This is a genomic window from Firmicutes bacterium HGW-Firmicutes-1, assembly GCA_002841625.1.
In the GTDB taxonomy this organism is placed as follows: Bacteria; Bacillota; Clostridia; order Lachnospirales; family Vallitaleaceae; genus HGW-1.
Genome location: PHAG01000011.1, coordinates 1 through 57,671 on the forward strand (window position 1 = coordinate 1; position 57,671 = coordinate 57,671).

At 33.4% G+C, this 57,671-nt stretch carries 52 protein-coding genes (1 of these 52 running past the window's edge); 14 read left to right on the forward strand and 38 right to left on the reverse strand.

The window, feature by feature from the left end:
• Positions 1-756 precede the first annotated feature (756 nt).
• The gene (locus CVU84_13910; GenBank protein ID PKM93675.1) at positions 757-2,181 is read left to right on the forward strand and encodes a Crp/Fnr family transcriptional regulator; all 1,425 of its coding nucleotides are present in this window, start codon (positions 757-759) and stop codon (positions 2,179-2,181) included.
• Positions 2,168-3,454, forward strand: coding sequence for a cysteine desulfurase (locus CVU84_13915; GenBank protein PKM93676.1), 1,287 nt, complete (start codon positions 2,168-2,170; stop codon positions 3,452-3,454). The genes CVU84_13910 and CVU84_13915 overlap by 14 nt, the downstream gene beginning before the upstream one ends.
• 85 nt (positions 3,455-3,539) lie before the next feature.
• Here the strand turns inward: CVU84_13915 and ric are convergent, their stop codons facing one another.
• Positions 3,540-4,238 (reverse strand): iron-sulfur cluster repair di-iron protein, encoded by a 699-nt coding sequence (ric, locus tag CVU84_13920; GenBank protein ID PKM93677.1) that lies wholly within the window; start codon positions 4,236-4,238, stop codon positions 3,540-3,542.
• A 103-nt stretch (positions 4,239-4,341) separates the two neighbouring features.
• A complete protein-coding gene (locus tag CVU84_13925) occupies positions 4,342-5,055 on the reverse strand; it encodes a Crp/Fnr family transcriptional regulator (GenBank protein PKM93678.1) in 714 nt (237 codons plus the stop codon).
• 188 nt (positions 5,056-5,243) lie between these two features.
• On the opposite strand from CVU84_13925, the gene CVU84_13930 reads away from it, so the two are divergent.
• Positions 5,244-5,627 (forward strand): hypothetical protein, encoded by a 384-nt coding sequence (locus CVU84_13930; GenBank protein ID PKM93679.1) that lies wholly within the window; start codon positions 5,244-5,246, stop codon positions 5,625-5,627.
• Positions 5,628-5,703: 76 nt separating this feature from the next.
• On the opposite strand, the gene CVU84_13935 is transcribed toward CVU84_13930, so the two are convergent.
• The 7 genes from CVU84_13935 to rsgA all read right to left on the reverse strand — a co-directional run bounded on the left by CVU84_13935 (position 5,704) and on the right by rsgA (position 14,114).
• Entirely contained in the window at positions 5,704-7,197 is a 1,494-nt protein-coding gene (locus CVU84_13935) for a methyl-accepting chemotaxis protein (protein PKM93680.1), read from the reverse strand.
• A gap of 32 nt (positions 7,198-7,229) precedes the next feature.
• The gene (locus CVU84_13940; protein PKM93784.1) at positions 7,230-8,432 is read right to left on the reverse strand and encodes an MFS transporter; all 1,203 of its coding nucleotides are present in this window, start codon (positions 8,430-8,432) and stop codon (positions 7,230-7,232) included.
• A gap of 106 nt (positions 8,433-8,538) precedes the next feature.
• Positions 8,539-9,216, reverse strand: coding sequence for a CoA pyrophosphatase (locus tag CVU84_13945; GenBank protein PKM93681.1), 678 nt, complete (start codon positions 9,214-9,216; stop codon positions 8,539-8,541).
• Positions 9,217-9,236: 20 nt separating this feature from the next.
• On the reverse strand, positions 9,237-9,917 hold the full coding sequence (locus tag CVU84_13950) for a hypothetical protein (protein PKM93682.1): 681 nt from the start codon (positions 9,915-9,917) through the stop codon (positions 9,237-9,239).
• 55 nt (positions 9,918-9,972) lie between these two features.
• A complete protein-coding gene (locus CVU84_13955; protein ID PKM93683.1) occupies positions 9,973-11,367 on the reverse strand; it encodes an iron hydrogenase in 1,395 nt (464 codons plus the stop codon).
• Positions 11,368-11,542: 175 nt separating this feature from the next.
• Positions 11,543-12,877: an amino acid permease gene (locus tag CVU84_13960; protein PKM93684.1), complete on the reverse strand. Its 1,335-nt coding sequence runs from the start codon at positions 12,875-12,877 to the stop codon at positions 11,543-11,545.
• 142 nt (positions 12,878-13,019) lie between these two features.
• Positions 13,020-14,114, reverse strand: coding sequence for a ribosome small subunit-dependent GTPase A (rsgA, locus tag CVU84_13965; protein ID PKM93685.1), 1,095 nt, complete (start codon positions 14,112-14,114; stop codon positions 13,020-13,022).
• A gap of 354 nt (positions 14,115-14,468) precedes the next feature.
• Between rsgA and CVU84_13970 the strand changes: the two genes are divergently transcribed.
• Positions 14,469-15,026 carry a TetR/AcrR family transcriptional regulator gene (locus CVU84_13970; GenBank protein ID PKM93686.1) on the forward strand — a complete coding sequence of 186 codons (558 nt, stop codon included), beginning with the start codon at positions 14,469-14,471 and terminating at the stop codon, positions 15,024-15,026.
• 229 nt (positions 15,027-15,255) lie between these two features.
• Here the strand turns inward: CVU84_13970 and CVU84_13975 are convergent, their stop codons facing one another.
• The 3 genes from CVU84_13975 to CVU84_13985 all read right to left on the reverse strand — a co-directional run bounded on the left by CVU84_13975 (position 15,256) and on the right by CVU84_13985 (position 18,442).
• A complete protein-coding gene (locus CVU84_13975) occupies positions 15,256-16,020 on the reverse strand; it encodes a MerR family transcriptional regulator (protein ID PKM93687.1) in 765 nt (254 codons plus the stop codon).
• Positions 16,021-16,389: 369 nt separating this feature from the next.
• A complete protein-coding gene (locus tag CVU84_13980) occupies positions 16,390-17,496 on the reverse strand; it encodes a hypothetical protein (protein ID PKM93688.1) in 1,107 nt (368 codons plus the stop codon).
• A gap of 28 nt (positions 17,497-17,524) precedes the next feature.
• Complete coding sequence (locus CVU84_13985; GenBank protein PKM93689.1) at positions 17,525-18,442, reverse strand: hypothetical protein; 918 nt, start codon at positions 18,440-18,442, stop codon at positions 17,525-17,527.
• 395 nt (positions 18,443-18,837) lie between these two features.
• On the opposite strand from CVU84_13985, the gene CVU84_13990 reads away from it, so the two are divergent.
• The gene (locus CVU84_13990; GenBank protein ID PKM93690.1) at positions 18,838-20,439 is read left to right on the forward strand and encodes a peptide chain release factor 3; all 1,602 of its coding nucleotides are present in this window, start codon (positions 18,838-18,840) and stop codon (positions 20,437-20,439) included.
• Between the two features lie 58 nt (positions 20,440-20,497).
• Here CVU84_13990 and pdaA read toward each other — a convergent pair whose 3' ends face one another.
• The 6 genes from pdaA to CVU84_14020 all read right to left on the reverse strand — a co-directional run bounded on the left by pdaA (position 20,498) and on the right by CVU84_14020 (position 25,491).
• A complete protein-coding gene (gene pdaA / locus CVU84_13995) occupies positions 20,498-21,286 on the reverse strand; it encodes a delta-lactam-biosynthetic de-N-acetylase (GenBank protein PKM93691.1) in 789 nt (262 codons plus the stop codon).
• A 50-nt stretch (positions 21,287-21,336) separates the two neighbouring features.
• Positions 21,337-21,936 carry an SOS response-associated peptidase gene (locus CVU84_14000; protein PKM93692.1) on the reverse strand — a complete coding sequence of 200 codons (600 nt, stop codon included), beginning with the start codon at positions 21,934-21,936 and terminating at the stop codon, positions 21,337-21,339.
• 68 nt (positions 21,937-22,004) lie between these two features.
• Entirely contained in the window at positions 22,005-22,490 is a 486-nt protein-coding gene (locus tag CVU84_14005; GenBank protein PKM93693.1) for a rubrerythrin, read from the reverse strand.
• Between the two features lie 84 nt (positions 22,491-22,574).
• Positions 22,575-22,952 (reverse strand): hypothetical protein, encoded by a 378-nt coding sequence (locus CVU84_14010; protein ID PKM93694.1) that lies wholly within the window; start codon positions 22,950-22,952, stop codon positions 22,575-22,577.
• A 51-nt stretch (positions 22,953-23,003) separates the two neighbouring features.
• Positions 23,004-24,035 carry an L-asparaginase 1 gene (locus tag CVU84_14015; protein PKM93785.1) on the reverse strand — a complete coding sequence of 344 codons (1,032 nt, stop codon included), beginning with the start codon at positions 24,033-24,035 and terminating at the stop codon, positions 23,004-23,006.
• Between the two features lie 55 nt (positions 24,036-24,090).
• Entirely contained in the window at positions 24,091-25,491 is a 1,401-nt protein-coding gene (locus CVU84_14020; GenBank protein ID PKM93695.1) for a hypothetical protein, read from the reverse strand.
• 216 nt (positions 25,492-25,707) lie between these two features.
• Here CVU84_14020 and CVU84_14025 point away from each other — a divergent pair, with 216 nt between their 5' ends.
• Positions 25,708-26,922, forward strand: a complete 1,215-nt coding sequence (locus CVU84_14025; protein PKM93696.1) for a hypothetical protein — start codon at positions 25,708-25,710, stop codon at positions 26,920-26,922.
• On the opposite strand, the gene CVU84_14030 is transcribed toward CVU84_14025, so the two are convergent.
• Entirely contained in the window at positions 26,919-28,313 is a 1,395-nt protein-coding gene (locus tag CVU84_14030) for a two-component sensor histidine kinase (GenBank protein PKM93697.1), read from the reverse strand. The two genes, CVU84_14025 and CVU84_14030, sit on opposite strands and share 4 nt — an antisense overlap.
• A 406-nt stretch (positions 28,314-28,719) precedes the next feature.
• Between CVU84_14030 and CVU84_14035 the strand changes: the two genes are divergently transcribed.
• From CVU84_14035 to CVU84_14050, 4 genes are all read left to right on the forward strand, one after another.
• Entirely contained in the window at positions 28,720-31,191 is a 2,472-nt protein-coding gene (locus tag CVU84_14035) for a copper-translocating P-type ATPase (GenBank protein ID PKM93698.1), read from the forward strand.
• 13 nt (positions 31,192-31,204) lie between these two features.
• Complete coding sequence (locus tag CVU84_14040) at positions 31,205-31,876, forward strand: hypothetical protein (GenBank protein ID PKM93699.1); 672 nt, start codon at positions 31,205-31,207, stop codon at positions 31,874-31,876.
• A 27-nt stretch (positions 31,877-31,903) separates the two neighbouring features.
• Positions 31,904-32,119, forward strand: a complete 216-nt coding sequence (locus tag CVU84_14045; protein ID PKM93700.1) for a heavy metal transport/detoxification protein — start codon at positions 31,904-31,906, stop codon at positions 32,117-32,119.
• Between the two features lie 66 nt (positions 32,120-32,185).
• Positions 32,186-32,491 (forward strand): CsoR family transcriptional regulator, encoded by a 306-nt coding sequence (locus CVU84_14050; GenBank protein ID PKM93701.1) that lies wholly within the window; start codon positions 32,186-32,188, stop codon positions 32,489-32,491.
• 131 nt (positions 32,492-32,622) lie between these two features.
• On the opposite strand, the gene dhaL is transcribed toward CVU84_14050, so the two are convergent.
• The 5 genes from dhaL to CVU84_14075 all read right to left on the reverse strand — a co-directional run bounded on the left by dhaL (position 32,623) and on the right by CVU84_14075 (position 36,457).
• Positions 32,623-33,252: a dihydroxyacetone kinase subunit L gene (dhaL, locus tag CVU84_14055; GenBank protein ID PKM93702.1), complete on the reverse strand. Its 630-nt coding sequence runs from the start codon at positions 33,250-33,252 to the stop codon at positions 32,623-32,625.
• 70 nt (positions 33,253-33,322) lie between these two features.
• Positions 33,323-34,387 (reverse strand): hypothetical protein, encoded by a 1,065-nt coding sequence (locus tag CVU84_14060; GenBank protein PKM93703.1) that lies wholly within the window; start codon positions 34,385-34,387, stop codon positions 33,323-33,325.
• Positions 34,388-34,693: 306 nt separating this feature from the next.
• Complete coding sequence (locus CVU84_14065) at positions 34,694-34,975, reverse strand: hypothetical protein (protein ID PKM93704.1); 282 nt, start codon at positions 34,973-34,975, stop codon at positions 34,694-34,696.
• Positions 34,976-35,074: 99 nt separating this feature from the next.
• Positions 35,075-35,728: a hypothetical protein gene (locus tag CVU84_14070; GenBank protein ID PKM93705.1), complete on the reverse strand. Its 654-nt coding sequence runs from the start codon at positions 35,726-35,728 to the stop codon at positions 35,075-35,077.
• A 165-nt stretch (positions 35,729-35,893) separates the two neighbouring features.
• A complete protein-coding gene (locus tag CVU84_14075) occupies positions 35,894-36,457 on the reverse strand; it encodes a hydrolase (GenBank protein ID PKM93706.1) in 564 nt (187 codons plus the stop codon).
• A 158-nt stretch (positions 36,458-36,615) separates the two neighbouring features.
• Between CVU84_14075 and CVU84_14080 the strand changes: the two genes are divergently transcribed.
• The gene (locus tag CVU84_14080) at positions 36,616-37,974 is read left to right on the forward strand and encodes a diguanylate cyclase (GenBank protein PKM93707.1); all 1,359 of its coding nucleotides are present in this window, start codon (positions 36,616-36,618) and stop codon (positions 37,972-37,974) included.
• Positions 37,975-38,003: 29 nt separating this feature from the next.
• Here CVU84_14080 and CVU84_14085 read toward each other — a convergent pair whose 3' ends face one another.
• The 3 genes from CVU84_14085 to CVU84_14095 form a co-directional block, all read right to left on the reverse strand.
• Complete coding sequence (locus tag CVU84_14085) at positions 38,004-39,923, reverse strand: hypothetical protein (protein PKM93708.1); 1,920 nt, start codon at positions 39,921-39,923, stop codon at positions 38,004-38,006.
• The gene (locus CVU84_14090) at positions 39,923-40,600 is read right to left on the reverse strand and encodes a DNA-binding response regulator (protein ID PKM93786.1); all 678 of its coding nucleotides are present in this window, start codon (positions 40,598-40,600) and stop codon (positions 39,923-39,925) included. Before CVU84_14090 ends, CVU84_14085 begins: the two co-directional genes overlap by 1 nt.
• A 103-nt stretch (positions 40,601-40,703) precedes the next feature.
• The gene (locus CVU84_14095; protein PKM93709.1) at positions 40,704-41,462 is read right to left on the reverse strand and encodes a hypothetical protein; all 759 of its coding nucleotides are present in this window, start codon (positions 41,460-41,462) and stop codon (positions 40,704-40,706) included.
• Between the two features lie 203 nt (positions 41,463-41,665).
• Here CVU84_14095 and CVU84_14100 point away from each other — a divergent pair, with 203 nt between their 5' ends.
• The gene (locus CVU84_14100) at positions 41,666-42,361 is read left to right on the forward strand and encodes a DUF3298/DUF4163 domain-containing protein (protein ID PKM93710.1); all 696 of its coding nucleotides are present in this window, start codon (positions 41,666-41,668) and stop codon (positions 42,359-42,361) included.
• A 25-nt stretch (positions 42,362-42,386) separates the two neighbouring features.
• On the opposite strand, the gene CVU84_14105 is transcribed toward CVU84_14100, so the two are convergent.
• Entirely contained in the window at positions 42,387-43,157 is a 771-nt protein-coding gene (locus CVU84_14105; protein PKM93711.1) for a Maebl, read from the reverse strand.
• 251 nt (positions 43,158-43,408) lie between these two features.
• Here CVU84_14105 and CVU84_14110 point away from each other — a divergent pair, with 251 nt between their 5' ends.
• Positions 43,409-44,137 carry a hypothetical protein gene (locus CVU84_14110; GenBank protein PKM93712.1) on the forward strand — a complete coding sequence of 243 codons (729 nt, stop codon included), beginning with the start codon at positions 43,409-43,411 and terminating at the stop codon, positions 44,135-44,137.
• A gap of 181 nt (positions 44,138-44,318) precedes the next feature.
• Here CVU84_14110 and CVU84_14115 read toward each other — a convergent pair whose 3' ends face one another.
• The gene (locus CVU84_14115; GenBank protein PKM93713.1) at positions 44,319-45,119 is read right to left on the reverse strand and encodes a hypothetical protein; all 801 of its coding nucleotides are present in this window, start codon (positions 45,117-45,119) and stop codon (positions 44,319-44,321) included.
• 221 nt (positions 45,120-45,340) lie between these two features.
• Here CVU84_14115 and CVU84_14120 point away from each other — a divergent pair, with 221 nt between their 5' ends.
• Positions 45,341-46,399, forward strand: coding sequence for a hypothetical protein (locus CVU84_14120; protein ID PKM93714.1), 1,059 nt, complete (start codon positions 45,341-45,343; stop codon positions 46,397-46,399).
• Between the two features lie 91 nt (positions 46,400-46,490).
• Here CVU84_14120 and CVU84_14125 read toward each other — a convergent pair whose 3' ends face one another.
• From CVU84_14125 to CVU84_14165, 9 genes are all read right to left on the reverse strand, one after another.
• Positions 46,491-48,548, reverse strand: a complete 2,058-nt coding sequence (locus CVU84_14125) for a hypothetical protein (protein ID PKM93715.1) — start codon at positions 48,546-48,548, stop codon at positions 46,491-46,493.
• A gap of 4 nt (positions 48,549-48,552) precedes the next feature.
• Positions 48,553-50,127 carry a hypothetical protein gene (locus CVU84_14130; protein PKM93716.1) on the reverse strand — a complete coding sequence of 525 codons (1,575 nt, stop codon included), beginning with the start codon at positions 50,125-50,127 and terminating at the stop codon, positions 48,553-48,555.
• Positions 50,124-50,885, reverse strand: coding sequence for a glycosyltransferase (locus CVU84_14135; protein PKM93717.1), 762 nt, complete (start codon positions 50,883-50,885; stop codon positions 50,124-50,126). Before CVU84_14135 ends, CVU84_14130 begins: the two co-directional genes overlap by 4 nt.
• Before the next feature lie 29 nt (positions 50,886-50,914).
• The gene (locus CVU84_14140) at positions 50,915-52,069 is read right to left on the reverse strand and encodes a hypothetical protein (protein PKM93718.1); all 1,155 of its coding nucleotides are present in this window, start codon (positions 52,067-52,069) and stop codon (positions 50,915-50,917) included.
• A gap of 24 nt (positions 52,070-52,093) precedes the next feature.
• Positions 52,094-52,792 carry a hypothetical protein gene (locus CVU84_14145; protein PKM93719.1) on the reverse strand — a complete coding sequence of 233 codons (699 nt, stop codon included), beginning with the start codon at positions 52,790-52,792 and terminating at the stop codon, positions 52,094-52,096.
• Positions 52,785-53,582 carry a glycosyl transferase gene (locus CVU84_14150; protein ID PKM93720.1) on the reverse strand — a complete coding sequence of 266 codons (798 nt, stop codon included), beginning with the start codon at positions 53,580-53,582 and terminating at the stop codon, positions 52,785-52,787. The genes CVU84_14145 and CVU84_14150 overlap by 8 nt, the downstream gene beginning before the upstream one ends.
• 59 nt (positions 53,583-53,641) lie before the next feature.
• Entirely contained in the window at positions 53,642-55,072 is a 1,431-nt protein-coding gene (locus CVU84_14155) for a hypothetical protein (GenBank protein PKM93721.1), read from the reverse strand.
• A gap of 66 nt (positions 55,073-55,138) precedes the next feature.
• On the reverse strand, positions 55,139-56,284 hold the full coding sequence (locus tag CVU84_14160; protein ID PKM93722.1) for a hypothetical protein: 1,146 nt from the start codon (positions 56,282-56,284) through the stop codon (positions 55,139-55,141).
• Positions 56,285-56,608: 324 nt separating this feature from the next.
• Positions 56,609-57,671, reverse strand: partial view of a hypothetical protein gene (locus CVU84_14165; protein ID PKM93723.1) — the 3' portion only. Its footprint extends 1,631 nt past the window's final position; 1,063 of the gene's 2,694 nt are visible here — the last part of the coding sequence; its start codon lies off the right edge, out of view — the gene reads right to left on this strand; the stop codon is at positions 56,609-56,611.

Here is a 57,671-nt window from a genome sequence, read left to right on the forward strand (position 1 = left end):
TGTCAACTGCTTTTTTTAGGAATATTATGTTACTCATAATCCTTCGCTTGCATCAAAATATCAACACTTTTTCATTCTGATAATTTGTACTTGCTCTTGACAGGAAGGCTAGTATATCATGCCTATACAACATATGTCAACTGCTTTCTTTAGGAATATTATAGAACCCTTATTCCTAACAAAATATCATCATTCTTTCAATATAATATTTTGTACTTGCCTCAAGCAGGAAGGTCAGTATATCATGCCTGGATAACTTGTGTCAATTACTTTTTTCATGATTGCATAATCCCTATCCGTTATACTATATTCACGAACATCAATTTATGATAATTTGTTTATCTTCTATTATTTAAGTTGGTACTCTATCATCTAACTTTTCTACAGGAAAGCTTTCATGTATCATCCAATAAAACTTCTATCAACAACACTATTTTCCCCTTAATATTCGTCTTTATCCAAAATATAATTTCTTAACTCTAACCCCTACCATCCAGTTCTACTGTCAGCTCAAGCAGAATGCCTTAGATTTGCACTCCCTCTTTAAAGCCAGTTTCTGAAAGATATACAATTTACTCACCCAATGCCTCCGATCTAGTATAATACCATGTTGTCCATAGTACTTGTAAATATTATACCACCTATATTCTTTCAACAATCCTCTTAATAAAACAAGCCTAAATTATACCTTCCACCGGTGCCAACTCGCTAACATTGACATATATTATACTAAAATCTATTCAAACGGAAAACAAAATGGACATAAGAAGTGATTTGAGCTCCTATAGCTTACAACCAAGTGCCGCAAAAACCCTATCTCACTCTACAAAATCAAAACCAATCATGGAATGCATAACACCTAGATGGTTGCTTACCTTTCTCCCATGGGTATCAGTAGAAGCAGGTATCTATAAAGTAAATAAAAGAAAGAATTATAATTTACTCTCCTATTCTAATGACCAGCAAAAAGAAGCATACCTTACTAATGATACAAGACAGTTATCAGAAATACCTCCCTTTAAATATATGAATCCTGAGGCGATTAATACAATTACACCTTATCTGACAAAAGAACAATTTGATGCAGGAACTACTGTTACTAAGGCTGATGCAGAAGGTGACAAGCTATTTATTGTTGCACGAGGTAAAGTTGAAGTTAAAACTACTGGTGCGAGAGGTGAAGAGATTAATATTGGTATTTTGGCTGAGGGAGATTACTCAGATATGGATGCCTTTATACAAAAGTCTAATCGTCGTGTAAGTATTACTGCAATCACACTTAGCATTTTATATAGCATAAAAAGAGAAGATTTTGAAACCTGGTTAGATTCCATTCCAAAGGATGTTCTGGATCAATTTAATCATGCAAATTCTCTATGGGATCAAACAAAAATGAGATCGAATGAGTATGGGGAAAAATCGATTGATGTTTACTCCGGAACACTTGGAGAAATTGATCTTCCATTAACATACCCAGATTACGAAGAACATCCAAAAGAATATGTCCTAAATGTAGTTCAAACTATTCTTCGGATAAATACCCAAATAACAGATATATTTAATTATCCACTGAATCAATTAGATGAGCAAATGCGCTTAACCGTTGAAGCTATGCTTGAAAGACAAGAATGGGAAATTATCAATAATAAACAATTCGGATTATTAAATTCTGTGTCACCAAAAATGCGGGTGCAATCTAAGAACGGAGTTCCAACTCCTGATGCATTAGATGAGTTATTAATTAGAGTTTGGAAAAAGCCAGCCTTCTTTTTAGCACATCCTCAAGCCATAGCAGCCTTTGGAAGAGAATGTACAAAAAGAGGCGTACCTCCGATGTCAATCAATATCGAGGGTTCACCTTTCATTACTTGGAGAGGTGTACCTCTTGTGCCTTGTGATAAATTATTAATCAACGGAAAAAGAAATAGCTACTCTTGTGGAACTACAAATATATTATTGCTTCGTGTAGGCGAAGAGGAACAAGGTGTAATTGGATTGCACCAACCAGGCATCCCTGATGAAAAATATATGCCAAGCTTGTCTGTAAAAAATGGTGGGATTGATGTAAATGGGATAACTTCCTATATACTAAGATTATATTATTCTGCTGCTGTGTTAGCGGACGACGCATTGGGAGTACTTCAAGACGTTGAAGTGGGTTATTACCATGATTACAAATAATTATCATTCACTTGATATGAGCAGTTCGAATTATTATTTTCTTACAAAATACCTAGACCTTCAATACCACATGGACACTCCTTCTATCAGAAAAGACTTTCCTATATTAAGTAATAAAATTAATGGTTATCCTTTGATCTGGTTTGATAATGGTGCTACGACACAAAAACCCAATTGTGTGATAGATTCATTAACAAAATATTATCAAGAATATAATTCAAATATTCACCGCGGTTCTCATACATTAGCTGATATTGCAACCAAACGTTATGAACAAGCCCGCACAAAGATTCAACATTTTCTAGGTGCCACATTACCTGAAGAGATCATATTTGTAAGAGGTGCTACAGAAGCCATTAACCTTGTAGCAGAGTCCTATGGAAAAGTTAATATCACTCAAGGGGATGAGATTCTCTTAACAGCAATGGAGCACCATTCAAACATTGTACCATGGCAAAAATTAAGTGAAGAAACGAACGCTGTAATAAAGGTAGCTCCAATAAATGAACACGGTGAAATCCTAATGGAGGAATTCGAAAAACTACTAAGCACTAGAACACGTATTGTAGCCATCACTCACATTTCAAATGTACTGGGAACAATAAATCCAATTGGTCAAATGATAAAAATGGCTCATAGCAAAGGCGCCATCGTGCTGATTGATGGTGCTCAAGCTGCTTCCCATTTAAGTGTTAACGTTCAGGCCTTGGATGCGGATTTTTATGTGTTTTCAGGACACAAGGCTTTTGCTCCAACAGGTATTGGTGTCTTATATGGGAAGAAAAGTTTGCTTGAAAAAATGCCACCTTGGCAAAGAGGAGGCGGGATGATTAAAAATGTTAGCTTTACAAAAACTGAATTCAATACCCTCCCGGAAAAGTTTGAAGCAGGTACCGCTAATATCGCCGATGCAATTGCCCTAGGCGTAGCAATTGATTATATGAATAAAATTGGTCTAGATAACATAGAAATCTATGAAAGAAAATTAACTAAGTACGCTACAGAAGCTTTGTCACAACTTCCTGGAATAAAGCTATTCGGAACATCTATCAACAAATCATGTATATTATCATTTATTTTCAAGCATCATTCTCCGGATAAAATTTCGGATTATCTAAACAAATATGGTATTGCTACTAGAGCCGGCCATCATTGTGCACAACCAACTCTTGAAAGATATGGTTTGCAAAGTGTTAACAGAGCCTCCTTGGCATTCTATAATACAAAAGCAGAAATTGATTTTTTTGTGGAGACATTGTATAAGGTTCAATAATATTCGAAATTATAAAAACACCACAAATGCAAAAATTCTATTTGCTTTGTGGTGTTTTGTGATTACACAGAAATTCACGAACTAGTTATTCAACGAAGTTTTTAAATAAAATGTTATTTTCTAAATGTATGTGCTCGAACAAGTCTGATTCTAACTCTTGTAGCTTAAAATAGGTTAATCCGAAAGTAGTACATACATCCTCTGGAAGTTTATACTGGTCTGTAAGAACTCGAAGTTCTTTAATAACACTTCCTGCAATATCGTGTTCATCTTCTGTTTCTGTCATTACTTTTCTAATTTTATCAAATAGCTCATTTGATGGATGTTTATCATATTCTTTTATCATGGGAAACAGTATTTCTTCCTCCTTAATCAGATGCTGATCAAGATCGGTCTTTAAAGAATGATACAACTTATGAACAGTAAATAAATCAGTATGTTTAACACCATGTACTCTAAGTATCATTGTTGTTAACTCACTCAATTCAGGCAGGCTTTTTTTCAAATAAGTATGATGGGTATTTATAATATAGTCAATCAGCTCACTTGGAGTTATTTTTCTTAAGTCAACTTGATTGTTAGTAACTTTCTGAGTTTCCTCATAGGCAGCTTCAAGTTTACTTAAAATGTCCTCTTCACTTAGCTTTTGCTCTTTGATGATTGAATCAAGTGATCTGTTACCTCCACAACAGAAGTCAATCTTATATGCCTTAAAAATCTCGCTTGCCTTTGGCATAATTGCTACAATATCCCCTACACTTTGAGAAACATTAAATGTATTCATAATTTATACCTCCATTGTGATTCAATTAAATTATTATTCTTCAATAATAATATAACTATTATGGAAATAAAACTGTGATTTAAATCATATTTTAATAGACATTCTATTCTATTGTTTTTTTGAGGGCTTCAATATTTTTGATAATAATCTTTTTATATCCTAACATTTCAATCGTTCCTTCATCCATAAGAAGGCTCATCTTTCGACTAACAGTTTCCCTAGTAAGCCCAATGTAATTGGCGATACCTTCTCGGCTTAAGGGTAATTCAATTAAAATACCTCTGGCGTCGTCCTTACCATATTTAGCAGCAAATTCTAAAAGTACTGCATTAACCCTAGCTTCAACATTTCTTGTCCCCATCTTTTCAATCGTACTCTCTAATTTTTCTAATCTATTGCTCAATTCCTCCAGGATCTTAAGACTGATATCTGGAAATTTTTTTAGTAACTCTTGGAAATCATTTTTCTTAATCAAACATATATTGGTATCTTCGAGAGCTTCTACATTAAAGTTAGCTTCTTGATTTTTCAATAAATTCTTCTCACCAAAAAAATCCCCTTCTGAAAAAACATATAATATCTGCTCTTTGCCTTCCTGATTATATCTAAAAACTTTTACTTGTCCTTTTTTTATAATAATCAAATTATCCAAAGATGATCCTTCAAGGATAATCAATTCTCCTTTTGAATAATGCTTTCTTACAATAAGACTTACAACTTTACTGAGTTCTTCTTGATTTAATTCGGAAAATATTTGCACTCTGCTCGCACAAAGCTCATGATTGCACCGCATACAGCACAGCTCATCCTTATTCATTTGTTATCATCTCCTTGTCGTTTTAAATCATTATATCACAAGTAGTTATATTGAACTAAACACATCTTTTATTTGGATATCTTTCTATAGTATGTCCCATATATTAGAGGTAAAAATATAGTAGAGAGAACTTCTCAAGTTACAACAAATATTATCGTATACGACCAGACTCAAAGGGAGGCTTTATAATGCACGAAAATGAAAACAACAATTCACCTGCAGACCGTATAAAATGGGAAAATCAACGACGAGTAGATCAATTAGTGAATTTAATTGAAAAGAAAACGCGTACAGAGCGTCATCTTGAGGAAAACTCCCAAATTTCCTCACCTGAAAATATCCAACATGCGAAAAAAATTCAAGATGTCCGCCAAGAAGAAATACAGAATCTAAAAAATATTATAGTGAATGGCGAACACAGCAATAACGATCAAGAAAAGAACATTAAGAAGAATTATAAATATACTGAGGGTTATATCAAACATAATGCCGATACCATGGATGAAACAACTTTAGAAAATGCAAATATAAAACAAGAACATCGAAAAGAACAGCTTGATTTTTTAGAATAATAAAAAAGCCTCTTCTCCAGCATATGAATGCTTGAGAGGAGGCTTTTTCACCAATAAAATAAATTCACATTGATATTTAATTCGGTTTTCTAAACTTTAATATCGTTGATTGCATCTCATCTGCAATTTTTACTAATATTTCGCTTGCATTTGCAATTTCTGTGATAGATGCTGTTTGTTCTTGAATAGATGCAGATACTTGTTCAGTGCCAGCAGCATTTTCTTCTGATATTGCAGATAAACTTTCTATAGTTCCTATAATTTCATTCTTTTGAAGTACCATAGTTTGTCCCGATTGATTCAAAACTAAGGTAATGTTTTTCATTTTTTCAATAGCGCCAGAAATACCAATAAAGATGGTATTTGTGCTTTCAACAGAATCACTTTGTTGGGAAACTACTTTTATCACTTCATTAATCGTAGTTACAGCAAAAATTGTTTTTTCTGTAAGTTCATTGATTATTTTTGCAATCTCTTCTGTAAATCCGTTGGATTGTTCAGCTAGCTTTCTGATTTCATCCGCAACAACCGCAAAGCCTTTTCCTGCTTCTCCTGCTCTAGCTGCCTCAATCGCAGCATTTAGTGCTAAAAGATTCGTTTGATTGGCAATGCTCTTTATCATTTCACTTGCATTAGATATTTTACTTGCATTTTCATTTGTTTGAACAATGATCTCATTAATTTGTTGAGCAGCCTTACTACTAATATGTGTTTTTTCTGTAAGATCTTTTAAAATATCAATACCTTCATTTTTCAACCTATTCACTTCGTTGGTAGATGTATTTAATTCCTTGATATTTTCCTGTTCTTTTTCAATTGTTCTGCCTAAACCTTCTATATTAACTGCTCCTAATCCAGTATCCTTAGCTTGGTCACTTGCTCCTATTGCAATTTCCCCAATCGTAATTGCTATTTCATCTGCCGCTAAGGCAGCTTTCTGACTATTTGATGCTAAATCATTCGCGGTTTTGGTAAGTGTACTCATAATATGTTCAAGATCATTTGCAATTGCCTGCTTACTCTCAACATCTTTATGTTCATTTTCAAGAAAAAGATTTAAATCTCGAACCACTTTTTGATTTACTGAACCTACCATAAAACTAGCAATTATAAACCCGACCATAACGCAAATCATTACAACAACACTCGTGGAATTCGAATTGTAAAGATTTAGCTGGATAGCTCTTATAACAAAAATTGAATTCAGAATTGCTGTTACTACCGCCAAGAGTAGAATCAACTTCTTGTCAAAGAACATAAATGCAATCACAAAAATAGGTAATATGATTGTAAAGGTAACCATCGAAGTGCTCGTTATGATCGAAAACCCATAAGGAACAAGAAAGCTAACTGCTGTTATGTACCGAATACTAGTGGATGTCTTATCCTTCCAATAAATTTGAATAGATATGCCATAGGTTATGATCAATACAGCTGCGAGAAATATAATAACCTCTATCCCTCTGTTACCCTTCAAAAATTCAATAATAAATCCTGAAAGTAAAATGAGATATAACATGAAAGAAAAAACCAAATTAAAGAAGTTTGCTTTTTTTAATACAAAATCCATAAAGATACCTCCAATATTATATTTTTTAGAAATTACCTAACTATCTTCTCTACATCTTTCACTTTTGTAGCCACATATAAATTCACTAACGAAAGTGCTGCTGCGAGAAAAAAAATATACTGTGGTCCCCAAACACTCCATACAACACCTCCTAAAACTGCACAAATAATAGAAACTATATGATCTAGGCTAATTCCTAGTGATAATGTTGGTGTAATATCTGCTATGTCTACAGCAATGGATCGCAAATAAATTGTTCTGATCATTCCAAATTGATTGGACATCCGATCCATGATTAACAAAGCATATGCCATAATTACAGGAAATCCAAACAAAGCTATCTTTCCAGAATAAAAACCAGCACTCAAAATACCATATATTAAATAAACACCAATAAAAGATAACGCATCAATAAAAAGAAAGGTCTTTATCCCAAAGCGATCAATCCATTTCCCAACAGCAGGGATAAAAAACATGCCAATAAACAAACCAATAATAGCAAGGATAGCCATGGTATCTGCCTTTTTTCCTAATAGTGAAATAATGACCCATGGGCCATAAACCATCATGATCTGCTTCTGAACACCAAACATTACAACTAAGGTGTAGTAATACTTATATTCTTTTCTAAATATGAATTTAATTTTTTTATAGCTCTTTATCGTTTCTTTATTCATATGCTCAAAAACAAATAACATAATTAAAACAATGATTAAGGTACTTGCAGAAATAATAAATATCCATTTTATCTTTGTTGTGAAGCTAAAAAACCCCATCCTAAAACCGATGAGTACAAGAATAGCTGCCAACATTGTAAACGTAGTTGAAACCCCCTTGTATCGTCCCATCATCTTCCCAACATTATTGTCATCGATCAAAGACATTCCAATACTATCTTGCAATGGAAAGAATAGGTGCATACCCATAGAATTGATAAATACAAATATCAGCATCACCGAAAAAGTTGGTGTAAATAGGCCTAAGGTTGCAATACCAATAATACTAAGTATCTGAGATATCATACAAATACGAATATCAGTCATAAATGATAGTACTGCAATAACCAGTATCACAAGTACTCCCGGCAGTTCTCTTGGAAATTCAATTAGACCCCGTTGAAATGCTGTAACATTGTAAGCCTCTTCAAAGTAGTTATTCATGACATCGTTGCTAAGTCCAAGTCCAAATGCTGTTAGCCCAATAATCACGAAATAAACAAATAATCTCTTATCCATATTTATTATTTTTTGTGTCATTTGCTTTTGTTCCTTTTGTGTATATTTCTATAAATGATATCACAAAAATCAGAAAATTGATATAAACTGTTGCCTCAACTTTCACTTATTTCGTCACAAATTTATATTCTCTAGACTTATTCACAAATTCGCAAATGAATCGTGCTGTTATACCCCATATTACTCCATATTCAGTTTTATAAGAAAGGATTTTATGTTTGAAATTTCCCCAAGGGATTTTATACCTATCAGGTAGTCCTAACTCTTCCGATGGCAATAAGACAACCTCCTCACCTGTTTCCTCATTTATATAGGAAGGATGTACTTTAACCAAAACACTGTAATGATCAGGCTCATTTTCTTCAAAAAATGAAACCGGTATGGTAATCATTCGATCAACCTCATCCCGATTAATAATCATTTCGTCAATTCCTACATCCGTAACTCCGATAAACGCATCAACTGTTACTCCCATAAGAGCGACAACGGTATTTAGACGTCCTATAATATCAATTTTTTCAATTGGGATTCCCAGTTCTTCATTTGTTTCACGAAGTGCTACCATTTCAAGTGTTTCATCTTTTTCATCAATTTTACCACCTGGAAAGCAAATCTCTCCACCTTGTCTAATATTAAGACTTCTTTTTTGCAAAACAAAATAATATTCATTACCAATAGGAACTAATAAAACTAGTACAACTGAATTGAAAAAATCTTCTTTTCCACTAATACCTTCATTAAAGCCAAAATGACTTTTGATATGATTAAAGTCTTCTAGTAACATATTAGCTCCTTTCATATGTCTTACATGGGAAAATAGGAAAAAACCACTTTGACTCTTGCTGTAATTTGTGTTTGACCTGCTTCAATTGGAGTCTCTACGTCTCCTCTAGCTGCAAAATATCTGTTTGTTACTGGCGCTTGACCATAACTTTCTTCAGTTATTCTAAATGGTACATGTAGTAACTGAATCGACATTCTACTTGCTATAGACTCCGCCTTCTTAACCGCATTCATAACAGCTAAGTTCAGTGCCTTTTGATAATAATAGGTTGTATCATCTACCTCAAAGGAGATGCCCCGCACTACATTTGCTCCATTATTGACAGCGGTATCTACAACTTCACCCACAAGATCAATATTTCTCACTGTAACTTGAAGGATATTACTAACACGATATCCTCTATCTACTTGTTTTCCATCTATATAGTCATATTGCTTTTCAATATTATAATATATCGTCTGCAAATCTTTTTCTTCTATTCCTAATTGTCCTATAGCTGTAAGGACTTGCTGTGTCCTTAATGTGTTTTCTTCTTGGGCTTTTTGTAAATTTGTATTATTCGTTTCAACTCCAAGTTGAATCAATGCAACATCAGGTACAACCATGACATTACCTTCACCTTGAAGTTCCATCGAATAATGAAAACCTTTGTTATGCCTATAACCTATTCCATCTGAAATATCATACATTTTATTTACCATTTTAGCGAGTTTACTGTATCATATGCATTGCAAATATAATTGGTAAGTCTATTGATTAAATTTTGTCTCTAGTAAGCAGCATAGTCATAAGTTCATTATCTACAATTTGCTCAATAGATTGAATTCCCAATTGCTTTAAAATTTTCATAACATTTAAATTGTCAAAGGGTGTCATAATTAAAGAATCCTCACCAAAGTCGTTTACATGCTTTAATGCTTTTTCCATTTCAATATTAGTTCTTGGACCACCAACACAGCCTCCAACACAACCCATTCCTTCAATAAAATTTGCCCCGATGGTTTCTTTCTGTGTAAGATCAGTGAGTATTTTCTTACAGGCAACTACACCATCAACCTTCTTTGGCTTTAACTTAATTAATCTAGTCGGTTCTAAACGATTCACAACTGTCTTTACCGAAAAGCTAACGCCACCAGTTCTAGCATATAATCTTCCACCTAAGGAAGCCTGATCCTTATCATCACTTTGCATATCAGATAAATTCATTTCTAGCGCATGAAATATCTCTTTTAATTCCCTGAAGTTTAATACAAAATCAATGGCTCCAACTAAATCTGCTTCTTTGATTTCCCCTTTTTTAGCTATACATGGTGCAATAAAAACAACCTTTGCATCTTTATAAAGGGTTTTCAGAATTCTTCCTGATGCAATCATAGGAGATACAGAGGGAGACATATGATCATATAAACTGTTATAGCTTTTCTTGGTCATATTGAACCATATCGGACAGCAACAGCTTGTAAGGAAAAAATCTTCTTCATTTTTTACCAAATGATTAAATTCAAAGGCTTCCTTAATAGTCAAAATATCAGCAAACATAGCTACTTCAATCATGTCTTGAAAGCCCATAAGCTTTAAGGCTGTTCTTATTTGTCCCATCGTTACGTCATCACCAAATTGTCCTGCTATAGCTGGTGCAACAGCAGCATACACTGGAACATCTCTATTCTTTAATAAATCAACAACTGGGAGAAATTCAATTTTGTCTGCCAAAGCACCAAAATCGCAACTCCCAACACACTCTCCACAGCTTAAGCATTTATCATTTACTATAGTTGGTCCTGGGCTTCTTTTGTAAACATGCGCCTCGTATTTACAAGCGTCTTTACATTTGCAGTCTTGATGATCACAATATTCACAAGCCCCAGCAATCTTTGCAACAACCGGTTGTCCAATTGAATTCGATCTTTTTATAATATCAAGTTCATCTTCAAATTCTGTATTCCCCTTTGGATCAAGTCCCATCGCAACTCTTATATGATCAATAATGAATGGCATATCTTGTTCTTTGAATTCAAATTTATCTTTAATTTCTAGCGCTAGTTGATTTAAGTCACTCGCATTCTTAAGTTTACCATTCCAATATTTTTTAACAAGCTCTCCAAAAATGATCATTCGCTTTTCTTGAAAATGATTAAAACCGTTTTCCATCTTCATCACCCTTTCAACCAGTAATTTTAATTTATCCTAAGATAGTCCATTACTATAATAACCCTATTATATAATTACTTGGTTATAATTACTATATAAAACATTGTTCATCAATTAATAAGGAGCTATCTGCTTCACTATAAAGATATATATAGTTGAGATAGCTCCTTTTTTGTTATTCTTTTCTGTAAAACAGCAAGCCTAGTAAGATGACTATTACTGATATTCCAAGGTAAATTCCTATGCTAGGGTTCGTAATACCACCATACAGGATTATAAGTGAACCCATGATTGCAAATATAGGTAACCCAAATCTTTTCCAATTGTTTAAATCTGTAAAATTCCTTATATACCAAACATATAGAAAAATATAAAGTCCATAAATCAATACAATTGGAATTTCATCTAATCCAATATATCGTCCAAACCAATTATTTAAGCTACCATACCAAAGAACTGTATATACCACAGATAGTATAAATGCGTATATTGTTGAATATGGTGGCATGTTTGTCTTTGGACTAACCTTTGCTAAAAGTTTTGGTAATGGTCCTTGATTTCTTAGAGCCAAAGAAAAAGGCATTCTAATGTTAGAAATAATTAATCCATTTAAAGTACCCAAACAAGAAAAAATAACAAAGGCAGTTAAAATAACTGCAGCAGTACCTCCAAATAAAGAATTGGCTGCTATGCTAATTGCATTATCGCTTTCCTTAACGATTTGATCTGTTGGTAATACACCTGAAATACCTAAAAAGTAAAAGATGTATATAATCAAGACAATAATCGAACCAATCGTTAACGCCCTTGGTAAGGTCTTTTTTGCATCCTTAATTTCACTGTTAATTGTTGTAGCCGCAATCCAGCCTTCATATGCAAAGGCAGTCGCAACAACAGCGGATGCCATTGTACCATAGCTACTTCCTATTGTCTTTGCTGCAGATGTAAAATTATGAATCATTACACCATTTAAAACTCCGGAAATCATACCAATAACAGCAATGAGTGTTAAGGGAATGAGTTTAATTACTGTTGTAGCAACTTGAAACTTACCCGCTAATATTGGTGAAAAATAATTCATTGTATATCCTAAAACCAAATAAATACCAGCTACTACCCATGTCATTGCGCTATTGGTAGGATTATCTGAGCCAAATAATATTAAAGTATACATACTTGCTACCCAACATAAAACTGCTGATAAAGGTGTGTAATAAAGAACCCCTTTAAACCAACCAACTAAATATCCAAATTTTTTACCATAAGCTTCCTCTGAGTAATCGACAATACCATTTGCCTTTTCGATTCTCCCAGCAAACTCAGCAAAAACCAATGCTCCAAATACCATTGATGCTGCACCTACAACCCAGGCAATTAAAGCACCGATTAAATTCCCTTTTGTTAGGGTTAATACATCATCTGCTTTGAAAAAGACACCAGAACCGATAACTACTCCAACTACCATAGCTATAGATGTCCATAACCCATACTTCTTGTTTAGTGTTTCCATAAGCTTCTCCTTTGATTATACTTCCCCTATCAAGCTTAAGAACATACATGTTATTGGGGATGCTTAAATATAATAATAGAATTGTCGAAAAAATGCAATCCGGCATATTAATGTAGTAAAGTTGAAGCTTATGGTTGTATTGTTATTTCATTCTTTTATTTTTCCTATTGAATTTTTGCAGCCTTTTGCAAGCATCAAGTGAGCCCATCATATCTTTTATTTTTTCTTTCTCTGCTTGTGAAGCTGTCATCGTAACCTTTCTTTCTTCAAACAACATTTCCTTTTGAAGCTTTTTATAGTTCTCATAACGTTCAAGAGATAGTGTTCCCTCTTCTATCGCTTCTCTTACAGCACACCGAGGTTCGTTTTCATGGTTACAATCTTTATAGTAACAATGATTAGAATATTCCTCGATATCCGAAAAAGACATTGATAAATCAGCACCAGCAATTTGAAGCTCTCTCATTCCTGGTGTATCAATAACAATGGTTCCCTGTGGTAATAAAATCAACTGCCTATGTGTGGTGGTATGTCGACCTTTATCATCATTTCTAAGGCTATTTGTTACCAATACATTCTGACCCATTAACTTGTTGATCAAGGTGGATTTTCCAACACCTGAAGAACCGATAAACGCTACAGTTTTTCGTTTTTCCATATACTTTATCATATGTGAATATCCATCAGCATCTAAGCACGAAGCTACAACAACATTCACGCCAATTGCAATTTCTTCAATTTCTCTCAACCTAGATTCAATGTCATTACACAAATCCGCTTTGGTTAATACGACAACTGGCTTAGCCCTACTATCCCAAGCAATTGACAAATATCGTTCAAGGCGACGCAAATTATAATCATTGTTCAAAGACATACATATAAATACTACATCGATATTTGCAGCGACAATTTGTCTTTCATATTTATCACCAGCAGCTTTTCTTTCAAAGCAGCTTTTTCGCGAAAGAATATGATGGATGATTGCATTGCCTCCATAATCATCTATTCTATCTACCAATACCCAATCTCCAACAGCCGGATAGTCTGCTATTTCAGAAGCATGATAGCTTAATCTACCCGAAACTTCTGCTTGGATTTCTCTATCCTCAGTAATGATCTTATACATATCTTTGTGTTGGACAGATACCCTAGCTAGAAATAATGTAGAATCCAGTTGGTTCGCTTCATTGCTTATATCTTCTGATAGACCTAAATTATATAAATTAGTTTGTTTCATTTTTTTCCTCCCATGTGATTGTATGATTCAATTCAGGGGGGGAGGTTCGTATACTATACTACTTTACATACCTCCCCTTTAACTACAATCTCCGTACATTTTGTTTTATACATAAATAAATCTCCTTTTTCAAATAAGGTTAGTAATTACTATATAATTATATGTTATTCCAATAGATATTTAAAGAAATTTTTTTTAGTTGCTCTATTTGCTACTTATTTATTCCTTTACAATAAGTAGTTCATGTTTTATTATTAACGTAACGTTGTTCGGTTTTTCAAAGGTCAAATAAAGTAATTGGAGGATATGAAAAATGGGCAAATGCGGTAAAACCAAAATCCTGAGGCAGCAAATATTGTTATCAGTAGAAATGGAATCATTGGTGCTACAATGAGAGGGATTGCAAAGGAGGCTGGAATGAGTACTGGTGCAATCTATCATCATTATTCTTCAAAAGAAGAGGTATTATATGATGTCATGCGCCAAAGTTTATCCGTTTCCACTCACTTAGCCGAAAAAACCCGGCTTAATATGGACAGTAAAGAAGAACTTATCGCTGAAATATACGAAAATATAATGATACATTTCGATAAATCAGCAGAGAATAAACTACATCTATACTTAGCACAAGAAGCTATATTAGGGAATGAAATTTTAAGAAAAAAATTCAAGGGACAATATAAAGAATGGATAAACGCAACTGAAGAGCTTTTAATCTATATCTATGGAACATCTTATAATGAACAAGGCAAAGCCTTAGCTTCGTTACTTATTGGCGCAATTGATGGTGTCGTTATTCAAATGCTATTAGGTGCCAATATTGTTCCAATAGAAGATATTGCAAAGGTATATCATCTACTATTAACAGACGGAATTCCTCATTTTATGAAACTATTAAGTCAGCAGAATTGATAACAAAGCGCTTGTCAGCGCGTTACATAATAATTTATGCTATCTAACGCTTTGTTCCATGCTTCGTGGAAAGTAGAACTTTCCTACGAAATAAAACCTAAGACATATGGCTACTAACTTTCATTTACATTATTTCATTTTACTTGGTGAAGGCCATGTCATGAAAGTTTCCTACTGGATAAAACAAGAGGGACCTTCCTTCTTTCATGAAGTCCCCCTAATCCTAATCTTAATTTGAAGTCCCAGTATAAATAAATACCGCATCTCTTAAAAATTCAGCTGTCCCTGGTTGCTTCTTATCATAATAAGCTGTAAATCTTTCATCATCCACATACATTTGTGCTAAGCCTGCGTGAGCTTCCTTTGAATAGCTATTCCAATAATAGCTAAGCCATTGTCGGTGTAAATCCGCAGCTTTTTGAGCAAGCTCACCTGCTGGATCACCAGTCTCAAATGCTATCTGTAGAGTGTCCATCACATCAACTGATAGTTTTTCAACTTCAGCATATTGCTCTTTTGTCATATTCTTAACTTTTTGATTTGATTTATTGATTTCATCTTCTCCATATTTTTGTCTAATTTCTTCACCATATTGCTTTTCATTTTCATCAATTATTTTTTGTTTAAATCCTTCAAACTTTTCTTTATCTGTCATAATCATCATTCCTTTCGTTGAAGCTATTGTTTTATCTACATTAGCTATTAGTAAGTCAAGTTGTTTTCTTTTTTCAAGAAGCTTTTCACGATGCTCCCTCAGCGCAAGTGTTCCATTAAATTGAGGATTTGTGATCATTTCCTTTATACGCTCTAAGCCAATACCTAGTTCTCTGTAAAAAAGAATTTGTTGTAGTGTGTTTACCTCTTTTTGACCATATATTCGATATCCTGATGAATTCATCCTTGCCGGCTTAAGAATATCTATCTCATCATAATACCTTAATGTCCTTGTGCTGATTCCAGCTAGCTTTGCAAGCTTTTGTACTGTATATTCCATGTATTCACCTCCTGACTCCTTTACTATACACCTTAACGTTGCGTCAATGTCAATAGTATGCCGAAAACTTTTTTTAACAAAAAAAACTACAAAGAATATCTTTATAGCTTTTATTTTCCTACATTTAATTGTTATCTATCAATTTTTCCCGTGTTTTTCATATCACGGTTTGTTGTATTATCCGAATGATTTACTTTACCATTCGTACCACGATTGTTGTTCGCACTTTTTGATTCTCCATTAAGGGTACCACCCTTATCCTTTGATTTCTCTTTAGGCATAATAAACCTCCAAAACAAAATTTAAATTATTTTACTACCTTAGTTTGGTTTATTAGTTGACAATTATTCATTGCCTTAAAACGAAAGCTTAACAGCATAAATTACCAATTTGTTTATTCTCTTTTTTATTCATATACATCTTCCTGTCTGCATCTTTTATCAATTGATTATAATTTGTACCATCTATTGGGTATTCAGCAATTCCATAACTATAACTACATATGACCCTATTACATTCAAAGAGTAGAGGTTCATTTATTAACTTGCTCTTTATATTATCCATTGTTTCTTTTATTTCAACTTGGTTCGTATTAAAGTAAATGGCAGCGAATTCATCACCAGCCAATCTAGCAAATATATCTCCTGCAGGAAGCACCTGACTAATAGCCCTTGCAAAGGTATTGATAAAAGTGTCTCCTGCAAGATGTCCATAGTTATCATTTACACCCTTCAGATTATTCAAATCAAATACAACCACATGAAAATGTTTGTCATTTTGTTGATAATCCAAAAGTGTCTTTTCAAATAACTCTTCAAAATGCCTTCGATTGTATACACTCGTTAAGCTATCATACGTTGATAGATATACTGTTTTTTGATATAACAAATGATTATTGATCCCTATTTCCATCTGATCTCTTAAATATTCTAAAATTTCCAATTCAAAGTCTCCAAAAACCATATTATGAATACTATCAATATTGATTAAGCCGTATAAATGTCCATTCACAATAATAGGGGTACTTATTGAAGATTTGATAATATGACTAGCACTGTTTTCAATGTCCCTTGTTTTTGTATCCCAAATTTCATAATGGATATCGTTAATTATTTGAGTTTTTTCTATTTTACCCTCGGATCTATTCCAAAAAAAGGATTCTTGTAATGGTATTTTAAAGTTATGAATATACTTATCCTGATACCCACTTGAAACAGCTATTGTTAAATTGTTATCCTTATCTAAAAGCAATACACTCCCAAAATCACCAAACTGCATCACTTCCATAATCTTATCTAGTACTGTTTCAAATAACTCTGTTATGTCTTTGAAATCCAAGATAACATGGGTGATATCCAACATAGCATCTTTCAGTTTAAGTAGATTGATTACATCTTCCTTTGATAATAACTCTAAATTTTTTTTATAAATATCTTGTGGATCCTTGCTCATTGATTTAAAGAACCTTTGGAACATATCAATCACCCCCTAATTTATTGATTTATCATACCATATATCGCCCTTTTTTGATAAATGCGTTGTTGCTTTTATCTATAGGTATAATTGGTGCCTTTTCAAAATCAATATAAACTGCAGATGTATCTTCACTTTTCTGTATTCTCGCATACTTTCTGAAATCCTTATCCGCTTCTTCGACATTTCTTATGTATATTCCTACTTCATTTAATCCTTTGCTTTTGGCAAATTTAAATACTTCCGCTTCATGCATTTTTTTATAGCATTCCGTTATTGCATAAAAACCTTTCGTAGCTAACAATATTTCTAAATAGTTATGTTCCTTCCCGTACTTTATTTTTCCACTTACCCCATGATAGACAGCAATCCTATTAAAGTTAAGACCCCAATAACCATTGATTTTATTGCATTTATTCCTATTCTCAACGATTAAACTTTGTACATTTTTTATTGCATCTTCATGAGAGAAGCCTTGTTGCATGTTCTCCTTTAAAGCTAAAATTACTTTTTCATTTAAACTAGCTACTTTATAATCTGAGATTACCTTAATATTTCTATAATCCTTAAGCCAAATTTGACAGTCTCCCATAACAAAATATTCTAATTTATCTTTATACCATCTTACCAACGATATACCTGCAGAAGGGTGGTTCAGTTCTTCAATATGATCATCACCAGTAAATTTTTTATATTCTTCATACATAAAGGTGATTGCTTGAAGGACAATTTCCTGTAAGCAAATGCTTTGGTTTGATATGTTTTCTAATAAATACTTGTCCAGCATTTCAGCATACCACTTCCCATCACTGTCACTGGATGAAAATACTTGCGGATCTAATCCATTTGATCCGTCTATTACCCAAGCAGCATTTGATACTGCATTAGCGATATCTTCATTATACAATCCCCCAGGAATACTAATTTTATCTACTAACTTTATTAGCAACGTTTCACCTCCTAAACTTGTCTATAATTCAAATTTATAACTCTTAATCGGAACAAATCCTTTTATTTACAATATCATTCAATTCATAACACTGCTTTCAATACGCTTGCATCAACCCTTTTTCAGTATTTATGTAATCACCGTCTTAAATGTTGAAGTTTATTCTATTATACCATAATTTTGTATTTTTTGATGCAGAAAACTATATGAAAATAAATTCGGTTACATAAAATTTTGCTTCATTAATTACTTTTCTAGAACAATTGTTATTAAAAATAATTTAGGCTAATTAGCGAAAAATAATAACAACCATTGACATATCAATCATAAAAAGGTAACATCAATAAGTTATCTTATATAAACCATATTAGACTACAGTAAAAGGAATCAATAAAATGTCTGAAGAACAATTAAGCTTTATTCAAGAAATTAAAAGAAGAAGAACCTTTGCAATTATATCTCATCCAGATGCTGGCAAAACAACTTTAACAGAGAAGTTTCTGTTATATGGAGGAGCTATACGCTCTGCTGGCTCTGTTAAATCTAGACGTTCTGAAAAGCATGCCGTCTCAGACTGGATGGAAATAGAAAAACAAAGAGGAATTTCCGTTACCTCAAGTGTACTTCAGTTTCATTATAATCATTATTGCATTAACATTCTTGATACACCTGGTCATCAAGATTTTAGTGAGGATACTTATAGAACCTTAGTGGCTGCCGACAATGCTGTAATGGTAATAGACTGCTCAAAAGGTGTGGAGGCTCAAACTAAAAAGTTGTTTCAGGTTTGTAAAATGAGAGGGATTCCTATTTTTACCTTTATAAATAAAATGGATCGTGCAGGAAAAGACCCCTTTGAACTCATTGAAGAATTAGAGAATGTTCTTGGAATACGTTCTTGTCCAATGAATTGGCCTATTGGCTCTGGAAAGGAATTTAGAGGTGTTTATAATCGTCAAAAGGAACAGGTAGAGCTTTTTGAAAGTGGAGACCATGGCCAAAACAAACTTGCTGTAGTAAACGCTCATGTTACTGACGAAAAACTAAGTGAATTATTAGGTGATTCCCTACATCAACAACTATTAAGTGATATAGAGCTTCTAGATATTGCAGGAGATGGCTTTGATCTTGGAAAAATACTAAGAGGTGAACTTACTCCGGTTTTCTTTGGCAGTGCCCTAACTAATTTTGGTGTCGAGCCCTTCTTGGAATCCTTTTTAGATATAACAACTCCACCTCGCCCTCGTGAAAGTAACCTGGGAGATATAGATCCTGAAGCAACTAACTTTACTGGCTTTATTTTCAAAATTCAAGCCAATATGAATCCAACTCATAGAGATCGTATAGCCTTTTTACGTATTTGCTCTGGTAAATTTGAAAAGGGTATGACTGCTAATCTAGTTCAAAAGGGTAAGAAAATCAAACTTTCACAACCTCAACAATTTTTAGCGCAGGATCGTGTTATTACAGAGGTTGCCTATCCTGGTGATATCATTGGGATACATGACCCTGGTATTTTTAACATAGGTGATACACTATGTGAAAATGATTCAAATTTAGTATTTGAGGGTATTCCAAAGTTTGCACCAGAGCATTTTATAAAGATTTCTACTACGAGTGCTTTAAAAAGAAAACATTTCATAAAAGGAATTAATCAACTTGCTGAGGAAGGTACTATCCAAGTATATAAACGCCCAAATTGGGGCGTAGAAGAATTGATTATTGGAGTTGTTGGTATTCTTCAGTTTGAAGTATTAGAATATCGTCTACTTCACGAATATGGTGTAGCGACGACCAGTCTAAGGTTGCCATATCATTATATTCGCTGGATTGACCCTAACGGCTTTGATGCATCTACCTTTAATGCTCCCATGGATTCTATACTTGTTTACAGCGATACTGATGAACCAGTAGTTCTTTTCCAAAATGAATGGGCAGTAAAACACATATTAGATAGAAATAAATCATTAGTATTAAAAGAAACCTCAATTAAATAGCATAGGCAAGGGGACGTTTCAATGCTCTAACAAAGCAAAGCTACACGTCCCCTTTTTCTTACTCTATTTGATCTAAGCTTTTAAAAGTATAGCCTTTGTCTTTCCACGAGGAAATGAGTGCATCTAGTATCTCAGAGTTTGTTTTTGAATTGCTATGTAGAAGAACTATAGCTCCAGGGTGAACTTTAGGCAAAACCTTTGATAAGGCATCTTCTATCGTAGGTTGTTTATCATTATCCCAATCTACATATGCAACACTCCAAAAAATTGTTTTATACCCCAATTCTTGCGCTGTTTTTAAATTAGCTTCACTATATCTTCCTGCTGGTGGGCGATAAAATTTAACTAAGTTTTCTCCTGTTATTTCTTTGTATAAAACTTCAAAGCCTTGTAGCTCTTCATTAAACTCCTCTGGTGAAAGCTTTGTCATATCAGGATGTGAGCACGTATGGTTACCTATAATATGGCCTTCATCAACGATTCTTTTCACTAGCTCAGGATTTGTTTTAAGATAATGACCAACTAAGAAAAAGGTTGCAGGGACTTCCTGTTTTTTCAAAACATCTAATAGTTTTTGAGTATATCCATTTTCATAACCTGCATCAAACGTTAGATAAATGACCTTATCATTCGAATTGCCTACATAATAAGCATCATATTGCTTTAAATAAGCTACATCCTCGTTACCAACTGGCTGTATCCCCTCATCTGTACTCCCCAAACCCCAATCATTACCATACTTGATACTTATTCCAGCCCTAACAGCTAACGGTATCAGTTCCAAAATAAGGACAATAGCAAGGAGAATAACTATCTTAGGAATTTTATGTTTTTTTAATTTAAACATCTAATACCTCAATTTACTCATTACTATATCTTATTTATAAAATCTAGATTTTATACTACTATTCTCTCGAGCTCAGGTGATTTGGCTTGAAGTATTTCTAGGGCTATATCTGTATTTTTCACCCATGCTTCAAGATGATTCCTTTGGAGAACAATTGGCATTCGATTATGAATTTCACACATTGATGCATTGGCCTCAGTTGTCAATATAACAAAACGACTAACAAACTGTCCATCAATTTTAAAAGTACTATATAGACCTGCCATATAAAGCATTTGCATACCAGGTAGTGTAAACAAATATTTATCCTTATGCTTTTTACCCTGAGGATGTGTCCATTCATAAAATCCCGTAGAAGGAATAACACATCGTCTGGTCAATAATGCTTCCCGAAAAGTAGGTCTTTCAATTGCAGTTTCTGACCTAGCATTGATGATTACCCCTTTGTTTTGAAAGTTAGGAAAACCCCAGTTCATGATTGTAGGCAGAAGCTTTTGATCTCCAGTGATTAATACAGGCGCCGCATCAGTTGGAAAAACTTCTCCAGTTTTTATGTTAGCCTTGCTTCCAAAACGTTTATCAATCTCATTTATGATTTTCATAATTTCTCTATTCTCTTTTTCTGAAAACAGTACATATCTACCGCACATATTTACACCTCAAAAAAGAAAAGCTCTATCTAGACAATCTCTGATAGAGCTCTTACCTAGTTATTTAGTTAATATTCTTCTCTTATACCAAATTCTGCTGATTCTACCCATTCATTTGCTTTGTTAATCATTAATACGATTTCTTCAAGGATTTCAAAGTGCTCTTTTTCTTGATTCATTAAATATTCAAACAATTCTTTCGTTTCAATTTCAGTTGCTTCTGAATGGTATTTATGATAAAGATCAATACTCTGTTTTTCCTTTTCTAATGCCATTCTATAAAAATCAAGCTGATCTGGTGCTGCCTTAATATCATCTTTAAAATTTTTGGCCTCTTCAAATACATTTTTAACCTCAGTCATCAAGTCATTCTCCATCATTTCATAAGAAGACACCTCGTATTTCTTTTGCAGAATGTCCGCATGGTTCCTTTCATCTTGAGCCAACATAAGTAAGATCGTGTTTAAACGATTACCTTTATTTATTTCTGCTTGCTCGGTATAGTATTTTTCCCCTTCAAGTTCCATTAAAATAGCAAATTCATAAATATTCATGTCTTTATCTCCTTGTATTTGTTTCATCATTTTAAGTATAAATACATTTTACCACTTATCAAACAATATGACACCATTGCTCGTTTATTTATACACCATTCTCATACTAATTGGATTAAACCCAATCGTATCAGCAGGCAATTCCAAGGTGTAATAAGCATTCTTATGACCCTCATCCGTTAATCCAGGGTTAATATGCCTAACAACTCTTACAACCTGCATATTCATATCCATATAAACAACATCTATTGGAAATTTCACACCTCTCATATGTATGGCATTACAAGGATAGAGTAACATACCATAATAAGATGGCAGCTCTTCAATGCCAATCAAACCATTCATTCTATCTTGTTCTTTTGTAGCAATCATAACTTTTGTTGCTACTAAATACTCTAATCCTCGATCATCAATTAAGAATATATTAAGGGGATATGGTTTCACCAAAGTACTCCAAATCATTTCTTAATGATATTATATGCTATGTACATAATTAGTATATCAAACTATTTATCATAGCACTTCATGATGTAGTGGCTTAGACAGCTCTCCTCTCAAATTCTCATGCATTAGATCTTTAATTATTTCAATAGAATAACATTTGCTTAGAAGATAATAAAGTTTTGTTGCAGCAGCTTCTGCAGTCATATCATATCCACTAACTGCACCTGCATCTACTAAATAATTACTAGTTTCATATTCTCCAATATATGCATATCCTTTCAAACACTGGGTACACACTATAATAATAACTCCACGATCGGCTGCTTCTTTTAAAACAGTCTTTAATCGCTGATCTCGATTTGGTATATTCCCAACACCTAATGCTTCAATGATAATGCCTTTTAGTGGAGGCTTAAGCATATTTTCTAAAACATCAGTCTGGATACCGGGGAAGATCTTCACGACTGCAATTGGAAAATCTCCAAATTCAAGTACTCGAATGTTCCTATTTTTTTTCTTCATGATTAAATCTTCATTCATTTCTATACGAACTCCAGCTATGGCTAGCGGTGGGAAATTTGGTGATTCAAAAGCATCAAGTGTATCCGAACTCGTCTTTACTGACCTACACCCTCTAAATAGCTTGCCACCAAAATAAAGGCACACCTCTGGAACTTCACATCCAGCAGCTATCTGTAATGCTGTGATAATATTTTCTCTCGCATCATTTCTAACTTCACAAAGAGGAATTTGAGACCCTGTAAGAATTACTGGTTTATCCAAACCCTCCAGCATAAAGGAAAGTGCTGAGGCTGTATAAGCCATCGTATCTGTTCCATGTAAAATCACAAAACCATCGTATTCGTCATAATGCTCTTCAATATCCTTGGCTATTTTTATCCACTCCATCTGAGACATATTAGAAGAATCCAAAAGCGGTTCATATTCTTTAATACTATATTCTGGCATAATATCCGCCTTTAACTCTGAGAATGTATCAAGTTCTTTTTGCATATAGCCCTTTTGGGGCGCATAACCCTTCTCCGTTCTGACCATTCCAATCGTGCCACCTGTATATATAATGTATACCTTTTTTTTCATACTTGCCTCCGTAATTATCAAAAATAATGTAATTCTAGCTATCCTCACATACTTTTTATTTTGCTGCTCTTTTCTTGTTATCATACATCCTTTTGTCAGCTAAACCAATTAATTCATCGTACGTTGTCCCCTCTTGCGGAAAGCTAGCAATACCATAACTAAACCGGCAAACAATTTCATCATCTTCAAGCATGATTGGATTATCCAAAAAATGTTCTTCTAATTTATTCATTTTTTTAGCAATATCCAGTTCACTAGAATAAAGAATGACTGCAGCAAATTCATCTCCCCCTATCCTAGCTACTATATCTGATGCTCTTAGTCTGTTTTTTATATTTTTAGAAAAATATCGAATTAATTCGTCACCAGCAAGGTGACCCCTTGTGTCATTTACTTTTTTTAAACCATCTAAATCAAGCGTCACTACAATAAACGTTTCCTTATATCGACTTGATCTCGCAATAAGCTTCATTAAGGAATCCTCAAAGTATTTTCGATTATTTAAACCGGTTAAACTATCATGTTGAGAAATATAAATCATTTCTTCATAAAGCCTAAAATTTGTTAATGCAATAATTAATTGCTTTCTTAAATATTCGACAATCTCATAATCCTCTGATGAAAAAATATTGTTCTTATGACTGTCAATATTCAAAAACCCAAAGAGCTTCCCCTCAAGAAAAATTGGTGCACTAATTGTAGATTCTACTCTGTAGCCCTTAATATTATCAAGGAATTTTGAGCCATCCTCTTGTGCAATATATTGTTGAACATCATTAATGATAATTGTGTCTTTGATATTTCCCATTGTTCTCTTCCACTGAAAAGAATTTTGTAAAGGTAGACGATACTCCTTGGTTTCATTTTCAAGATATCCGACTGAGGCTACAATTTTAAGTGCATTGTCCTCCCCTAGTGTGAGAATACAACCAAAGTCTGCGTTATCAATAGCGTTAATAGATTTTTCTAATATAAAATCATAAATATCATCAAATCCAGATTTCTCTAAAATTGAATTGTTAACTTCTAATAGAAAATCTTTTATTTTCTCAATCTGCTCAACTCTTTTAGTCTGTACCAATTGTTGTGTGATATCATACATAACACCAACAATTCCACAAAAAACTGCATTTTTATCAAGTACTGGCGTTTTATGTATCATCACATCACGTTCTGTACCATCTTGTTGAATCACCTTTGTTTGAAAATATTGATCCTGCTTACTTTCTATAAGGTCTTTATCTGCTTTATCATAAATAATAGCTAGGTGTTCAGATGAAATATCATAGACGGTATGATCAATGACCTCTTCCAATGATAAACCAAAATACTTTAAAAAGGCCTTGTTGCAATACCGATATATTAATTGATTATCTTTATAGAAGATTGGCATAGGAATTTCATCAAGAAGTCCATTGATGAACTCATCTTCATATTGATAGGCAAATTCCTTCATAAAAATCTCCTTTCCTACGATTTCTTAAAGCAATCTAACAAAAAGCTGTAATAACATAAATTAAAATTTCGTCTCTAGTATATTATAGTACCTTTTATCACTTTCGACAAATGATTTCGACATTGTTGTATGTATGATTCCCATCCTGTTCTTGTTGAAACAGCAAAAAAATGGTATACTTTTATCAGGTAAACCATATGATAGGTAGGTGAGATTTTGGAGCAAATTATTGATGAACTCAAGAACAATCATATTATTCACAGCAATGATGTTAAAGTTTTAAAAGAATATATCAGCCAAAAATATCCATATGATTCTTTAAATAGAACTGCTGTAATTTTTGCTGACGCAGTACATAAAATAATTGATCATAACATTATACATTTTGATGAACCTTCAAGAATCTCAATCAAGCGAAACCTATTAAAAGAAGTTTCTCAAAAAAAAGTGTTTGAAATCAATGCTTTTGAAGTATTTGAAGTCTGCACTCAATTATATGTTGCTGATGAAGATTATATAGAGAGATTAACTTCATGGATTAATCATAATCAAAGCAAAATCATTTCGGTCGATGAAGTCGTTAAATTGTCTACTGACTTAAATAAACCTATTAAACCTGTACTAAATGAAGCTACTCTCGTTTTGAGAGCTCGGTTGGCTGTACTTGATGAAGAAACAAAAAGACAGCAAGAACAGCAGCAAGCTATGATTGACGCGTCTATTTTAGCTGAACAAATCATAGAACAAGAAATTGCTATTGAAGAACCCTTACAATTTCAAGTTAAGATCTCCCTATTAAGTAGGCTAAAAAGCAATTACAAAGAGGCTATCGCAATTGCTGCACTAACAACGGTTATATTCTCACTCATAGGCTCTCTTAAGTACTTTGATCATGTCAATAAAAAGCCAATTCCTAATCATAGCATAATTAATATGCCTACCATTGTTAATGAATTAAATGAAAAAGTTTTTAGTAAAGCCTCCCTCGGAAATCATTTGCCAGAACATTTGCAATATAAAGTAATTAACCTAGAAGCCTTAAAGGCATGGTTAAAAGAAAAAGATTCGACCTTAGCAGATGAAACTTATTTTAATAGCATTCATATGACCGCAAAAGCATATGACATCAACCCTTTATTGATGTTTGCCATTGCAGGACAAGAGCAAGCTTTTGTACCCAAAACCAGTGACGATGCTGATGCTATGGCTAATAACCCCTTTAATGTTTTTGGAAGCTGGGAAACCTACAATACAGATATTGACGATGCTTCTAGCATTGCTGCTCAGACAATTCTTAATTTAAGCAAAGATTGTCCGGAAAATGAAGATCCAATAAAATGGATCAACAAAAAATATGCCGAAGACCAAAACTGGCATATTGGTGTTACAAAAATCTATACACAGCTTGTAAAAGCCACTAATCTGAATTAGTGGCTTTTTTTAGGTATAGAAATACTAATTTGTGTACCCTTACCTAATTCACTTTTAACCAATATAGTTCCCTTATGAGCATCAATAATTGCTTTGACAATTGTAAGCCCTATCCCAGATCCCCCCGTCAATCTATTTCTAGATTTATCCGCTCTGTAAAACCTTTCAAATATATAAGGGAGATCATTTTCTGGTATTCCTGAACCATTGTCATTGATTGTAATTTTTGTAAAACTCTCATCCGCAAAAACAGCAATTTCTAGTATGCCTCCTTGTGGCGTATATTTAAGAGCATTGGACAATAAATTCACGATAACTTGACTCATTTTATCCTGATCTGCTTCAATGAATTCTTCTTTTCCTATAAAATCGACCTTAATCTTCTTACTGTTATAATCATTTTCAAAATTATGAAGAATTCTTTTCATAACCTGTGAAATATCAAATTCTGTTTTCGTAAGTATAAGGTTTTCGCTTTCATATTGAGCTAGTTTTTCTAGGTCACCCACCATTCTTCCAATTCTCATAATTTCTTCATGACAGCTCTCAAGTCTTTGAAGCTCAGGTTCCCATATGCCATCAATCATGGCTTCCATATGACTTTGCAGTGTGGCTATTGGTGTTCGGAGTTCATGAGCTACATCACCTGTTAATCGTTTCCTTAGTACCTCTTGAGTTTCTAAAGTCTGTGCAAGTTGATTCACTGATTCGGTTAATTGCCCTATTTCCTTTGTATTTGACGCTTCATTGATACGGTCATGAAAATACCCCTTTGAAATCTTTTGTGCCGAATCAATTACCCTCGCTATCGGTATACTCAATCTTCTAGCCATGATGTACCCTAGAATAAGTGCAAATATCAAAGAAAAAATACCAACCCCAATAAACAAGCGATTTAAGGTATTTATAAATTCTAAATCATTATCATTCAAGTAAAAGGGTCCATAGTAACCAATATACACTGTACCAACTTCATTCCCATCACTGATTATAGCATAAGGTACTTCTACATAACTTCCTTTTAAGCTAGGATAACGACTATTCAAATTACTAGCCATTTGCTGAAGCATCCTTTGACACATGCCATTGTTATGAACGGTTGCATCCCAAATCACTTCTCCTAAACTATCTTCCAACCGCACAATTAATCCATTGCCCATTGCACCAATACCTATGTCTTCAATTAAAGCTGTTTCCCACTGTCCTCCAGGCTGATATTGATTTGTTAATGCAGCAACAACTTCTTTGTTTCTTTGCTCAATATTATTCTTAACATAAGTTTGAAACTGTTTATCCAACATCAAGTTAGTTAAAAAGCTAATTAAAGTAACACTGATCAGTGCAACTAATATGTAGGATAGAGATAGCTTTGTACGTAAGCTATACTTCATAACAATCACCGCCAAATCTTTATGAACTATTTGTTCGTTTTTTTACTTAGTTCACAACAATCTAATTTTCCATTTCCAAAAGCTTTCACATTTTCTTGTGCTAAATTTTTTAAAAAAACATTGTAAGCCTTCTTGATTTTTTTCAATAATCCTGTCATAAGCCTTCACTCCTTTCATTATATTTAACATTCTTTGGTTAAACTATTTGCATCTTGGAAACATTATAACAATATAATGTGTAGTTTTTATGAAGTTCCTTGTATTTATGTTAAAAATATATTTTTTTCGTAAGAACTTGACAAGGTTGTGATGATAGAGTATACTAAATATACCGTAGGGGGGTATAGTATATCTCCGATACGTATTCCTAAATCAAACTTAACTTAAAAAAGGTCAGGTGGTTGACATGAAAAAAGAAAGTTTAAAGATTCTCGGTATGACCTGCTCAGCTTGTGCTTCAGCTACTGAAAGGGCTGTTAGAAAGATTGATGGTGTTCAAGAAGCTAGTGTTAACTTTTCAACCGAAAAGTTAAATATTACCTATGATGAATCAAAAGTTACAGTAAATAATATTAAAGATGCAGTTACAAAAGCTGGTTATGACGCTTTAGAAGAAGTCACCGAAAAAGAAGTAACAATTCCAATTCAAGGCATGACATGTGCTGCCTGTGCAAATAGAATTGAAAAGGTAACTGGAAAAATGGATGGAGTTTCTGTATCAACTGTCAATTTCGCAACTGAAAAAGCGACAATAAAATATGATCCAACCAAGGTAAGAATTTCTGAAATTAAGCAAGCTATCGCTAAAGCTGGTTATAAGGCACTAGAAATAGAAACGAAAATAGCTGTAGATGAAGATAAAATAAGAAAACAAAAAGAAATACGTACCCTTTGGACTAAATTTATCATATCTGCTGTATTCAGTATACCATTACTTTATATTGCAATGGGTTCAATGGTAACTTGGCTGAACTTTCCGATACCACAATGGTTAGATCCAATGATGTATCCGTTAAATTTTGCTTTATCACAAATTATATTAGTGATCCCAGTAATCCTCGCTGGAAACAAATTTTATTCAATTGGCTTTAAAGCAATTTTTCGAAAAAGTCCTAATATGGATTCTTTAATTGCAATGGGTACATCGGCCGCTATACTCTATAGCGTATTTTCAACCTACATGATATCTATCGGTGAATTTATCTATGTTGAGGATTTGTACTTTGAAACTGCTGGTGTTATTATCACTTTAATTTTACTTGGAAAATCTCTTGAAGCAGTATCTAAAGGTAAAACCTCTGAGGCCATCAAAAAGCTAATGGGTCTAGCACCAAAAACTGCAACAATCATTCAAGATGATAAAGAAATTGAAATACCTATTGAAGAAGTTGAAGTTGGAGATATTATACTTGTTAAACCAGGAGAAAAGCTACCTGTTGACGGTGTTGTTGTTGAAGGCTATACTTCTGTTGACGAATCTATGCTTACAGGAGAAAGTATACCTGTTGAAAAAAATGTAGGTGCTAAAGTTATCGGCGCTAGTATTAATAAAAACGGTTCCATCAAGTTTAAAGCAACAAAGGTCGGTAGTGATACCGCACTCGCACAAATCATTAAGCTTGTAGAAGATGCCCAAGGTTCAAAGGCACCAATAGCTCAAATGGCAGACATTGTATCCGGTTACTTCGTACCGATTGTTTTTGTAATCGCAACCTTATCGGCATTGGCTTGGTTTATCACTGGTCAATCCGCTGTATTTTCACTTACCATTTTCATTGCAGTACTCGTTATTGCTTGCCCATGTGCCCTCGGCCTAGCAACACCAACAGCTATTATGGTAGGAACCGGTAAAGGTGCAGAATATGGTATATTGATTAAAGGTGGCGAGGCTTTGGAGCTTACCCATAAGATCAACACAATTGTCTTTGACAAAACAGGGACTCTCACTGAAGGTAAGCCCGAAGTAACAGATATAGTTGCAGTTGAATCAATTGATAAAAATATGCTTCTTCAACTAGCAGCATCCGCTGAAAAGGGTTCTGAGCATCCTCTAGGTGAAGCAATTGTAAAAGGTGCTGAAAAAGAAAATCTTGAATTATTAAAGGTTGAACAATTCGTTGCAATACCAGGTCATGGCATTGAGGTAACAATTAATGCTAAGAATTTATTATTAGGTAACCGCAAACTAATGGCCGATAGGAATATCTCCCTCGAACTCCTTGAAAACGAGTCAGATAGATTGGCATCTGAAGGCAAAACTCCTATGTATATTGCAATCAATGATAAAATTGCTGGCATAATAGCCGTAGCAGATGTTGTTAAAGAAAGCAGTGCAAAAGCCATTAGACAGTTACATGACATGGGTATTGAAGTGGCTATGATTACTGGAGATAATAGAAAAACAGCTGAGGCAATTGCAAAACAGGTGGGTATCGATAGAGTTTTGGCCGAGGTACTTCCTCAAGATAAAGCAAATGAAGTGAAAAAGTTGCAATCTGAAGGTAAAAAAGTTGCTATGGTAGGTGACGGTATTAATGATGCCCCTGCTCTAGCACAAGCAGATATTGGAATTGCGATAGGCTCTGGAACAGATGTAGCCATGGAGTCTGCTGATATTGTACTTATGAGAAGTGATCTGATGGATGTTCCAACAGCAATACAATTAAGCAAAAGCACAATACGAAACATTAAGCAAAACCTCTTCTGGGCCTTTGGTTATAATGTTGCTGGTATACCTATCGCTGCAGGCTTATTATATGCCTTCGGAGGACCTAAGTTGAATCCAATTTTTGCTGCAGCAGCCATGTCACTTAGCTCAGTTTCTGTATTAGTAAATGCCTTAAGGTTAAAAGGCTTTAAACCAAAAAAACTTAAATAAAGAGGTATTAAAAATGAAAAATAAAATGATACTAATCGTGATTCTCATTGCAACTGCTATTACATTTTCTGCTTGTAAGGATACTGATGTTGTTGGAAAGGTATCAATCACATCTTTTGAAGCAGTGCTAAATCAGAACCCTGATAACATTAAGTCAGATGACACAACAAATAGCTGGGCACTCACATCAGCAACTGGAGAAAGATTTATCTGGAGTAAGGACTTTAGTAATGAAGGCACGCCTGATGCTATGCTTGAATTCGATGCTCAACCATTTCTTGATGCTGGATTAGACATAAATAAACTACCTGCTGAAATGGTTTCAGGCAACAAAATTATATATACCTCTGAATTAGGTGGAGACAAATTTACTTATAAAGGTGATGCTACCCCCATAGAAACTTATAAGCAAATTGTTAAAACAAATAGAGATGTGATTGGCTATCATGCAAATCTTGATCACTATGGAATTGCACTTGGAAATGGGAATATGTTCGAATGGGCAAAAGACATGAGCACCAACGATAAGGATATTGTATTTGTACTAAATCCTCAACCCTTTATAGACGCAGGAGTAGCACCAGAAAAAGTTGAAGGATGGGTGTTTGCAAAGGTTGAAATGATGGATGAAAACGGAAAGTCTATGGAGACAGATAAATTTTTAAAGCCTTTTGATCTAAAGTAATAAAAAAAATATATAAGGAGAAAAATCATGAAAAAACAAATCAATATTAAAGGTATGAGCTGTACACATTGTATAAAACATGTTGAAAATGCATTGGAACAGCTAGAGGGCGTTTCTAATGTTTCGGTTGATTTAGAAAATAATAGTGCAATTGTTGAGCTTCACAACGATATACCAGATAATCAACTTGAGGAAGCTATTGAAGAAGCTGGTTATAATGCAGTTTCTATAACTAACTTATAATTATTTGGTCGGCAAGCTACAACTTATGTCGACAAGTATATATAAGTAGATTTGGAGGGAGTTACCATGAATGAAGAATTAAGTACCACTTCAATGGCTCGAACAAAAGCTCGAACAGAAAAACAAAGAAATGACTTAATTACTAGACTGAACCGAGTCGAAGGTCAAGTAAGGGGAATTAAGGGTATGATTGAAAAAGATGTTTACTGTGACGATATTTTGCATCAGATTTCAGCAGTTCAAGCCGCTCTAAAATCAGTTAGTAAACTTGTCCTCCAAAGCCATATGCAAAGTTGCTTAGTTGAACGAATTCGATCAGGTGATGAAGATGTCGTTGATGAAATTTTAAATACTATTGGAAAAATGCTGTAATTTGAATACAAAGAATGAGCTCAGCAGCAATGAGCTCATTCTTTTTGCTATATGGGGGTTGAGGACTAAAAAAAAGAGTGTATGTAATATCCTTTTCAGGATGAGCTGCTAACAATAAACTTCAAGATCAACTATTTATAGCATTGTTTATAATGATTTGTTACAGCTTTAAGTATAATCAACGATGATGTTGCTCCTGGATCTTGATGTCCAATACTTCTATCACCTAAATAGCTAGCTCTACCTTTTGTAGCTTTTATAGTCTTCGTAAATTCTACTCCCGCTTGGGCTGCTTGACATGCTGATTCTAAACACATTAATAGTGAATGTCCTTTTTCAATTCCTAGTTTAATAGATTCATAAGCAGGTTCTAAAGCATCAACCATAGTTTTTTCACCTTTTGTTGCCTTTCCTTTTTCTTTAATACCAGAAATAGCTGCTAGTAACATTTTTTCCACTAATACACCATCTAAAACCGTTTTACCTTGAGCAACAATACCTGCTTTTATAAAAGCTGTCCCATAAAGTGGACCAGAAGCGCCGCCTACGGTAGATAATAATGTCATTCCAACTTTTTTAAGCGTTATCCCTATATCAGTGTCTTCGTCAGTTACTTTGAGTGCCACAGCATTAAAACCTCTTTTCATGTTGATCCCATGATCGGCATCCCCAATTGCACCATCTAAGGATGTTAAAAAATCTGTATTTTTTTCAATTGCTTTTTCTATACACTTGATAAAACTGTTCATCGTTGCTTCCATATTGATCCTCCTATTTTAATAGTATTACTGTTATATTTTTTATAAGCAATAAGTGTGCCAAGCATTTGTATTAGTTAAATAAAGTAATTTTAATCTGTTCAATTTTTTCTATGATTTTCAAATGATTTAACTCAATGTGCTCAGCAGCACTAACTTGCTGTTGTATATTTGCAAAGATAGATTGCGCTTCTTGCTCCATAATATTACTTGTTGTCACCACCTGCTCAATTGATTCCTGTATACTATCTGTCTCTTCTTCAACTTGTTTCGTAGATAGCATTACTTCATCAACTTCTTCTGAGGTTCTAGTAATTAGATTAGAAATATTCTCGAATAGAAGTCCTGCTGAATCTACTAAATGAATGCTCTCACTAACATCATCTCTAGTTGTATTTAATGCTACATTAACATTTTGGATGTCTTTTTTGTTTGTACTTATGAGTATAGATATCTGGTTTGCAGCTTGATGGGTTTGTTCAGAGAGTTTTCTAATTTCTTGGGCTATTACAGCAAAGCCAAAACCTTCTCTTCCTGCTCTAGCCGCTTCAATTGAAGCATTTAGAGCTAGTAAATTTGTTTGATCGGATATTTCTTTGATTGTTGTAGTAATTTTTCCTATTTGTTCAGAACTTCCAACTAATTTACCAATTGCTTCAATTACATTGTAAGTACTCTCTTGAAGCTTTGCCATTTGATTTATCGCACTAATGACTACTTGGTTGCCTTGTTGAGTTTCGTATTTCGTATTTTTAACATGTCCATATGTAGCATCAATGGAATTGGTTACTGTAAATACTTGAGTTTTCATTTTATTCCCAATTTCAGAATAATTCTTAACGGTTTCAGATTGGTTTTCTACACCATACATCATCTCCGAAACGTCAAATGCAATTTGATTTGTTAGTTCTACTGATTGCTCAATATCCTTAGAAAGCATATGGAAAAAACTTAATAGTCCTTGTAGTTCATGATCTAACTTTTTCTTAAATGATACGAGTTCTATATCGTTTAACTCCTTATTCTCTTTTTCCAAATTATCTACTTCATCTATTTCATTTGCTTTTTCAAGAATTTGTTTTGTTCTTTTTGTCCATTGCAACTTTAGCCACCCAATATACTCTTTTCTTTTTCTCATAACATAACCTCCTTAATTCTTTTTATCATTTCATTAAGTCCTAAAACAGTAACAAAAATCATATTTACTTTATTATAAGCAATAAGCATGCCAGAACATATAAAGCTAATAAAATGCTATATATTGTTACTTGTTCAATATTATTGTTAAAATGTACAATAACCAGTCATATTTTACCTACAAAAAAAGACTTAGATGATTAAAATAATCACTTTAGTCTTTTTCGTTCTAAAAAATAATAAGCAAGGAAAATAATATCTAGTTCTATTTTCCTTGCTTATTAAATTCAATAAATATATATCAATTTCACTTAGGTAGTCTACTATCATAATCTTTATGCTCATTACCAACATAATCCAATATTGCCTCAATTTCAATTAAGCTACCTTCGTTATGATCATATATTTTTATCTCTCTAGGTTCTCCATCGTCATCTTTATGTTGAAGATAATTATGAACGACCTCTTGTGCATTTACTGCATTTATTTCATTTCCATAAATTGCAACATACTCTTTCTTAGGAATGGATAATGTAATGTGATAACCTTCTTCTAACCTTTTTCTCTGTTCGTAAATATCATTAATCATAAGTTACCCCTTTCAATTACAAAAATACTCAAAGAGCTATTTCTCATAATTGTAGTATAACCAGTGGGTATATCCTTATACTAAAAATCTTAGACTTATTTAATAGAAATACCTATATCTATAAGGCACATATGGAAGATATGGTTGATAAGGCAAATATGGGCGTCGTGGATAAGCTATAGATGGTCGAGGTCTGTATGGAATATATGGCGATCTATATCTTCTTGGATACCTACGTCTTCTTCTACCAAACATTTCGTTCAACAATTGCACTTGAATATTATCCCATAACCATACATTTCTACCGGGAACTACAAATTGTTGAGCCTCAACATCTGTCTCGACTGGTTGCACCTCTTGCATTAATTTTGGAAGCACACCATCTTTTTCCATTTTAGCATAAATTCTTGCAACAATAGTTAAAATAACTTCCTTATCAGGGTATTCATCAAACATTAAGCTACCTTCGTACTCAAGGTTATCACATTCTTCATCTACATGAAGCTGAATGTTTTTACACATGTCTGGATATAAACTTTTCATATATTGGGTATCTGCTTTATCACATTCATATCCGTCATCGTCGTCGTATTCTTCTTCCTCTTCCATAGGCCTTTGTATACTTTTTGGTATATACATTTGCCTTGATTCAGGTTCGAAAATAGGCTTCTTTTCTTCAACAGGGTATTTTTTTGCTATATTACTCGCATATGGATTCATTTGCATTGGATAATCATAATTATATCTTTTCATGGATATCTCCAAGCTTTTATTCAATAATAGTATATGTCAACGCTATCATTTGTGCTTCCATTTCATCAATTATTTAACAAATATTTTATCGTTCGGCTTTTTTATTGCTTCTTCCGCTTCATTTCTCCTGCCTGCCTATTGATTTAATTTTATCTTAGATAATTACTATTCACCTTGAAGACCTAATTCTGTTGCATTCTCTTTCATACCTTCAATCGTCCATAGTATAATAGTATCAAGATCCATTCCCAACATCTCACAACCTTGTAATATTACATTGCGATTTACCCCAGCTGCAAAGCCAGCTGACTTAAATTTTTTCTTAACCGATTTCACTTCAAGATCAAGTATACTCTTGGTTGGTCTCATCAAGACTGTGGCTGTAATCAACCCCGTTAATTCATCAATTGTATATAGAACTTTCTCCATTTTTAATTCAGGTTTTACATCACTGCAAATATTCCACCCATGAGATACAACAGCATGAATAATATCTTCGCTTATCCCCTCTTGTTCCATGATTTCCTTTGCTTTATGACAATGTTCTTCTGGATAAAGTTCGTAATCCAAATCATGTATCAATCCAATATTACCCCAATACTCTTCATCTTCTCCAAACTTGTGTGCAAAATACTTCATTACCCCTTCTACGGCCATTCCATGCTTTAACAAATTATCACTCTTATTGTATTTCCCTAGCAATTCATATGCTGCTTCTCTTGTTTCCATTTATCAATACTCCTTTGATTTCTTCTCTATCAGAACCACGTTTCTCATTTTTCTTGCATTAATGTCATTATATGATATTATAAATATAAAAGCAAATAATGTATATCAATAGACAACCATTTTTCTTCAAAAGCAAACGAGCTTAAGGAGGTATTCATATGAGTGAATCTTTTAAAAACATTCAAAATAAAGCTTTAACCACTTTTCAATTAGATAAATTTTTTTCTGCAGACTTAGATTTGATGTGCATTTCTAATATAGAAGGGATGTTTCTAAAGGTAAATAAAGAGTTTGAAAATCTCTTAGGTTACAAAGTTGAAGAACTTGAGGGTAAGTATTTTCTTACTTTGGTACATACGGAGGATGTTGCTGCTACCTCTGAAGCGATGCAAGCTCTGAGTTCACAAACGTCAGTATATAAATTTGTCAACAGATACCTTTGTAAAAACGGATCCTATAGATATATCGAATGGAAATCTTATCCTTGTGAAGAACATGTTTATTCATCAGGCAGAGACGTTACACAGACTATACAAATGCACCAGGAATTGATGCAAAAAAATGAGGAGTTGGCTCGACTTACCACTAATTTAAAGGAAGCAAATACTATTTTTGAAGCCTTAGCTGGTACAGATCGTTTAACTGGATTGTATAATCGTTATTCCTTTGACCAAAACATCATAAATGAAATGGAACGTTCTGATCGCTATGGAGAACATCTTTCAATGCTTATTTATGATATAGATCATTTCAAACGTGTTAATGATGATTTTGGGCACCCAATTGGAGATGAGGTTTTAAAACAGACTGCTTCAATCTTTATACAACTTATTCGACAATCAGATATGGCTTTTAGAATTGGTGGAGAAGAGTTTGCACTACTAATGCCCGAAACTTCTTTAAAACAAGCTTATCTTGTAGCCGAAAAAATTCGCATAACTTTTGAAAACCATTTCTTCCAAGTAGTAGGAAAGATTACCGCTAGTTTCGGGGTCTCAGAACGTTTTAAATTTGAATCCTTTAAAAGCTGGTATAGAAGAACTGACGAAGCACTGTATTCTGCTAAAAGCTGTGGGCGAAATCAGGTTGTATGCCATAACAAAAAAGATATTCCTATTGTATCAGTGAATATCGCGTGGGATGAAAAATGGAATAGCGGAAATCGAATGATTGATAGTCAGCATAAGGAGCTTTTGGTACTAGGCACTGCTATCTTTGATAGCACCTATTCCAAAACAAATTCCCATGAAATTATGCAACAGCTTGATAGTCTTTTATTTAAGATCCAAACCCATTGTGACGAGGAAATACGCATTTTAAAGTCTATTGGATATAAAGAAATAACAGAACATGCGAACCTCCATCACCATTTAATGAAAAAAGCCGAAAAACTCAAAATCGATTATATGAATGGTGATGTAAAAGCTTCAGTTTTTCTTTCGTTTATATTAGATGAATTTATCATGGATCATATACAGCATGAAGATATAAAATATTTTCAGTTGCTGAACAATTAACCAAAAGGGGCGTCTATCGCCCCTTTTTACTACTCTTTCAACCTTAGAGTAAAATAAAACTTCACGCTCTCATTTGTATTTTCTACACCAAATTGACTCTCATGTAAATCAAGGATATTCTTAACTATCGCTAACCCGAGTCCAGTTCCCCCAGATTTTTTGTCTCTGGATTTTTCTACCCTGTAAAATCGATCCCATATTTTAGGAAGATCTTCTTGATCTATGTGGTCTCCATTGTTTTCTATATACACAATTAGTTCACCCTCTTTTATTTCTGTGCCTATTACAATATATCCCCCCTTATGTACATGTCTTATTGCATTACTTAGTATATTGGTTATTACCTGCTCTATCCTTTTCCGATCTCCATATACGTCTAGATTGATATCCTCGTATTTAAACTTCATGTTAATATTCTTTTCACTCACGGATTTGGATAGCCTACTAATCATTTCATCAATTAAATAAATGATATTGAATTTTTCAATCTTTAATTCTTGTACTTTTGACTCCAGTTTAGCTAGGTCAAGCAATTCCAAAACCAATTCATCCATCTTTTCAATTTCATCAAGTATAACATCAATATAATAACTCTTTTTTTCTTCAGCTATATTATCCTTAATTCCTTCTGCAAAGCCCTTTATAACCCCTAATGGTGTCTTAAATTCATGAGATACACTTGATATAAATTCTTTACGCATTTTTTCTAAATTACGTTCTTTTTCTATATCTGCCTGAAGTTGCTGATTTGCAGATTTTAATTCTACCAAACTCGTACCCAGATTCATGGATAGTCGATTTAAACTTCCTGCTAAATTTCCCAATTCATCATTGGATTTAATCACACACTCTTCTGAGAAGTCGAAGTCAGCCATTTTACCTGCCACCTTGTTCATCTTAATTAAGGGATTGGCAATGATCCTTGAGAAAAGTAAAGACATCACAGCTACCAGTACAATTGCAATCATAATAGCGTATAAATAATAGCCTTTCATAACATTCACGGCTTCACCAACTGGTTGTAAGGATGAAATCACAAATAGGAACTCTGTCATTTTATTTTCATGTATAATTGGTTTTACAAATACTATATGATCCATAGTATCGGATGCACCTTTGTAATGAAACGCAGTAATTTGGTCTTGCTCCATGACCATCTTACCTGTGCTGTATTGCCAATTCCAATAATCGATTGATGACCATAATAAATCATTATTATAGTTTGTTAATAATTCAATTTGAGAAGGAATATTTAATTCTTCAATTATTCCGGAAATTTTTTCATATCTAAATGCTACACTATTATAACCTCCATATGTAGCGATCGCACCTGGCAAAACTGGCAAACCTTCTTGGACTCCGCTAATCTGAATACTCGGAAGCAGTTCCTGACCTTCTATTAAATGCGACTCTGAATCAACCGGTGATATTGCTACTTCGGCTGACATACTTGCAGCTTCGAGGTTGATATTTTCCCATTTTTTATTGTCCTTTTTTATACTAACAATAGAAAAAACATTACTGAAATCAGAATTAAAATAGCCCTCAACTGCAATTTCAGAGTCTAATGTAAGATTCAGACTTTGAAAATCTTCTAGAAAGGCCACATTGGTTAATGGTATCCTTACTCTTCCACTTGATGCAGTGTTCAGAAGAATATCAAAGTTAGGTATATATTTTACAAATCTATTTTCATCCAATACAGCAATTTGTACATTGTTTTCGTCTGAAAATCTATTTAAATTTTTAACAATATTTGTACTGTCCCATTCTTCATTGGAGTATTGCACGCTGAGCTTCTCCATGTTTTTTTCAAGTTGGGTTATTTTAGTGTGTAAGTAAAACTTTTCAAAAAACAATGTCTGACCAACCATAAAAATACCAAGAAAGAAAGAAAAAAACACTATGGTAATGATAAACAACTTAAGCACTATACTTGCTTTTCTCATTATTTCACCTCAAATTTATACCCATATCCTATTATGGTTGATATCACAACCGCTTTATCACCTAGCTTGCTTCTTAATCTCCTAATATGTGTGTCTACAGCTCTTAAGTCTCCATAGTAATCATATCCCCAGATCTTACTTAGAATAGTGTCCCTAGTTAATACAATATTCTTGTTCTCCATCATAAAAAGCAACAAATCATACTCTTTGGGAGCGAGCTCAATTGATTTATGATCGATCTTAACGGACCTTGAAAATCTATTTATTTCTATTCCATAACATTCTAAAACACCATCTAAACGACCTACCGTACCCTCTGCTCTCTTTAAGAGCATCTTGGATTTTGCTACCAATACTTTTGGGCTAAAGGGCTTTGTAACATAATCATCTGCACCCAAATCATATCCCATCAACTTATCCTCTTCATCTGATCTTGCAGTAAGCATGATGATTGGTACATCAGATATTTTTCTAAGCCTTTTACAAACAGACCATCCATCTAATTTAGGAATCATAATATCTAAAATTACAAGATCAATTTTCTCTGTCTCAAAAAAATCTAATGCAGACCTTCCATCTTCTGCTTCAATGATTCTAAAACCTTCCTTAGAAAAATAATCTATAACAATCTCTCTGATTCTATCATCATCTTCAACCAAAAGTATCTTTTTATTCATGCTCATATGGCCTCACTTAAACCTATATTTGTCAGAACATGACCAATACCTGCATATCATTTTCATTCAAGCAGGCATTGGTCATAAGAAATATTAATTTTTATTATTGGGTTAATTTAATCGTTTTACCGTTAGCTGTTATTTCATCAGCGATAAAAACCAATGTACCTTCGCTTAACTCAATTAACATTGCATCTTTTACTACTTCTCCGTCTTCTAGCCTATCATCTACATTAACAAAGTAAGTTCCTAACTCATAAGGTACACTTGCTGTTGAGGATTCATTATTTGTTGCCGGTAACGCTTTTATAATACTTATACTATTTGCTGCTGGTAAACCACTTATAATTCGTTCATTGTTTTCAAGAATAATATCGACTTGTTCTACTCCAGTCTTAACTTCCACTGAATCTGTATCTAAAGTGGTACGCATTATTGCTGGTACTGCTTCTGTAGATGCTTCGAAAATGACTGCTGTACTTCCTCCAGTGGATATACCAATCTCTTGTGACATTTTAAGCGTCACTTCAGTCCCTACCTTTAAATCTAATTTCTTAAATTCTTCGTTTTCCAAGAAATGTCCTATTGGAACAAGATATTCTTGATCTTTCGTCTTTACTGTCATATCGTATTTATTGATTTTTTCAATTGTACCCGATATTTCATTAGGGATTTCTGGTGCATTACCTTTTGTAGCCATAACAGCATGTGCTGTTCGTACTGTAATTGGAGCCTCCGTAAATGTTAATGTTTCTTCTTTTGTGTTTGTCTCAACGTTTGTGTTTGTCCCAGCGTTAGCAGCAATTACAAATGTCAGCATAATGCCTGAAACCACCAACGTAAGGGGAATAATTTTCTTCATATTGATTACCTCCATAAAATATTTTCTGTTACAAATGGAGTATAATTCACTCACATGTAATTCATGTGTACGTAAAGTATAATTTTAGTGGCAAAATGAATCCCCCAAAGCTTACGTTTGAGGGAATAATATAAAATCTTCTAGTTTTGATGTGACTCGCAAAGTTGTACCTCGCATATAATGTTTCTAGGGAGGTGATTGTTATGCAACGACCAACAAATAAAAACGCAGATGTCTATAATCGGGATATTCATAAGACCTTTACATATAATTCTATCGATATGCTAACGATTGATATTTCTTACCCTCAAATACGTTTGAATCAAAATCTAACTGCTCAAAAGCATATGAACACGTATTATCAACAACAAGTCAATCAATTTTATGAATATGCATCAATTGACCTTAGACAAGCTGCCCTAGAATCGTACCAGTATAGACTTATGAATAATTTCCCCTTTTTGAAGTATGAGGCAGTTATGAAATATACTGTCACCCTGAATGCAAATTGCTTATTGAGCACTTATTTCGATCAGTATGAATTTACTGGTGGTGCACATGGAAATACCGTTCGCTCATCAAGCAATTGGACTCTAAAAGATGGTTATATAATCTCTATGAAAGATCTCTTTCATAATCATCAGGATTATAAACAGCTCATCATCAATCAGATCAGAAGCCTTGCAGATCAACAAATACAACAGAACCCAACCATTTATTTTAGTACTTATCAGGAGCTCATCATTCAGAATTTTAATCCTGAGAACTTTTATCTAATACCTGATGGCATAGCCGTCTATTATCAACAATATGAAATTGGCCCTTACGCTAGTGGAATAATCGTATTCGATATTCCTTATCAAAAATTGGGAATCACTTCCCCAGGGTGTCTCCCCTAAGAAGCGTTCACTGAATGCTTCCCAATTACTTTCCACCTTTATTAGGTTCTTTATTTCTAATATATTTTACACCCCTACTTGAATTGCTCGTTTTTGTGGTTCTAATCTCAAATTGCTTAAGAGAAGCAACAAAAGGTGTAAGTTTTGAATATCCATAGTTTCTAGTGTCGAAATCGGGGTATCTTTTATTAAGAGTACTACCCAACTCTCCTAAAAATGCCCATCCGTCTTCATCAGAAATCTCCGTAATGATTGTTTTGATGGTTTCAATTAGTTTATCTGTGCTTGTCATACCCACTTCAGTTTCTTCCTTTACCTTGGTCCCTTTTATGTTACTCTCTTCTGTATGTTCTGTAGTGATTGATGCGAGCACTTCCAGATATTTAAATTTCTCACAAGCTGATATGAAAGGCGTAGGTGTTTTCTTTTCTCCCATCCCTATAACATACATACCAGCTTCTCTAAGGCGAGCCGCTAGTTTAGTAAAATCACTATCACTAGATACAATACAAAAACCATCAACATTATTAGAATAAAGTATATCCATAGCATCAATTATTAAAGCTGCATCTGAGGAGTTTTTACCTGTTGTGTATGAATATTGTTGTATCGGGCTAATTGAATAATTAAGCAATACATTCTTCCACGATGCCAATTGAGGTTTGGTCCAATCCCCATAAATTCTTTTATAGGTAGGTGTCCCATGATTTGAAATCTCATCAATAATGTACTTAATATATTTATCAGATACATTATCTGCGTCAATTAGAACCGCAATTTTTTTATCCTTATCCATAGCTGATCTCCTTTTCTCTTGTATCAATCTTTTCTTTTTGATAAACTAAGTAATATAATCGCCAATGCTCCCCCACCTATTAAAAAGAATCCTAATAGTAATATCAACATAATAGATATTCCCATTTTCATACCCCCTTTTCTTTTTTGTAACCAATCCGACCAATTACCTTTCTATTCATTATCCCATATTGTTTGAACAATATCAATTAATATGTCCATAAGGTGTAGGCGAACTCTTTTGGATGTGGTATGATGAGCTCACTATTCGTACTGGAGGCCAATGCTATGCCTATTATGGGTAAAAAAATGCTTGAATTATATCATCAACTCGACAATCACATCATGACGCACTATAACTCTCCTAAGCAAAAACAAGCGCCTTGTGCAAAAGGTTGTGCTTCTTGCTGCAGTCAATTTTTCGAAATTTCTACCATCGAATTCCTTGTCATCTTGAATCAACTAAAAACCATTGAGTCAGATCTCCTTGAAACCTTTCAAGAAAATTCGAAGGTACTCATGTCTTTGTTCAAGGAATATCATCATAATTTTTTTGAAAGCTATTTTAATGATTCTAGCCCAAACAGTGTAAACCAAACTTACTATCAGCATCCTGAACGATTTAAAATACACTTTCCATGCGTATTTTTATCCAAAGAAGGCGCTTGCCAGATCTATCCGGTACGACCCTTTGTATGTAGAACAACTGGCGTCGGCTATAAACGTCGGTTTGAATGGGGCCCTATTTGCAATGAAATCCACAATGGTTTTTTAGCTTCTTTTTGGCAAGTTGATTTGCGTAAGTTTTTGCCTGAGATTGATGCTATTTCTTGGGGTGTAAGCTTAAGACAGTATCCAATGTTTTATTTTATGTTCGAGTACTTCACCAACCATTCCAATCCCTTTACAAACTCTTTACTAAAAAGCTGTTTCGAGGATTCTGAGGTTGATTTTTTAGAAAAGCTCAAAGAGAGAAAATAATGCTAATTTCATAATGAGCAAAAAAAACTTGGTAATTAAAGCTTTCACTTATATCACCAAGCGCTTATGAAACTAATTCATATTCAATGTACCAAAACCTCCGCATTCCCTAAGGTTCGTAACCGAATGCAAGCTTCATTTGCACATTGTTATACTAAACAGTAGTTTCTATATTCTATACTTATTGTACATCATTATCTATGAAATCACTTTTCGGTAGTTCATCAAAAATGCTATTCACCTCAATAGTCAAGCCTTCAAAATGTGAAGATACTACTTCTTCACCTGCTTTATAAACCATAAAGAAGTCAATCTGACGTTCAACAAAATAATAGGCCATTATCTGCTGATTTTTAGAATCTATAATCCAATACTCCCTAACCCCTGAAAGCATATAGGTATTCAACTTATCTACCATATCCCTGCTTCTTGTACTGACAGATAATATTTCCAGTACTAGAGTAGGCGTCCCCATATATGTTCCATTTGACTTTAAATTACCTGCCAGATCGCAAATAACAAATAAATCAGGCTGCATCACATCTGGATCCTTAATATCAGGCTTATGAAAATGTATATCAAACGGTGCCAACATGACCCTACATTTCTTTCCTGCAAAAAAGGTTTTAAACTCCATATACAAACTGCCTAAAATCTCTTGATGCCATAGATTAGGTGAAGACAATATATAAATTTCTCCATTGATAAATTCCATCCTGAGGTTGGTTTTTTCATTGATAATCATAAATTCTTCATAAGAAACCTTTTTCCCACCATATTGATAATCTAGTGCATTTTCTTTAACGGTAAAATACTGTTCAATATCCGTGACATAGGGAGTTAATCTAGCAATCTTATTACCATTTTTTGTGATTACTACATCGTTTTGATTATCACAAACACAATCCAAATGTTTTCCTAAATTCTGTTTCAATTCTGTAGCCGTTATTACAATTCCTTCTTTATAAGCACTCTTACTCATACAATCACCTCCAATTTCAGATTATCATACCGTACACTTTAAGTCAAGTATATCGTGCGATATATTTTTATATACTGTATGATTTTATTCTGCGGATGCATCTTTTAACCGAATGGAAGCTTGCATTCGGTTACGAAACCGTAGCGAATGCGGAGGTTTTGTAACATTTACAGCTTATACTTTATTCCAACTTATTCCATTACCACATATTGCTTGTTGATATGTTCTCTACAAAGCTGTTACACTTATGCCTGGTGATTCACTTAACTTTCCCAATTGAACGGCAAAACAATCAATACAAACACCGTAATAAGGAGGTTCAAATGAAAAAACTATTAGGTATGATCGTAACATTCACATTTCTTTTATCCTTTATGAGCATTAGTCTTGCTGATTCTTATGTCATGCATACAGTCAATGACGGAGATACTTACTGGAAACTATCTAATGCTTATCAGCAAAATATGAATAGCCTGTTAGCATTAAATCAAAAAAGCACACCAGACTTAAATGTTGGTGATTTTATTAAGATTAAATCTTTAAATAAGGACATCGGTATTTATGTAGATAGTGTAAAACTAAGTCCTGATTCAAGCCCTTATTTAGAAAATGACAGAACCTTTGTCCCTATCCGCTTTATTGCAGAAGCTTTAAAAGTAACTATTACGTGGGAAGATTCGACTTCAACTGCAATAATAAGTAACGGTAACAAAACCATCAAATTACCAGTAGGTTCAACGAATGCATATGTTAATGGCGTAAGTTACAAGCTAGATGCACCTATTAAAATTTATAATAATAGAGTATTTATTCCTATCCGATTTGTTTCTGAGATCTTGGAATGTAGCGTTGAATGGAATCAAGAAATGTATGCAGTAAACATTAAATCACGTGACTATAAAAACACCTCTTATTCTGAGGAGGATTTATATTGGCTATCTAGAATTGTCTCAGCTGAATCTAGTGGAGAAACCTATGAAGGGAAATTAGCTGTTGCAAATGTGATCATAAATCGAAAACAGAGTTATGAATATCCAGGTACAATTAAGGCTGTTATTTTCGACAACAAATTTGGAACCCAATTTACACCTGTTGCCAATGGAACTATCTACAACACCCCTACTCAAGAAAGTATCAGTGCTGCAAAAGATGCTCTGGAAGGTGTTAATAATATTGGCAAAGCACTCTTCTTTGTAAATCTAAAAGCTACTAGTTTAACCTGGATACAAAATAGTAGAACTTATTACAAAACAATTGGTAATCATGCATTTTATTTGTAGAAAAAGAGGGTTGTGTCAAAATTAATTTTGACTACAACCCTCTTCATATTTTTTAGAAATTTCTTGAAAGCTTCTATTCATTTACATCGCTTTATTTAACAACCGTTACATTCTCGCCTTTTCTACTACCATAACCTGTTAAAAAATCAATGACTTCACCAAAGGTTAGTCCCGAAACATCATGTTTATTATCCTTTATTGTTACATTCTTGTTTAATCCTGATAAATAAAAATACACAGGAAAATTAACCAATTTATTATTTGTTGCTTTGAAATTTTCAATACCTTTTTCAGCATTAAGATGAATGCCTATTTGCGAAAAAGGTTTCTTATAATCCCAAAGGGCAGTGCCATCTGTAATGCTACCTTTTTTCCCAGAAGGTGCTACAGTCGCTGATATTCCAGCTTTTATACATCTATACCATGCGCCATTTATAACAACTAAGTCATTCATCTTATAGTTTGTATTTGCTTTCCAGTAATTGAACACATTCTTAATTGTATTTCCCTCTATTTCCATCCCCGAAATAACCCCCGATGAATATTGATGAATTCCTCCATAATACCCTGGATTCACAATTGTATTCCCTCTGACTACCAATCCTGTAGCATAGATACCTGCGCTATCTGTTATGGGACGGTTTAATTGATCAGCTCCTGTATCTTCAATATAATTATTTTCTATTTTTGTGAAATAGCCTTCAATACCAACTTCTAAAACATTTTTAATATTGTTGTCATAAGCATATATATCGCCTGTATGCAGGTTATTATAAATGCCCCCACAACCATTACCATAATTCACCTTGCGAATTGATCCTATATTATAAATGGTATTCTTATGGATGTTTGTCTTGCTAAATAACAAATCCCCCTGATGCCTAAATAACTCAATTCCAAAGCTAGCTGTATCATGAATTGTATTAGATGCAATTGTAACCTCGTTATATTTTGAGTTGGATCCTCCAAGCCAGATCGCTGCTGGACCATGTATCTGTTCAAAAGTATTTTCTGAAATCACTATATTTTTCATCTCCGTATTCAAAGCATTTACCTTAACTCCTGCCCCGTAAGCAGTTGGAGATGTTAAATATTGAATGTTGGAGAAAGTATTCCCAGTAATACCAATATCTGTAGCATACCCAGCTATAGTAATAAAGCCTTCTGCATCATCTTTAACATTTGAAAAAGCTGATTTCTTAATATACATATTAGATACATTTTTAAGCACCATGCTAAAGTTCTCAGTCTTTATATCATAAAGGGTGAATCCATTCACATTTTTAACAATCATTTTTCCATTTATTATTTTTCCTGGGCCCATAATCGTTAAAGGTTTTTCTAAAGTAATTGTCTTCCCTGCCAAATTATAAGTACCGTCTTGAAGATAAACCATTTCTACAGCTGCGCCAAATAAATTGGTAAATGCAAAAGTATCATCCTTTATTCCATTGCCTGCTGCACCAAAATCCATCGGACTATATTTTACTACAAGCTTAGAAAGAGCATCCCCTTTAAGCAATCCTTTATCAATAAGGCTTTGAGCCAAGCTCTTATCCTGCCCCTTCATTTTAGCCTTCAAGGTTAAAAAAGATAATTTAGCTACATCTCCTCTTGTAAAGATGTCCTTTAAATAGACCTCTTCCCCCGCTATAATCCCTACTTCCCTTGCTTTTGTAATGGAACCACTCCAGCTAAAATCTCCTTTTTGATCATTATAGCCTAATGATCTTAGAACAAAGGTCATATAGTCTTTTACATCGAGTTTTGTTTCTGTCCCAAAGACTCCATTACCCGCTCCTTTTGTCAGCCCTTGCTCGTAAGCATAATTAACATATGAAACAGCCCAACTTGGAACGTCTTTAAAAAATGAAGCCTCATATTTTTTAGATAGTGCTTCTTCTTCTTTTCCTAACAATCTAATCAACATGATCAAGCCTTCAATTCTTGTTGGTTCACGATCTAATTCAAAACCAAGGGAGCTTCCTTTAAAAACACCTAGTTCAGATAATATGTTTGCATAATAGGGATCTGTGATTACCGCCTTTTCTTTTTCCTTTGCCGTTACCGATATACCTACGGTACTAATACATAACAATAATACAATAATAACAGTAAAATACTTCTTCATAAATCTCTCCTCCATCATAGCTTTATTTTAATTGAATCTTTCCATTGGTTATCCTTCTGTTCCCATACCCTGTAAGAAATTCTATATCTTCCAACTTGAAATTATCCACCTCATGTTTATTATTAGTAATATGAATTTCGTCAATAAACCCTGACAACCAATTAAAATATTTTATATCGAGTACATAATTGTTACTAATCTCAATTCGTTCAAGCCCCCCTACAGCATTTAGTTGTATTGCAGAATCAGCCAAAGGCTTTTTATAGCTCCATACGCATGTTCCATCCATGATACGCTCTAATGTTCCTGTTAAATAGACTTCACCCGAAATACCACCCTGGGTGCAGCTATACCATTTTTCTCCAGATACAACCACATCACCTTTATGATATGTTTTATTTGATTCCCAATAGTCAAAAACATTTTTGATCACATTATTTTTAATGATCATATCTGACAACACGTCATTTGAGAATTTATGAATACCTCCGTTCAAACCAGGATTAATAATTGTATTGCCTTTAACCATTGGACTTGATGTATATATTCCTGCATTATCTTCTATCGGATGATTAATTTGATCATAGCCTGTATCTTCGATGTAATTATTTTCAATTGCAGTATAATAACCTTCAATTCCCACTTCACGTACTCTTTTGATTGTATTATTAAGAACATATATCTCTACATTTTCTAAATTACTATAGATACCTCCACAACCCTTTCCACTAACTGTTTTTCTAATACTTCCAATATTGTAGATATCATTATTTTGAACATACGTATTTGTTACATTAATTTTTCCGTCGTATTGAAAAAACTCTATACCAAAGCTTTCTGTATCATGGATAGTATTATTATCTATAATCATTTTGTCAATAACTGCATTGTTTCCTCCTATCCAAATAGCTGAAGGTCCATATATTTGGTCAAATGTGTTTTCTGATATTTCTATATTGCTTAATGTTGTATCGTATGCCAATACCTTAATGCCACAGCCATATGTTGTTGCTGATGTTTTATATTGAATATTAGTAAAACTATTACGACGAATTAACAGATCTTTTACATTTTGACTAATCACAACAAATCCAAGAATATCACCATAAATATTTTGAAACTTCACATCTTCGATAGCGATATTTGATGCATTCGAAAATGTAATATCTACATTTTCTGTCTCTAATTGATGAAAGCTTATGTCCTGTGTATCATGTACAATCAGATGCCCATTTTTTATTTTCCCTGGGCCAATGAAAGATATTGGCTTATTAATGTAAATTGTTTGATTATTCAGATCATATACACTATTGTTAAGATTAAATACTCCATCTATAGCTTCCTCTAAATTAAGATTGGAATAAACATGAGTTGAATACAAGACTTCTTCTGAAACAAACTCCTCCTCTACAATTCCTATACCAATATCTTCTTGTATACCAACTTTGAGTTCACTAACAGTTCGTTCACGACTAATATATCCTTTCGTTAATAAGAACAAAATCAGTGCAATACAAAGAACGACTGGAAATATAGTTTGTTTGGTTAACTTGAAATTTATGTTATGAATCATTTGGGTTGGCTTATTCATTTTCATAAAATCTCCCTTTCTTCTAATTTTACTCCTTTCGTTAATAGGCTATAAAGGAATACTAGGTTCGTAATAAAGTATCTTTTCCAAAGACGTTTTGGTTCTTGAATTAATCTGAATAACCATTCAAATCCAACCTTCTGCATCCAATGAGGTGCTCGCTTGATACTACCTGCATGAAAATCAAAGGCAGCGCCTACACCCATCATAACGCCTCGATTAATTAGTTTCTTATGTTTTTTCATCCAAATTTCTTGTTTTGGTGCACCTAAACCAACCCATATAAAGTCAGGTGATAATCTATTGACTTCATTTACAATGATCTGATCCTCCTCTTTTGAAAGCTCTCTAAATGGTGGAGAATAGCTCCCAGCAATCTTAAGCTTTGGATATTTTATTGATAACTCCTGCTGCAGTCGACTAAGTGTATCTTCCGTACTACCATAGAAGTAATGACTATATCCATTAACATTGCTTACTTTCATAACTTCCTCCATAATGTCAGGTCCAGAGCACCTTTCAACACCAGACTTCATAAGAAACTTACCAAGCCACACCAATGGCATCCCATCAGGCGCTACTCGATCCGCTTCATTAAGGGTCTTTCTTAGTTGCTCATTTTTCATTGCTGTGACGATAACATGCACATTAGTGAAAGCAATATAACTCGCTTGCTTTTTATGAACCATATCTTGAATGTCCTTAAGCAAAGTTTTTCTATCTGTACAATTGACATGTACATTAAAAATATTTAAATATTTCATTTCATTCCCCCAATTTTTTCTATACTATATTATGAATACTCCAAGGGTAGTCTTTTCAAGCTATTTGTAACACCCTTTTCACTTTTATTGCCATCGATTGTTAGTTTACTAACAATTACTAATAATGGCATGATATATACCAATTCCGAATAAGTATAATATCCGTTTAAAAACAGCAATAATATAGTCAGCAAAACAAATTCCAAGCGGATATTTTTACAGTAAATGACGAGCAAACTTATATACATCAAAAGCCCAATTATTCCAAAGACAAAAAGCCATGTGATAACATCGTTATGAGCTCCAATACTCATACCAACTGACTTATAATTAACATAAATTAAGTAATCAAAGCTACTTCCCAATAATTTTTCTAGTGGATTAAATCCAACATATTCCATTAGATCTACTAACCAGAAGGTAGATCTTCCCGATGTTATATCCTCATTCGCCAATAAAAATTTCTGAACGATTAAACTGTTTTTTACTAGCAGATTAGAGAATATCACAATTATCCCACCTGCAAAAACGAATACAATAATATCTCTTAATCTTTTTATTTTTCTTATTAAGTAAACCAATACTGGTATCAATAAAGCAATTACAACAGTTCTAACACCTGTTAAGTTAATACCATATATTGGTATTATCGCTAAAAGTAACAACCATTTATTCATATATATAGCCGAAAGAATGATAATGAATAAAATAATAAACATGCAAGCGTAGGCCATTGTATGCGGATGATGCATACTCCCGGTAAAATAGGACTCTTCATACATATTGTAATAAGATGAGTCTTTTAACATCATAATTAGCAAATAAATATTAAGCCCAATCATATATAAAATCATTGGCGCCTTAAGCTTTACTAGTAAATCCTTAGCATGCAAAACAAATCCATCGTCCACGCTCAATATCGTCAAGATAAAGAAAATCATCATCTTGATATAGTCACTTTGAAATCCATATAAAACAATTTTAGTAGTTATTAACAATAGCAAAACTCCACCTATTGTATAAAAATCAGGATTATTTTGTTTTAAGAAAAACCACAATAAAAATAATATTAAAAACCCAATCTGCATTACATCACCAAAAACACTTTGATACCCGTTTATGATTCGAAAAACTGGAGTGAATATGATTATTATAATCAAGCTTCTTTCTATTAAGTAATGCATTGTTTTTTCCCCCTATCTTATCAATCATATTCTGATATGACGCTTCTTTTCTTTCATATTTGTTACAGTACCCAGAACAACCAAACCAGCTTCTTCCACTATAGCCTTTTCACTACTTATTTTTTTTGTATTGTTTACTCGACAACTCACCCATACAAATCCAATCAAAACAAACAAAACGGTGGTTTGTATTACATTTTGACGAAGTACTGGTGTAATTGGATCAATGGGGCTTTTCGCATATTGAAGGATTTGCAGATTATCTACACCCATAATTTCTTCTGCCTTTTTTATCCAAGAATTCGAGAGTTGATTGACAATACGCATTGAGTATTCTGGATTCTTATGTTTAAATTTCAAATATATAAAGCGTGTACCATGCATAACAACGATATCCAAATTTTTTTCCAAGCTACTATCAGTCAAATTATATTCTGATCTTTGTATGATCTCTTCTTGAACTTGTCCTGATTTCAATAATTCAATATAGTCATCCATTAATTCACTGTTAATCAGTTCTTCTTCTTTATTGAGTTGGCTATAACCTGTAGTCTTATTTCCGTTGTAAAGAGTAACCGTTGCTTCATAGGTTGGTTCAACAAAGTTCATAGTCACATAATAAGAACCAAGGGTTCCAATGATACCCATAGTCAAAATAACCCACACTTTACTCAGTATTTTTATATAGTAATCTCTAAAACTTATTTTATGATCATTACGCATCTCTTTTCACCCACTTTACTTTAAATCTTACTAATCTTTTTAAAGTTATCAAGATACTTTCTTTTCCAAAAAAGAATAGGCTGTAATAATCACCGAAGTATTTTTTGTTAATGTCTTTGTTTTCCTTTATTCCTCTAGCTCTTTGACTTTGGCTTACCCCATTCATAGTAAAGTAACAAATTGTATTATTAATATAATGCATTTTGACCTTATTCAAAATCATTCTAATCATGAAGTCATAATCTGCTGAAATATGATACTGATCATCATAAAGACCACACTGATCGTAGACACACTTTTTTATAATTGTTGAAGGATGCGAATAGTGTCTTATCCTTTTATAAATAGATTTATTGGCTTTTGTAAAATCCAGAGTAGAATCAATTGTCTTATACTCCTTGTTATATTTGTCTTTTTTAACAAATGCTATATTTCCACAAACAACATCAGCATAACTTATTACAAATCCCTTGTTAATATTTTCTAAGGCGTCATGCTCTAAATAATCATCACTATTAATGATTGCTATTGCGTCACCCGATGCAATTTTGATGCCTTTATTCATTGCATCATAAAGGCCTTTATCTGGTTCACTAATTAGTATCATTTTATTACCAAATTTATCCCTGTACTGCTCTATAATCGAAAGTGTTCTATCCTTTGAACCACCATCAACAATAATATATTCATAATTATCGTAAGTCTGTCTAAGTACCGATTCAATAGTCCTTTCAATGGTTTTTTCACTATTTAAACATACCGTTATTACAGTTATTTTAAGTTGTTTCATTCTTTTTACCTCAACAATTATCTCATCTTATTTTACTTTTACTAAGCCTTTTATTTTTATCAAGCTTTTGTAAACATACTTATAGCCGATATTCGTAATGTTCGTAGACCCATTTCCATGATTTTACTAATATTAATATTTAATTCATGAAATACTTTGAGTGGCCAAACCCAATTGTTATAACAAAGTTGAACTACCGATTGTGCTAGCATCATTCCTATAACTCCCATTTTAAAAGGACCTACTAATATGATGGATAAGACTACTATAAGTGGCCCCGAAATAATAGCTGATTTTACAAATGGCACTTCATTTTTAGTAGTAATTAAAGTGGCAAATGTAGAATGATTAAATTCAAGAAATAAGTAACCCGCCATTAACAGTGCTAAAGGAGCACTTAAAAATGATGTGTTTGATCCAATTAAAGCAAGCAATATATTGCCAAACAACACAACTCCTATGCTTACTGTAATATAACTTACCCAAAATATAACAAGTGATAAGCTAAACCTTTCCTTAAGCTTTTGAACATCATTGTTTATTCTTAATAATGAAAACTCTGGCAAAAGACTAATAAAGGGAATTCTTGAAATATAACCCAGCATTTGAAATACCTGTAAGGTCAAACCATATTTTGCAGTTGTCGCAAGATCAATAAAGCTAGAGCATATCAATGTACTTGCTTGAATTGTTAAAAAGGACCCAATCGAAACAATACCTTGTCTATACGCGTTATGCCATATGATTGAAAACAACTCTTGATCCCTAGAGTTTTTCTTGCGACGATATCTAGAAAACTGTTTCTTAATACCTTTCTCGTTAATAAAAAACTTCTTAGATACCTGTCTCAGAATGATTCCATTCATACAATAAGCTACGGAAACTGCTATTAACCCGTATCCAAGTAAAAGCCCAATCAATACTACTATAAGGAAGCCGCTCTGTGAAATAATTGTAGCTATTTGCGATTTCTTAATGAGACCAATTCCAGTTAACATCGGTATCCAATAGGAATAATATATATTAGAAAATGTTGCAAAACAAAATATAAACCATGCAAGCATAATCTGATTACCACCTTCTAAACCATTCACTAAGCTATGTATATAGATACTACCAATACTCAACATAATGACTAATGCAACTAAAGAAATAATAAAATACATTTTTTTAGATACCTTATATATGGAAAAAAATAGCTTGTAGTTGGGCTCCTTATTATGGTTACTATCCGTAATTACAATTCCTTCTTTTATGAGCTCTTTTGCACCTGACCAGCAATAAGATATGTTCCTCATGATCGTAGGTGAAAATCCAAAATCTAATAAGGTCACCAAACTACCTATAGATAAAAAAACATACCACATACCTAGCTCTTCCTCAGCTAAAAACGTTAGTACTAATGGTAGGATAATAATATTTGAACCCAGCTTTAAAAAATAACCTAGATAGCTCCATATAATATCTTTTTTATCGACTTTTATTTGCATAAGTTCCCTCTTTCATTTATTACATTTTTATTCGTTTATCATCATAAGCAGCCTTTATTACTTCGCTTATTGTACTTTTAATAAGATATTGCAAATTTCTTTATTCACTGTTTGATAACCAAATTGCTTGGCGTATTTAGTATTAGATGTACTGATTCTTTTGATATCAGGTAGAAGTTCTAACATTTTCATTCTTATGTCATTTGATGTCCCGTTCGTAAATCTACCATGTATCCCATCCTGAATCATTTCCGGTATTGCTCCAACCGGTGTTGTAACAATTGGCAGTCCCGAGGACAATGCTTCTAAAATTACCATCGGCAGTCCTTCTACGTCTGAATTCATAATTAATAAGTTCGCATCGTGATAATACTTTGGTAGCTCTTCTTGTGTTTTACTTCCTATAAGAACTACTTGTTCTTCTAAATGATGTTCCTTAATAAGGTTTGATAAGGCTTCATGCATCTCGCCATTGCCTATGATTTTCAGTTTATGTTGTAATGGCAAATCCTTATATGCCATAATTATCTTATCAATATTTTTATTCTGAGATAATCTACCTACATATACCCCCTGTATATGCTCTGTTTGAATGGGCTTAGATCGCTTAAACTGCTCTAAATCAATAGAGTTCATAACCTTCTCAACATTTTTGTTGTATTTTTTATAGTCAGTATATGTTGTAGTGTCTAAAACAAATACTTGATTAGAATGCTTTATTAAAAAGGTAATATAGCAATTAACAACAAATTTAATCATAACGTTTTTATATTTAGAAAATCTAATTTTGTCAAATAACGCATAATAGTTTCCATGTGAAAATGTAACAATTTCGAGCTTTTTATTTGCTAGCTTAACAGGTAAAAATGCTTCTGGCGTGTGTATATATACCATATCTAGTTTTAATCCTCTTATGACTTTTCTGTGCTTCATCAGTGCTTTAAAGAAGCATTTTCGCAATGAAACTTTTGGACTTTGAGGATCATTCTTATCACAGTAAATAGGTATAAATTGATATTTCTTTCCTCCAATCACTCTAACGAGTTGTTGGTCGACTTCGTTTTCATTTCTAGTAATTCCAATTAAAATAAGCTCTATTTCATGGCTTCGTTCCAATGCAATATATTTAATAAAAGATTGGATACTCGTTAGCTGCCCACCTACGGGATAGGTATTAAAATCACTTGTATCTACAATTGCAATTTTTTTCATTTGAATCCTCCTAGTACATTACAATTTCCCCTCGTTACTTTTCGTTTATCTCATAATGAATTTTAACTTGCTACACATACTACACATACTACACATACTACACATACTACACATACTATACTATAATTCTCTTTGCTATTTGTCAATATTAAATTACTATTATTTATATTATATTATATTATTACATTTTTCGCCTATATATTCTTCATGTTTCTACATTTTTCGTTCTTTTATCACCATTAAAATCAGGACTCCTATTTTACTAGGAATCCTGTACTAAAAAATGCTTTTCATTTATAAAACAAATGACAACCTCTAACATAATTATGCCTGTATTAAACCAAACCCCTTAAAAACAGGTGCTACATAACTTACAACCGCATTTCTTACAGTTGAAGTAACTGGATAGTTTAATGTTATTGCATTTCCAGATATTGTCATTACATAACGTGAACCTTGAATACCTACAATAAAGATCATATCACCTACATGTAAACCCGTAGCATTGTTTACAGTCATGACTGTACCTCCATTATCAACATTACCTGTAATACTTGAAAGTGTACCAAAAGTTCCTGAATTTATACATATCCAGCCTATATAACCCGATACTATGGGTGCAGAATGATAAACCATGTCCCCCGATCTCCAACTACCTGTTGTTGGTACATTATTAGATGAGAAATGTGGTTTCTCATAAATCAAACCATCACATATCCTTCCACCATAACCACCAAAATATGCGTATTTAGATACCATATTGCATTGGTGTACATTTCCACTGATGGTAATGTTCTTATTCCATGCTGATGAACTTAAACAAGTCTCTATTTCAAAAGCAACATTATCCTTAAATGCTATGTTTTCTATTCCTCCTATTGCATTTAAGCTAATCCCCAGCTTCGCAAATGGCTTCTTATAATCCCACTTACAAGTTCCATCAACGATGTTTGCACCAGTACCTTTAAGCATACTATTTGCTGATATACCTGCCTGTTTACAAACATACCACCTATTATCAGATACCACTAAATCTTCTAATACATAGGTTGTATTTCCCTTCCATGCTATAAAAGTATTTCTAATTATATTACCACAATAGTTTTTATCTACTATTTTACCATTTGAGAAATAATAGACCCCTCCATGTTGACCTGGATTTACAATTACATTGTTGATAATATTTTGTCCACCATCATAAATACTTGAACTATCGGTAATTGGTCTATGTAATTGATCGCAACCTGTATCTTCAATATAGTTATTAGCAACTAGCTTGAAACTGCCCTCGATTCCACATTCTGTAATACGCTTAAGCACGTTATTGGTAACAATGATGTCTAATGCTGTCGCACTATTAACAAATATACCTCCACAACCATTTCCA

Coding starts and splice junctions, on each gene's coding strand:
- CVU84_14150 (PKM93720.1), bottom strand. CDS start 53,582: ATGAAACAACTTAAAATAACTGTAATAACGGTATGTTTAAATAGTGAA.
- CVU84_13980 (PKM93688.1), bottom strand. CDS start 17,496: ATGTTCCAAAGGTTCTTTAAATCAATGAGCAAGGATCCACAAGATATT.
- pdaA (PKM93691.1), bottom strand. CDS start 21,286: ATGTTTAAATTAAAAAAACATAAAATTCCTAAGATAGTTATTCTCCTT.
- CVU84_14040 (PKM93699.1), top strand. CDS start 31,205: ATGAAAAATAAAATGATACTAATCGTGATTCTCATTGCAACTGCTATT.
- CVU84_14120 (PKM93714.1), top strand. CDS start 45,341: ATGTTCTCTACAAAGCTGTTACACTTATGCCTGGTGATTCACTTAACT.
- CVU84_13925 (PKM93678.1), bottom strand. CDS start 5,055: ATGAATAAGGATGAGCTGTGCTGTATGCGGTGCAATCATGAGCTTTGT.
- CVU84_14090 (PKM93786.1), bottom strand. CDS start 40,600: ATGAATAAAAAGATACTTTTGGTTGAAGATGATGATAGAATCAGAGAG.
- CVU84_14045 (PKM93700.1), top strand. CDS start 31,904: ATGAAAAAACAAATCAATATTAAAGGTATGAGCTGTACACATTGTATA.
- CVU84_14155 (PKM93721.1), bottom strand. CDS start 55,072: ATGCAAATAAAAGTCGATAAAAAAGATATTATATGGAGCTATCTAGGT.
- CVU84_14095 (PKM93709.1), bottom strand. CDS start 41,462: ATGAAGAAAATTATTCCCCTTACGTTGGTGGTTTCAGGCATTATGCTG.
- CVU84_14100 (PKM93710.1), top strand. CDS start 41,666: ATGCAACGACCAACAAATAAAAACGCAGATGTCTATAATCGGGATATT.
- CVU84_14110 (PKM93712.1), top strand. CDS start 43,409: ATGATGAGCTCACTATTCGTACTGGAGGCCAATGCTATGCCTATTATG.
- CVU84_13960 (PKM93684.1), bottom strand. CDS start 12,877: ATGGAAACACTAAACAAGAAGTATGGGTTATGGACATCTATAGCTATG.
- CVU84_13990 (PKM93690.1), top strand. CDS start 18,838: ATGTCTGAAGAACAATTAAGCTTTATTCAAGAAATTAAAAGAAGAAGA.
- CVU84_14065 (PKM93704.1), bottom strand. CDS start 34,975: ATGATTAATGATATTTACGAACAGAGAAAAAGGTTAGAAGAAGGTTAT.
- CVU84_14075 (PKM93706.1), bottom strand. CDS start 36,457: ATGGAAACAAGAGAAGCAGCATATGAATTGCTAGGGAAATACAATAAG.
- CVU84_14115 (PKM93713.1), bottom strand. CDS start 45,119: ATGAGTAAGAGTGCTTATAAAGAAGGAATTGTAATAACGGCTACAGAA.
- CVU84_14030 (PKM93697.1), bottom strand. CDS start 28,313: ATGAAGTATAGCTTACGTACAAAGCTATCTCTATCCTACATATTAGTT.
- CVU84_13915 (PKM93676.1), top strand. CDS start 2,168: ATGATTACAAATAATTATCATTCACTTGATATGAGCAGTTCGAATTAT.
- CVU84_13935 (PKM93680.1), bottom strand. CDS start 7,197: ATGGATTTTGTATTAAAAAAAGCAAACTTCTTTAATTTGGTTTTTTCT.
- CVU84_13940 (PKM93784.1), bottom strand. CDS start 8,432: ATGGATAAGAGATTATTTGTTTATTTCGTGATTATTGGGCTAACAGCA.
- CVU84_14080 (PKM93707.1), top strand. CDS start 36,616: ATGAGTGAATCTTTTAAAAACATTCAAAATAAAGCTTTAACCACTTTT.
- CVU84_13955 (PKM93683.1), bottom strand. CDS start 11,367: ATGGAAAACGGTTTTAATCATTTTCAAGAAAAGCGAATGATCATTTTT.
- rsgA (PKM93685.1), bottom strand. CDS start 14,114: ATGAAACAAACTAATTTATATAATTTAGGTCTATCAGAAGATATAAGC.
- CVU84_14085 (PKM93708.1), bottom strand. CDS start 39,923: ATGAGAAAAGCAAGTATAGTGCTTAAGTTGTTTATCATTACCATAGTG.
- CVU84_14015 (PKM93785.1), bottom strand. CDS start 24,035: ATGAAAAAAAAGGTATACATTATATATACAGGTGGCACGATTGGAATG.
- CVU84_13910 (PKM93675.1), top strand. CDS start 757: ATGGACATAAGAAGTGATTTGAGCTCCTATAGCTTACAACCAAGTGCC.
- CVU84_13945 (PKM93681.1), bottom strand. CDS start 9,216: ATGTTACTAGAAGACTTTAATCATATCAAAAGTCATTTTGGCTTTAAT.
- CVU84_14070 (PKM93705.1), bottom strand. CDS start 35,728: ATGAAAAGATATAATTATGATTATCCAATGCAAATGAATCCATATGCG.
- CVU84_14000 (PKM93692.1), bottom strand. CDS start 21,936: ATGTGCGGTAGATATGTACTGTTTTCAGAAAAAGAGAATAGAGAAATT.
- ric (PKM93677.1), bottom strand. CDS start 4,238: ATGAATACATTTAATGTTTCTCAAAGTGTAGGGGATATTGTAGCAATT.
- CVU84_13930 (PKM93679.1), top strand. CDS start 5,244: ATGCACGAAAATGAAAACAACAATTCACCTGCAGACCGTATAAAATGG.
- CVU84_14130 (PKM93716.1), bottom strand. CDS start 50,127: ATGAAAATGAATAAGCCAACCCAAATGATTCATAACATAAATTTCAAG.
- CVU84_14125 (PKM93715.1), bottom strand. CDS start 48,548: ATGATGGAGGAGAGATTTATGAAGAAGTATTTTACTGTTATTATTGTA.
- CVU84_14050 (PKM93701.1), top strand. CDS start 32,186: ATGAATGAAGAATTAAGTACCACTTCAATGGCTCGAACAAAAGCTCGA.
- CVU84_14010 (PKM93694.1), bottom strand. CDS start 22,952: ATGATTTGGAGTACTTTGGTGAAACCATATCCCCTTAATATATTCTTA.
- CVU84_14140 (PKM93718.1), bottom strand. CDS start 52,069: ATGCATTACTTAATAGAAAGAAGCTTGATTATAATAATCATATTCACT.
- CVU84_14160 (PKM93722.1), bottom strand. CDS start 56,284: ATGAAAAAAATTGCAATTGTAGATACAAGTGATTTTAATACCTATCCC.
- dhaL (PKM93702.1), bottom strand. CDS start 33,252: ATGGAAGCAACGATGAACAGTTTTATCAAGTGTATAGAAAAAGCAATT.
- CVU84_13975 (PKM93687.1), bottom strand. CDS start 16,020: ATGGAATATACAGTACAAAAGCTTGCAAAGCTAGCTGGAATCAGCACA.
- CVU84_14020 (PKM93695.1), bottom strand. CDS start 25,491: ATGAAGGAATTTGCCTATCAATATGAAGATGAGTTCATCAATGGACTT.
- CVU84_14060 (PKM93703.1), bottom strand. CDS start 34,387: ATGAGAAAAAGAAAAGAGTATATTGGGTGGCTAAAGTTGCAATGGACA.
- CVU84_14035 (PKM93698.1), top strand. CDS start 28,720: ATGAAAAAAGAAAGTTTAAAGATTCTCGGTATGACCTGCTCAGCTTGT.
- CVU84_14105 (PKM93711.1), bottom strand. CDS start 43,157: ATGGATAAGGATAAAAAAATTGCGGTTCTAATTGACGCAGATAATGTA.
- CVU84_14005 (PKM93693.1), bottom strand. CDS start 22,490: ATGAATATTTATGAATTTGCTATTTTAATGGAACTTGAAGGGGAAAAA.
- CVU84_13950 (PKM93682.1), bottom strand. CDS start 9,917: ATGGTAAATAAAATGTATGATATTTCAGATGGAATAGGTTATAGGCAT.
- CVU84_14135 (PKM93717.1), bottom strand. CDS start 50,885: ATGAAATATTTAAATATTTTTAATGTACATGTCAATTGTACAGATAGA.
- CVU84_14145 (PKM93719.1), bottom strand. CDS start 52,792: ATGCGTAATGATCATAAAATAAGTTTTAGAGATTACTATATAAAAATA.